The organism is Achromobacter sp. Marseille-Q4954 (genome assembly GCF_943737025.1).
GTDB lineage: Bacteria > Pseudomonadota > Gammaproteobacteria > Burkholderiales > Burkholderiaceae_B > Achromobacter > Achromobacter bronchisepticus_A.
Genome location: NZ_CALSFQ010000002.1, coordinates 1,295,513 through 1,351,526, shown reverse-complemented (window position 1 = coordinate 1,351,526; position 56,014 = coordinate 1,295,513). Strand labels below are relative to the sequence as shown.

Annotated in this window: 54 protein-coding genes (2 of these 54 cut by a window edge); 29 read left to right on the top strand and 25 right to left on the bottom strand. The window is 66.8% G+C overall.

Annotated features, from left to right (window positions below; all coding sequences use genetic code 11):
• On the top strand, positions 1–956 hold the 3' portion of the coding sequence (locus tag NGK62_RS24250; protein WP_251880689.1) for a type II toxin-antitoxin system HipA family toxin. The gene continues 391 nt to the left of window position 1, outside the view; 956 of the gene's 1,347 nt are visible here — the last part of the coding sequence; the start codon falls outside the window, past its left edge; its stop codon occupies positions 954–956.
• A gap of 81 nt (positions 957–1,037) precedes the next feature.
• Here the strand turns inward: NGK62_RS24250 and NGK62_RS24245 are convergent, their stop codons facing one another.
• Together NGK62_RS24245 and NGK62_RS24240 are read right to left on the bottom strand one after the other, a co-directional pair.
• Complete coding sequence (locus tag NGK62_RS24245; RefSeq protein WP_251880688.1) at positions 1,038–1,721, bottom strand: GntR family transcriptional regulator; 684 nt, start codon at positions 1,719–1,721, stop codon at positions 1,038–1,040.
• Positions 1,722–1,732: 11 nt separating this feature from the next.
• Complete coding sequence (locus NGK62_RS24240; RefSeq protein WP_251880686.1) at positions 1,733–3,508, bottom strand: IlvD/Edd family dehydratase; 1,776 nt, start codon at positions 3,506–3,508, stop codon at positions 1,733–1,735.
• Between the two features lie 220 nt (positions 3,509–3,728).
• On the opposite strand from NGK62_RS24240, the gene NGK62_RS24235 reads away from it, so the two are divergent.
• Together NGK62_RS24235 and pdeR are read left to right on the top strand one after the other, a co-directional pair.
• Positions 3,729–4,724: a Bug family tripartite tricarboxylate transporter substrate binding protein gene (locus NGK62_RS24235; protein ID WP_251880685.1), complete on the top strand. Its 996-nt coding sequence runs from the start codon at positions 3,729–3,731 to the stop codon at positions 4,722–4,724.
• A gap of 287 nt (positions 4,725–5,011) precedes the next feature.
• Positions 5,012–7,009: a cyclic di-GMP phosphodiesterase gene (gene pdeR / locus NGK62_RS24230; protein ID WP_251880683.1), complete on the top strand. Its 1,998-nt coding sequence runs from the start codon at positions 5,012–5,014 to the stop codon at positions 7,007–7,009.
• Positions 7,010–7,033: 24 nt separating this feature from the next.
• Here pdeR and NGK62_RS24225 read toward each other — a convergent pair whose 3' ends face one another.
• Positions 7,034–7,918, bottom strand: a complete 885-nt coding sequence (locus NGK62_RS24225; protein ID WP_054459094.1) for a crotonase/enoyl-CoA hydratase family protein — start codon at positions 7,916–7,918, stop codon at positions 7,034–7,036.
• A 346-nt stretch (positions 7,919–8,264) separates the two neighbouring features.
• Positions 8,265–9,008, bottom strand: coding sequence for an SDR family oxidoreductase (locus tag NGK62_RS24220; protein WP_251880682.1), 744 nt, complete (start codon positions 9,006–9,008; stop codon positions 8,265–8,267).
• 116 nt (positions 9,009–9,124) lie between these two features.
• Between NGK62_RS24220 and NGK62_RS24215 the strand changes: the two genes are divergently transcribed.
• A complete protein-coding gene (locus tag NGK62_RS24215) occupies positions 9,125–10,036 on the top strand; it encodes a LysR family transcriptional regulator (RefSeq protein WP_251880681.1) in 912 nt (303 codons plus the stop codon).
• Here the strand turns inward: NGK62_RS24215 and NGK62_RS24210 are convergent.
• From NGK62_RS24210 to NGK62_RS24195, 4 genes are all read right to left on the bottom strand, one after another.
• Positions 10,015–11,409, bottom strand: a complete 1,395-nt coding sequence (locus tag NGK62_RS24210; RefSeq protein WP_059378482.1) for a GntP family permease — start codon at positions 11,407–11,409, stop codon at positions 10,015–10,017. The genes NGK62_RS24215 and NGK62_RS24210 overlap by 22 nt on opposite strands.
• Before the next feature lie 86 nt (positions 11,410–11,495).
• A complete protein-coding gene (locus NGK62_RS24205) occupies positions 11,496–12,305 on the bottom strand; it encodes an aminoglycoside phosphotransferase family protein (protein ID WP_251880679.1) in 810 nt (269 codons plus the stop codon).
• Between the two features lie 29 nt (positions 12,306–12,334).
• The gene (locus NGK62_RS24200) at positions 12,335–13,600 is read right to left on the bottom strand and encodes an MFS transporter (protein WP_251880678.1); all 1,266 of its coding nucleotides are present in this window, start codon (positions 13,598–13,600) and stop codon (positions 12,335–12,337) included.
• Between the two features lie 8 nt (positions 13,601–13,608).
• The gene (locus tag NGK62_RS24195) at positions 13,609–15,033 is read right to left on the bottom strand and encodes an amidase (RefSeq protein WP_251880676.1); all 1,425 of its coding nucleotides are present in this window, start codon (positions 15,031–15,033) and stop codon (positions 13,609–13,611) included.
• 124 nt (positions 15,034–15,157) lie between these two features.
• Here NGK62_RS24195 and gcvA point away from each other — a divergent pair, with 124 nt between their 5' ends.
• Positions 15,158–16,054: a transcriptional regulator GcvA gene (gcvA, locus tag NGK62_RS24190; RefSeq protein ID WP_251880675.1), complete on the top strand. Its 897-nt coding sequence runs from the start codon at positions 15,158–15,160 to the stop codon at positions 16,052–16,054.
• A gap of 4 nt (positions 16,055–16,058) precedes the next feature.
• On the opposite strand, the gene NGK62_RS24185 is transcribed toward gcvA, so the two are convergent.
• Entirely contained in the window at positions 16,059–16,502 is a 444-nt protein-coding gene (locus NGK62_RS24185) for an NUDIX hydrolase (RefSeq protein ID WP_251880673.1), read from the bottom strand.
• Between the two features lie 148 nt (positions 16,503–16,650).
• On the opposite strand from NGK62_RS24185, the gene NGK62_RS24180 reads away from it, so the two are divergent.
• From NGK62_RS24180 to NGK62_RS24165, 4 genes are all read left to right on the top strand, one after another.
• Complete coding sequence (locus NGK62_RS24180) at positions 16,651–17,526, top strand: LysR family transcriptional regulator (RefSeq protein ID WP_059378492.1); 876 nt, start codon at positions 16,651–16,653, stop codon at positions 17,524–17,526.
• 131 nt (positions 17,527–17,657) lie between these two features.
• A complete protein-coding gene (locus tag NGK62_RS24175; RefSeq protein ID WP_059378493.1) occupies positions 17,658–18,443 on the top strand; it encodes an aldolase in 786 nt (261 codons plus the stop codon).
• 44 nt (positions 18,444–18,487) lie between these two features.
• The gene (locus NGK62_RS24170; RefSeq protein ID WP_118933899.1) at positions 18,488–19,825 is read left to right on the top strand and encodes an MFS transporter; all 1,338 of its coding nucleotides are present in this window, start codon (positions 18,488–18,490) and stop codon (positions 19,823–19,825) included.
• A gap of 11 nt (positions 19,826–19,836) precedes the next feature.
• On the top strand, positions 19,837–20,430 hold the full coding sequence (locus tag NGK62_RS24165) for a 2-hydroxychromene-2-carboxylate isomerase (RefSeq protein WP_118933898.1): 594 nt from the start codon (positions 19,837–19,839) through the stop codon (positions 20,428–20,430).
• A 60-nt stretch (positions 20,431–20,490) separates the two neighbouring features.
• On the opposite strand, the gene NGK62_RS24160 is transcribed toward NGK62_RS24165, so the two are convergent.
• Together NGK62_RS24160 and NGK62_RS24155 are read right to left on the bottom strand one after the other, a co-directional pair.
• Positions 20,491–21,807: an MFS transporter gene (locus tag NGK62_RS24160; RefSeq protein WP_410469187.1), complete on the bottom strand. Its 1,317-nt coding sequence runs from the start codon at positions 21,805–21,807 to the stop codon at positions 20,491–20,493.
• A gap of 252 nt (positions 21,808–22,059) precedes the next feature.
• Positions 22,060–22,950, bottom strand: a complete 891-nt coding sequence (locus tag NGK62_RS24155) for a LysR family transcriptional regulator (RefSeq protein ID WP_118933878.1) — start codon at positions 22,948–22,950, stop codon at positions 22,060–22,062.
• Positions 22,951–23,049: 99 nt separating this feature from the next.
• On the opposite strand from NGK62_RS24155, the gene ertD reads away from it, so the two are divergent.
• On the top strand, positions 23,050–24,405 hold the full coding sequence (ertD, locus tag NGK62_RS24150) for a hydantoin-5-propionate amidohydrolase (protein WP_251880672.1): 1,356 nt from the start codon (positions 23,050–23,052) through the stop codon (positions 24,403–24,405).
• Positions 24,406–24,416: 11 nt separating this feature from the next.
• Entirely contained in the window at positions 24,417–25,679 is a 1,263-nt protein-coding gene (gene ertE, locus NGK62_RS24145; RefSeq protein WP_251880670.1) for an N-carbamyl-l-glutamate amidohydrolase ErtE, read from the top strand.
• Between the two features lie 34 nt (positions 25,680–25,713).
• Here the strand turns inward: ertE and NGK62_RS24140 are convergent, their stop codons facing one another.
• The 4 genes from NGK62_RS24140 to NGK62_RS24125 form a co-directional block, all read right to left on the bottom strand.
• Positions 25,714–26,952 (bottom strand): ABC transporter substrate-binding protein, encoded by a 1,239-nt coding sequence (locus NGK62_RS24140; protein WP_251880669.1) that lies wholly within the window; start codon positions 26,950–26,952, stop codon positions 25,714–25,716.
• 122 nt (positions 26,953–27,074) lie between these two features.
• Positions 27,075–27,818 carry a GntR family transcriptional regulator gene (locus NGK62_RS24135; RefSeq protein WP_059380589.1) on the bottom strand — a complete coding sequence of 248 codons (744 nt, stop codon included), beginning with the start codon at positions 27,816–27,818 and terminating at the stop codon, positions 27,075–27,077.
• Between the two features lie 2 nt (positions 27,819–27,820).
• Positions 27,821–29,437, bottom strand: coding sequence for an AMP-binding protein (locus NGK62_RS24130; protein ID WP_502803096.1), 1,617 nt, complete (start codon positions 29,435–29,437; stop codon positions 27,821–27,823).
• A gap of 3 nt (positions 29,438–29,440) precedes the next feature.
• Positions 29,441–30,481 (bottom strand): cyclase family protein, encoded by a 1,041-nt coding sequence (locus tag NGK62_RS24125; protein ID WP_251880668.1) that lies wholly within the window; start codon positions 30,479–30,481, stop codon positions 29,441–29,443.
• Positions 30,482–30,584: 103 nt separating this feature from the next.
• Between NGK62_RS24125 and NGK62_RS24120 the strand changes: the two genes are divergently transcribed.
• On the top strand, positions 30,585–31,580 hold the full coding sequence (locus NGK62_RS24120; RefSeq protein ID WP_251880666.1) for a Bug family tripartite tricarboxylate transporter substrate binding protein: 996 nt from the start codon (positions 30,585–30,587) through the stop codon (positions 31,578–31,580).
• Positions 31,577–32,299 (top strand): SDR family oxidoreductase, encoded by a 723-nt coding sequence (locus NGK62_RS24115; protein ID WP_118935018.1) that lies wholly within the window; start codon positions 31,577–31,579, stop codon positions 32,297–32,299. Before NGK62_RS24120 ends, NGK62_RS24115 begins: the two co-directional genes overlap by 4 nt.
• Here NGK62_RS24115 and NGK62_RS24110 read toward each other — a convergent pair.
• Positions 32,296–33,171 (bottom strand): GlxA family transcriptional regulator, encoded by an 876-nt coding sequence (locus NGK62_RS24110; protein WP_251880949.1) that lies wholly within the window; start codon positions 33,169–33,171, stop codon positions 32,296–32,298. The two genes, NGK62_RS24115 and NGK62_RS24110, sit on opposite strands and share 4 nt — an antisense overlap.
• Positions 33,172–33,261: 90 nt before the next feature.
• Here NGK62_RS24110 and NGK62_RS24105 point away from each other — a divergent pair, with 90 nt between their 5' ends.
• A complete protein-coding gene (locus tag NGK62_RS24105; protein WP_251880665.1) occupies positions 33,262–33,936 on the top strand; it encodes a DJ-1/PfpI family protein in 675 nt (224 codons plus the stop codon).
• A 19-nt stretch (positions 33,937–33,955) separates the two neighbouring features.
• Here the strand turns inward: NGK62_RS24105 and NGK62_RS24100 are convergent, their stop codons facing one another.
• Positions 33,956–34,438 carry an Lrp/AsnC family transcriptional regulator gene (locus tag NGK62_RS24100; protein ID WP_054454795.1) on the bottom strand — a complete coding sequence of 161 codons (483 nt, stop codon included), beginning with the start codon at positions 34,436–34,438 and terminating at the stop codon, positions 33,956–33,958.
• A gap of 142 nt (positions 34,439–34,580) precedes the next feature.
• Between NGK62_RS24100 and NGK62_RS24095 the strand changes: the two genes are divergently transcribed.
• Positions 34,581–35,204 carry a LysE family translocator gene (locus NGK62_RS24095; protein WP_251880664.1) on the top strand — a complete coding sequence of 208 codons (624 nt, stop codon included), beginning with the start codon at positions 34,581–34,583 and terminating at the stop codon, positions 35,202–35,204.
• 43 nt (positions 35,205–35,247) lie between these two features.
• Here the strand turns inward: NGK62_RS24095 and NGK62_RS24090 are convergent, their stop codons facing one another.
• Together NGK62_RS24090 and NGK62_RS24085 are read right to left on the bottom strand one after the other, a co-directional pair.
• Positions 35,248–37,134, bottom strand: coding sequence for an ABC transporter ATP-binding protein (locus NGK62_RS24090; RefSeq protein WP_059380583.1), 1,887 nt, complete (start codon positions 37,132–37,134; stop codon positions 35,248–35,250).
• Between the two features lie 352 nt (positions 37,135–37,486).
• The gene (locus NGK62_RS24085; RefSeq protein ID WP_251880662.1) at positions 37,487–38,200 is read right to left on the bottom strand and encodes a GntR family transcriptional regulator; all 714 of its coding nucleotides are present in this window, start codon (positions 38,198–38,200) and stop codon (positions 37,487–37,489) included.
• A 139-nt stretch (positions 38,201–38,339) separates the two neighbouring features.
• Here NGK62_RS24085 and NGK62_RS24080 point away from each other — a divergent pair, with 139 nt between their 5' ends.
• The 14 genes from NGK62_RS24080 to NGK62_RS24015 all read left to right on the top strand — a co-directional run bounded on the left by NGK62_RS24080 (position 38,340) and on the right by NGK62_RS24015 (position 49,828).
• Positions 38,340–39,203 (top strand): VOC family protein, encoded by an 864-nt coding sequence (locus NGK62_RS24080; RefSeq protein ID WP_054456504.1) that lies wholly within the window; start codon positions 38,340–38,342, stop codon positions 39,201–39,203.
• Complete coding sequence (locus NGK62_RS24075; protein WP_251880661.1) at positions 39,200–39,925, top strand: class II aldolase/adducin family protein; 726 nt, start codon at positions 39,200–39,202, stop codon at positions 39,923–39,925. The genes NGK62_RS24080 and NGK62_RS24075 overlap by 4 nt, the downstream gene beginning before the upstream one ends.
• The gene (locus NGK62_RS24070; RefSeq protein WP_059374175.1) at positions 39,922–41,376 is read left to right on the top strand and encodes a 2-hydroxymuconic semialdehyde dehydrogenase; all 1,455 of its coding nucleotides are present in this window, start codon (positions 39,922–39,924) and stop codon (positions 41,374–41,376) included. Before NGK62_RS24075 ends, NGK62_RS24070 begins: the two co-directional genes overlap by 4 nt.
• A gap of 74 nt (positions 41,377–41,450) precedes the next feature.
• Positions 41,451–42,626: an ABC transporter substrate-binding protein gene (locus NGK62_RS24065; RefSeq protein WP_059374176.1), complete on the top strand. Its 1,176-nt coding sequence runs from the start codon at positions 41,451–41,453 to the stop codon at positions 42,624–42,626.
• A 19-nt stretch (positions 42,627–42,645) separates the two neighbouring features.
• Entirely contained in the window at positions 42,646–43,566 is a 921-nt protein-coding gene (locus NGK62_RS24060; protein WP_059374177.1) for a branched-chain amino acid ABC transporter permease, read from the top strand.
• A 28-nt stretch (positions 43,567–43,594) separates the two neighbouring features.
• Positions 43,595–44,626 (top strand): branched-chain amino acid ABC transporter permease, encoded by a 1,032-nt coding sequence (locus tag NGK62_RS24055; RefSeq protein ID WP_059374463.1) that lies wholly within the window; start codon positions 43,595–43,597, stop codon positions 44,624–44,626.
• On the top strand, positions 44,623–45,396 hold the full coding sequence (locus NGK62_RS24050) for an ABC transporter ATP-binding protein (RefSeq protein ID WP_059374178.1): 774 nt from the start codon (positions 44,623–44,625) through the stop codon (positions 45,394–45,396). The genes NGK62_RS24055 and NGK62_RS24050 overlap by 4 nt, the downstream gene beginning before the upstream one ends.
• Before the next feature lie 11 nt (positions 45,397–45,407).
• A complete protein-coding gene (locus NGK62_RS24045; protein WP_118932987.1) occupies positions 45,408–46,106 on the top strand; it encodes an ABC transporter ATP-binding protein in 699 nt (232 codons plus the stop codon).
• Between the two features lies 1 nt (position 46,107).
• Positions 46,108–46,878 carry an SDR family NAD(P)-dependent oxidoreductase gene (locus NGK62_RS24040; RefSeq protein WP_251880660.1) on the top strand — a complete coding sequence of 257 codons (771 nt, stop codon included), beginning with the start codon at positions 46,108–46,110 and terminating at the stop codon, positions 46,876–46,878.
• Positions 46,879–46,967: 89 nt separating this feature from the next.
• The gene (gene aac(6') / locus NGK62_RS24035) at positions 46,968–47,411 is read left to right on the top strand and encodes an aminoglycoside 6'-N-acetyltransferase (protein WP_251880659.1); all 444 of its coding nucleotides are present in this window, start codon (positions 46,968–46,970) and stop codon (positions 47,409–47,411) included.
• 98 nt (positions 47,412–47,509) lie between these two features.
• Positions 47,510–47,761 (top strand): hypothetical protein, encoded by a 252-nt coding sequence (locus tag NGK62_RS24030; protein WP_251880657.1) that lies wholly within the window; start codon positions 47,510–47,512, stop codon positions 47,759–47,761.
• A 3-nt stretch (positions 47,762–47,764) separates the two neighbouring features.
• Complete coding sequence (locus tag NGK62_RS24025; protein ID WP_251880656.1) at positions 47,765–48,433, top strand: hypothetical protein; 669 nt, start codon at positions 47,765–47,767, stop codon at positions 48,431–48,433.
• Positions 48,434–48,501: 68 nt separating this feature from the next.
• Positions 48,502–48,804: an ArsR/SmtB family transcription factor gene (locus NGK62_RS24020; RefSeq protein WP_054456511.1), complete on the top strand. Its 303-nt coding sequence runs from the start codon at positions 48,502–48,504 to the stop codon at positions 48,802–48,804.
• A gap of 61 nt (positions 48,805–48,865) precedes the next feature.
• Complete coding sequence (locus tag NGK62_RS24015; protein ID WP_251880654.1) at positions 48,866–49,828, top strand: zinc-dependent alcohol dehydrogenase family protein; 963 nt, start codon at positions 48,866–48,868, stop codon at positions 49,826–49,828.
• 16 nt (positions 49,829–49,844) lie between these two features.
• Here NGK62_RS24015 and NGK62_RS24010 read toward each other — a convergent pair whose 3' ends face one another.
• From NGK62_RS24010 to NGK62_RS23985, 6 genes are all read right to left on the bottom strand, one after another.
• On the bottom strand, positions 49,845–52,247 hold the full coding sequence (locus NGK62_RS24010; protein WP_251880653.1) for a TonB-dependent siderophore receptor: 2,403 nt from the start codon (positions 52,245–52,247) through the stop codon (positions 49,845–49,847).
• A gap of 114 nt (positions 52,248–52,361) precedes the next feature.
• Positions 52,362–53,387: a FecR domain-containing protein gene (locus tag NGK62_RS24005; protein WP_251880652.1), complete on the bottom strand. Its 1,026-nt coding sequence runs from the start codon at positions 53,385–53,387 to the stop codon at positions 52,362–52,364.
• Positions 53,388–53,421: 34 nt separating this feature from the next.
• Entirely contained in the window at positions 53,422–53,928 is a 507-nt protein-coding gene (locus NGK62_RS24000; RefSeq protein ID WP_059374186.1) for a sigma-70 family RNA polymerase sigma factor, read from the bottom strand.
• A gap of 194 nt (positions 53,929–54,122) precedes the next feature.
• Positions 54,123–54,632 (bottom strand): flavin reductase family protein, encoded by a 510-nt coding sequence (locus NGK62_RS23995; protein WP_059374187.1) that lies wholly within the window; start codon positions 54,630–54,632, stop codon positions 54,123–54,125.
• A gap of 75 nt (positions 54,633–54,707) precedes the next feature.
• Positions 54,708–55,736: a methionine synthase gene (locus NGK62_RS23990; RefSeq protein ID WP_118933039.1), complete on the bottom strand. Its 1,029-nt coding sequence runs from the start codon at positions 55,734–55,736 to the stop codon at positions 54,708–54,710.
• Between the two features lie 26 nt (positions 55,737–55,762).
• A protein-coding gene (locus NGK62_RS23985) for a DUF1852 domain-containing protein (RefSeq protein WP_251880651.1) crosses the window boundary here: on the bottom strand, positions 55,763–56,014 show its final stretch. The gene runs 732 nt beyond the window's last position; 252 of the gene's 984 nt are visible here — the last part of the coding sequence; the start codon falls outside the window, past its right edge — the gene reads right to left on this strand; it ends in the stop codon at positions 55,763–55,765.

Here is a 56,014-nt window from a genome sequence, read left to right as displayed (position 1 = left end):
TGGTGCGCCGTTACGCGCGTAGTGCGGTATCAGGCGTGGTGCCAAAATTTCTTGCACCAGAAGAACGGTTGGGCGCGGGGAAGGACGCAGGCAAGACGACGTTGCGCACTGCCCAGCACATCATCAAAGGTTCGGATAAGGCGACCGACTTCCTGGGTTTCAACGAGCACTACACATTGAAAGTGCTCGCACGCCTGAACGTTGTGCCGGTGGTTCAAACACAGATGTCCGCGGATGGACGGATCCTGGTGGTGGATCGCTTCGATGTGGACACTGAAGGACGGCCTGCCTATGGGGTGGAGGACGCCTGCAATCTGCTCGGCCTGCCGCCGCACGAAAAATACAGTCCGTCGACAGAACGGGCGCTGAGCGCGACCAGGGCATATATTCCGTCTGCCATCAGACGCCAGCAGAACTTGCTGTTTGCTTGGCAGACGCTTGCAAACTACGTCGTGCGAAACTCCGATTGCCACGCCAAGAACATTGCCGTGTACTACTCAACCCTTGGGGATGTGCGCTACACGCCGGTGTATGACGTGGTGACGACCCAGGCGTATCCACAATTCAGCAGCGCGCCGGGCTTGGCCGTGGCTGGCCGGAAGACCTGGTCGCCGGGCAAGGCGCTCTCGCGATTTTGCACCGCTCGGCTGGATATCTCGCCCAGGGACTACCAGGACATGGTCGAACAACTCTGTGAGTCTGCTGTGGAGGTCGGCAAGGAGATCATAGAAGCGGCCAAGAATGAACCGCGATGGAAATGGATCGCCAGACAGATGGTGCATGCTTGGAATGAGGGCATGTGCTCGCTTCGGAGCGTTCAACTGGAAAGGAAGTACCGCGGACTTGAAGCTGCCATAGAGAATGCCGGGCTCGGGGCGCCAGATGTTCCAGCGTCCGCCAACGCGGCTATAGGACGTTCTGAAATGATCGCTCCGCCCGCCCGAAAGCGGACATGACGAACGAGGGTAGCGGCGTCATGTCCATGAACGGAAGTCGAGGTCTCCCGCGCGATGGGCAAGAATGGCGGTTGCGTTCGCCTAAGCGCCCAGCCGCGCCTGTTCCGCCGCCAGATAAGCGTCCCGCGACGGCAGCAGATGCTCCCGGCACAGCGCCATCAACCCCTCCCGGTCGCCATCCCGCAGCGCGTGGATCATGGCCCAGTGTTCCTGGCGGGCGCGTTCGCGGTAGCCGGCGGCGGCCAGCGAGCCGAAGCGGATGGGGTGGGTGCGGCGGGCGTATTCCTCGATGGCCTGGCACAGCACCGCGTTGTCCAGCAGGCTGAAGAACTCGCGATGAAAGCGCTGGTTGCTGCGGAACACGCGACGCGCGTCGCCATCGGCGACCGCGGCATCGTGTTCACGCTGCACGGCCACCAGCGCCGCCAGCCGCGCCTGCGGCACGGGCAGCGGGATCTGGCTGGCGGCATGCACTTCCAGCACCTGGCGCAGCGCGTACAGCTCCATGACTTCGCGCACCGCGTACGCGCGCACGACCGCGCCGATGTTGCGCTTTTTCTCCACCACGCCGAGCGCCTCCAGGTCGGCCAGCACCTGGCGCACCACGTGGCGCTTGAGCGAGAAGCGCGCCATGAGTTCGTCTTCGGTCAGGCGCTGGCGCGGATGCAGCCGGCCGAAGACGATGTCTTCTTCCAGGATGGCGACCGCGGCCTGCGCGGCGTCCGGGGCCAGTACCGGCGCGGAGTCGGGGGCGAGGGCGTCCATGGGCTTGCCGCCTACTTCTTGGGCACGGTGTCGCGCGTGACGCCGGCGCGCAGGAAGTCGAAGTCCACGCCCTGGTCGGCCTGGGTCACGGTCTGCAGGAACAGCTTGCGGTAGCCGCGTTCGGCGACGGGGCGGACGATGGGCTGGGCCGCGGCGCGGCGCGCCAGTTCGGCGTCGTCCACCAGCAGCGCGATCTCGCGGTTGGCCACCGACAGGCGGATGCGGTCGCCGTTCTGCACGTAGGCCAGCGGGCCGCCGATGGCGGCTTCGGGCGTGACGTGCAGCACGATGGTGCCGGCGGCGGTGCCGCTCATGCGGCCGTCGGAGATGCGCACCATGTCCTTCACGCCGGCGCGCGCCAGCTTCCTGGGGATGGGCATGTAGCCGGCTTCGGGCATGCCCGGCGCGCCGGTCGGGCCGATGCGCTTGAGCACCAGGATGTCTTCGGCGGTGACGTCCAGCGCCTCGTCGTCGATGCGCCGCGCCATGTCCTCGGCGTCCTCGAACACCACGGCGCGGCCTTCGTGCTCCATCAGCTTGGGGTTGGCGGCGGATTGCTTGATGATGGCGCCGCCGGGGGCCAGGTTGCCGCGCAGCACGGCCAGGCCGCCCACGGGGTAGATGGGCGAGGCCGCCGTGCGGATCACGTCCTGCGGGAAAGCGGGCGGGGCGTCGTCGAGTTCCTCGCCCAGCGTGCGGCCCGACACGGTCAGCGCGTCCAGGTGCAGGTAGGGACGCAGCTCGCGCAGCAGCGCCGGCATGCCGCCGGCGTGGTGGAAGTCTTCCATGTAGTGCTGGCCGGAGGGCTTGAGGTCGACCAGCACGGGCGTTTCGCGGCTGATGCGGTCCAGTCCGGCCAGGTCGATGTCGATGCCCAGGCGGCCGGCGATGGCCGTCAGGTGCACGATGCCGTTGGTGGAGCCGCCGATGGCCAGCAGCACGCGCAGGGCGTTCTCGATGGACTTGCCGGTGAGGATGCGCTCAGGCGTCAGGCGCGAGGCGGCCATGGCCACGGCGGTGGCGCCGGTCTTCTCGGCGACGCGCACGCGGTCGGCGGTGACGGCCGGGGCCGACGCGCCGCCGGCCACCATCATGCCCAGGGCTTCGGTGATGCAGGCCATGGTGCTGGCCGTACCCATCACGGAACAGGTGCCCACGCTGGCGACCAGCTGGTTGTTCACGTCCGAGATCTCGGCCGCGTCGATCTCTTCGGCGCGGTAGCGGCCCCAGTAGCGGCGGCAGTCGGTGCAGGCGCCCACGCGCTCGCCGCGGTGCGAGCCGGTCAGCATGGATCCCGTGACCAGCTGGATGGCGGGCACGCCGGCGGACGCCGCGCCCATCAGTTGGGCCGGTACGGTCTTGTCGCAGCCGCCGATCAATACCACGGCGTCCATGGGCTGGGCCCGGATCATTTCCTCGGTGTCCATGGACATGAGGTTGCGCAGGTACATGCTGGTGGGCTGGGAGAAGCTCTCGTGCACCGAAATGGTGGGGAAGTCCATGGGCAGGCCGCCGGCCAGCATGACGCCGCGCTTGACCGCCTCGATCAGTTGCGGGGCGTTGCCGTGGCAGGGGTTGTAGCTGCTGCCCGTGTTGACGATGCCGATGATGGGGCGCGACAAGGCGTCGTCGGTCAAGCCCGCTCCCTTGATGAAGGCCTTGCGCAGGAACAGCGAAAAGCCGGTGTCGCCGTAGTTGGTGAGCCCGCGGGCCACGCCGCGCGCCGTGGCGCCGTCACTGCTGAAAGGGTCCGGCGCAGCTGCGTCGTTCTTGGTCTCGTCCTTCATTTTTGATCTCGATAATATTATTGATAATCTGATGGCGGCATCATAGCCAGCCTTTGAAAACACCCGCAAGCGATTTATCAGTGCCGTTCAATTGATCTTATTAATAGATCAGTCGATAGAAAAATTCTGATTCTTCAATCAAGTTGCCGAACCTACACTGGCCCGGTTGACGAGCCGGGCGTCCGTTTCATTCCTATACCCATCCCGGCAGGAGACCTACATGTCAGACCTGCGTCTGCGGCCGCGCCGCGCCGTGTTGTTTTCCCTGCTGGCCTTGTGCGCCGGCATGTCCGTTCCCGCCCTGGCCGCCGACGCCTACCCCGACAAGCCCATCCGCATGATCGTGCCGTACCCGCCCGGAGGCGCGACCGACGTCATCGGCCGCGTGCTGGCGCAGGAGCTGACCGGCGCGCTGGGCCAGTCGGTGATCGTGGAGAACCGGGCGGGCGCCGCCGGCAACATCGGCGCCGACCAGGTCGCCAAGGCGCAGCCCGACGGCTACACGCTGCTGATGGGCGCGCTGACCAGCCATTCCATCAACGCCGCCCTGTACCGCGGCCGCGTCACCTATGACGTGGAGAAGAGCTTCGCGCCGGTGTCCATCGTGGGCACGGTGCCGCTGGTGTTCGTGGTGAATCCGTCGGTGCAGGCGAAAACGCTGGCCGAGTTCATCGCGCTGGCCAAGTCCAAGCCCGGCTACATCACCATGGGTTCTGCCGGCAACGGTTCGCCGCAGCATCTGGCCGCCGAAATGTTCAAGCGCACCGCTGGCGTGGAAGTGCTGCACGTGCCCTACAAGGGTAGCGGCCCGGCCATGACCGACCTGATGGGCGGGCAGGTGCTCAGCATGATCGAAACCGTGCCCGCGGCGCAGGGCAGCATCAAGGCCGGCAAGCTGCGCGCGCTGGCGGTGACGTCGGCGCAACGGGTGGACGCGCTGCCGGACGTGCCGACCGCGGCCGAAGCCGGCCTGAAGGATTTCGAGGTCAGTTCGATGTTCGGGATCGTGGCGCCGGCCAATACCCCGGCGCCGGTGATCGAGCGTTTGAATGGCGAGCTGAAGAAGATCCTGGCCAAGCCGGAGGTCCAGGCCTCGCTGCTGAACCAGGGCGCCATCGCCACCTGGACCACGCCGGCCGACGCCGGCGCCCGCGTGTCGGCCGAACTGGCGCGTTGGACCAAGGTCATCGACGAAGCGGGCGTGAAGGGGGATTAATACCCCTAAAGTTGTGGCTATACGTCACACGCCGGAAGTTCCGCCGGGAACCTCCGGCGATTTTGTTTGTGCGCGCGCTCGCGAAAGACGCAACAAGGCTTGCGCGCAAACTGAGGAATACGCACTGAAAAAAGGGTGCATGCAAAGTTTTGCGCTATGAACCGCCAAAAGGGACGCAATAAACCGCAATAAAGCTCTCGCGAGATTGTATACAGTGGTTGACCCCGAATAGACTAGGCCGTAATGTAGTTTGCGGGCCTTCCCAGGACGGCAGAAGGGGGATAACAATGACAGACGACCAGGACGAAAAGTCGATTCTGTACACGCATTTCGGAACGCATAGTCCGTATTGGCGTCTGTCCGCCGATAGCGACGCGTTCGAACTTGCAGCAGTCAAGGGCGCAGCCAATATCGCGATGGCATTGCGCCCGGAACAAGCCGAGACGATACGCAGCCTGACGGGCATCACGTCCAGCGTGCGCATCGACATCTCGCTGTACGGCGACATGCTCAGGCTCCACCTGGTGGGCCGCAAGATCAATCCCAACGAATGGGCCGGCACCGCGTCCGCCCATTCCGACACTGAATCCGTAGCCAAGGATCTGGTCGAAGGCCTGTCGTTTGCCGAGACCGTGGTGTCCGAGGCCAACTCGGTCATCGTCATCGTCGACCAGAACGGCCGGGTGCAGCGCTTCAACAAGCTCAGCGAGGAATACACCGGCAAGCGCGAGCAGGACATCATCGGCCGCAGCGTGTTCGAGATGTTCATGACGCGCGAAGAGGCGATCGCCTCGCGCCGCAATATCGCCGAGTTCTACAAGCGCGGGCAATCCTACGAGGCCGAGCGCCTCATCAATACGGTCAAGGGGCCGCGCCTCTTCCTGTTCCGCAACAAGTTCGTCACCAGCGGCAGCGGCGAAAAGCGCGTCTACCTGATCTGCTCGGGCACCGACATCACCGAGGAACGCCAGGCGCAGGAGCGCCTGCGGGTGCTGGCCAATACCGACATGCTGACCAACCTGCCCAACCGCCACGCGATCACGACGCGGCTGAAGGCGGCGCTGGCGGCGGGCGAGGACGGGCGGGGCGGCGTGCTGTTCCTGGACCTGGACAATTTCAAGCGCATCAACGATCACTACGGCCACGGCTTCGGCGACCGTCTGTTGAAGTCGGTGGCGGTCGCGATCTCGTCCTGCCTCGCCGAAGGCCAGACCCTGGCGCGGCTGGGCGGGGACGAATTCATCGTGCTGCACGAGGCCGCGCAGACCTGGGAGCTGGAGGCGACCGCCCAGCGCATCATCGAACGGCTGCGCGAGCCTTTCCGCCAGGGGCTGATCGAGGTCTACACCAGTTGCTCCATCGGCATCGCCATGTATCCGGAGCACGGCGCCGACCTGGACAGCGTGGTGCGCAGCGCCGACATCGCCATGTATGTGGCCAAGGAAGCGGGGCGCCATACCTACCGCGTGTTCCAGCCCGAGATGGACCGCCGCAACGCGGACTACGTCTGGCTGGACACCAATCTGCGCAAGGCGCTGGCCGAAGACCATCTGATGCTGTACTACCAGCCCAAGCTGGCCGGCCGCAATGGCGAGGTCGACGGGGTCGAAGCCCTGGTGCGCTGGCGTTCGCCGGAACGCGGCATGGTCGGCCCCGCCGTCTTCATTCCGTACGCCGAGGAGTCGGGCCTGATCTCGCCGCTGGGCGTATGGGTCATGCGTGAAGCGGCCAGGCAGGCCGCGGCCTGGAAGCGCGACGGCCTGAACATCCGCATCGCCATCAATATGTCGGCGCGGCAGTTGAATGACAAGGGCGTGGTCAGCGACTTCATGCGCGCCATCAACGACGCCAGCCTGGATCCCTGCCTGCTGGACATCGAACTGACCGAAAGCTGCCTGATCGACGACGAAGGCGCCGCCATCGAACTGATCAAGCAGTTCCGCCAACTTGGCGCGCGGGTCCATCTGGACGACTTCGGCACCGGCTATTCCTCGCTGTCGCAGCTGGCCCGCATTCCGCTGGACGCGATCAAGCTGGACGCCAGCTTCGTGCGCGGCGTCAACGAGAACCCGGTGTCGCAGGCGCTGGCGCGCGCCATCGTCGCGGTGGCGCGCACGCTGGAGCTCAAGGTGATCGCCGAGGGCGTGGAAACGACCGAAGAAGCCGTGTTCGTCGACACCCTGGGCGTGGACGCCAAACAGGGCTACCTGTACGCCAAGCCCATGCCGGCGGCGGAGTTCACCGCCTGGCTGGCTCAGCGCCGCCGGCTGCATCTCATTGCCTGACGCAGCCGGCAGCGCCTTACCGCATCAATGCATGGTGGCTTCCAGGGCGGACTCCGCGCTGGAAGAACTGCGGCGGTTCTGCGCCATCACCAGGCGCTCCATGTAGGCGCGGTCCTTCGGGTCGATCGAGAACGCGGCTTCGACCCAATCTTCGGTAATGTCCATCAGCTCCGAGCGCGACAGGCTCAGCACGCGCTGGCGCGCGCGCAGCATGGCGCGCATGCCGTTGAGCTTGGGCCGCATCACGTCGATGAAGGTGCGCGTGGCCTTGTAGGCGTCGCCCGGCTCGAACAGCACGTCGACCAGGCCGCGGCCATGGAACCATTCGGCGGTGTGGGATTCGCCCGTGCCTATCAGTTCTTCGGCCAGCTTCATGCCCGAGCGCCGCGCCACCAGCGAGTAGCCGCCCATGCCAGGGAAGAGGTTGAACGCCATTTCAGGAAAGCCCATGCGGGCGGTGTTCTGCGCCAGCACGAAGTGGTGCGCCAACGCGGCCTCGAAGCCGCCGCCCAGGGCGGTGCCTTCGATCATCGCCAGCGAGATCGCGCCAGTGTCGAAGCCGCGGGTGGCGGCATGCACGCAATCCACGCAAGCCCGGGCGTACGCCCGCAGCGCTTCGCGCTTGCCGGTGCGTATGGCTTCCGCGAAGAAATTCAGATCGCCGCCCACGTTGTAGATCTGAGGAACGAGCGAGCCGGTGACCCAGAAGTCGATCGGCAGGCCAGAGTCCTTGGCGGCGCGCGCCAGGGTCATGATCTCGTCGATCAGTTCATGGTTGAAGCACGGACGCGGTTGAGCGCGCAGCATCATCCACATGACCCGACGTCCCTCCTCGTAGAACGCCGAGAGCTGCTTCAGGTTGCCGGCGGCGGTGAAGGGGTGGCAATCCGGATGAATGAGTTGATTCATTTACTTTCGTCCAATTGATCAAGGTGAGTCGGAGTACTACGGGATCAGCCTAATACAGACCTTCCGGCTCTCGTCTCATGCAAAACTCGTCCAGCTGGCCAGACTTGTCCGTAAGTCAAAGGCCCGAGTGATCAACGGAGAAACGCGATGAGCGGACGCAGCCGCTCAACCCATCAGGCGATGGGGGCATGGGTAAAACGGATGAGGGGTACACGCAATTTCGCGGCTATCGGGGCGATGCGCCGCGCGTGCGCCGAAGTCGGCGCGCTCATGCGTAGGGATGAGGGATGGCGCGGCCGGGCGGCCGCGCGCGGGCTTGCGTTTTGCGGTTCTGGAATGCGCCAGGTCAGGCGACGCCGCCGTTGGCGCGAAGGATCTGGCCGTTGACCCAGCCCGCCTCGGGGCCCGCCAGGAACGACACCACGTTGGCGATGTCATCGGGCTGGCCCAGGCGCTCCAGCGGCGGCATCTTGGCATAGTGCTCGATCAGCTCGGGGCTCTTGCCGTTGAGGAAGAGGTCGGTGGCGACGGGGCCGGGCGCCACCGCGTTGACGGTGATGCGGCGGCCGCGCAATTCCTTGGCGAACACCTGGGTGAGGCTTTCCACCGCCGCCTTGCTGGCGATGTAGACGGAGTAGTTCGGCAGGTTGAGCGCGATGGTGGTGCTGGACACGTTGACGATGCTGCCGCCGTCGGCCAGCCGCGTGGCGGCTTCGCGCAGCGTGTTGAAGGTGCCGCGGGTGTTGATGCCGAAGGTCTGGTCGTAGAGCTCGTCGCTGGTTTCGGCCAGCGGCACCATCTTCAGGATGCCGGCGCTGTTGACCAGCACGTCGATGCGCCCCAGCTCCGCTTCCACCTGGTCGAACATGGCGCGTACCTGGTCCGACCGCGACACGTCGGCGCGCACGGCCAGGGCGCGGCCGCCCGCCGCGCGGATGTCATCGGCCAGGGTTGCGGCCTCGGCGGCGCTGGAGGCGTAGTTGATGGCGACGGCGTGGCCGTCGCGCGCCAGGCGGCGGACGATGGCGGCGCCTATGCCGCGCGATCCGCCGGTGACGAGCGCGATGCGTTGCGTGGCCTGGGTGTTCATGTCGTATCTCCGGTTGGATTGGGGGGTGAGGCGTATCTTGAACTATTCCAGAAGAAAGATAATTACTCTATATTCGCTAACATAATTTCATCTGCATTAATAATAGGTAAGTGACGATGGACCGGTTCCAGGAAATGCTGGTGTTCGTGCGCATCGCCGAAAGGCGCAGCTTTTCCAAGGCCGCCGAGGACCTGCAGATTCCGCGCCCCACGGTCACCAACCTGGTCAAGCGGATGGAAGCGCGCCTGGGGGCGCGGCTGCTTGAACGCACCACGCGCCAGGTGCGGCTGACCCATGACGGCGAGGCCCACTACCAGCGCTGCGTGCGGCTCCTGGCGGATCTGGAAGAGGCCGACGGCGCGTTCCTGGACACCTCGCCCAAGGGCCTGCTGCGCGTCAACGCGCAGGGCACGCTGGCCAGGTTCTTCGTCATGCCCGGACTGCCGGCCTTCCTGGAACGCTATCCCGACATCGTGCTGCAGCTGGGCGAGGACGACCGGCTGGTGGACCTGGTGCGCGAAGGCGTGGATTGCGTGCTGCGTACCGGCACGCTGCAGGATTCTTCGCTGGTGGGACGCCAGATCGCGCTGATGCCGCAAGTCACGGTGGCCAGCCCCGCCTATCTGGCGCGCTACGGCGAGCCGCGGCGGCTGGAAGACCTGGAAGGCCACCGGGCGGTGGACTACCTGTCCAGCGCCACGGGGCGCAGCCTGCCGCTGGATTTCACGGTCGATGGCAAGAACGTGCAGGTGCGCCCCAGGGCCGTGGTCAGCGTGACCGGCGCGGAGCTCTACACCAGCGCCGCGCTGGCCGGACTGGGATTGGTGCAGGTGCCGCGCTACCGCGTCGAGCGCGAGCTGGCGGCGGGCGAGCTGAAGATCGTGCTGCCCGGCGCGCCGCCCGCGCCCATGCCCGTGTCGGTGCTGTATCCGCAGAACCGCCAGGTGTCGGCGCGGGTGCGCGTCTTCACGCAATGGCTGGCGGAGGTCATCGCCGCCGGCCTGGCTCAGACGATGCCGGTCAGGTAGTACACCGCGATCGCCAGGAAGACCGAAGCGGTCGATATCAGCGTGATGGCGAAGATGTCGCCGTAGGACTGGCGGTGCGTCAGGCCCGTGACCGCCAGCAGCGTGATGACCGCGCCGTTGTGCGGCAGCGTGTCCATGCCGCCGCTGGCCATGGCGGCGATGCGGTGCAGCACCTCCATGGGGATGCCCGCCGCGTGGGCGCTGTCGATGAAGGTCTGCGCCATGGCCGCCAGCGCGATGCTCATGCCGCCCGAGGCCGAACCGGTGATGCCGGCCAGCGAGGTCACGGCCACTGCCTCGCCCACCAGCGGGTCGGGGATGGCCTTGAGCGCGTCGGCCACCAGCAGGAAGCCGGGCAGGGCGGCAATCACGCCGCCAAAGCCGTATTCCGCCGCCGTGTTCATCGACGCCAGCAACGCGCCCGACACCGCGTTCTTGCTGCCTTCGGCGAAGTGCGCCTTGATGCCGCGGAACGAGAACAGCAGGATGGTGACGATGCCTGCGATCAGCGCGCCCATCACCGCCCACAGCGCCACCTGGTCTTCGGCATTGACGGGCATGGGCTTGGGCAGGCCGGGCAGCGCGACTTCGGAGCCGGCCGGATACCAGCCCGGTATCCAGCGCGTCAGCAGGTAGTTGACGACGCCCACCACCACCAGCGGCAGCAGGGCGACCAGCGGATGGTGCTCGCGTTCATTGGGCGGCGTGACCGGTTCGTTGCGCAGGTCGGTGCCGTAGGTCTCGCCGGCGGCCGCCGCGCGCTTGCGCCGCCACTCCAGATAGGCGATGCCGGCGGTCAGCGTGAAGCAGGCGCCGATCAGGCCGAGCCAGGGCGCGGCCCAGGTGGTCGTTTCGAAGAAGGTGGTGGGGATGATGTTCTGGATCTGCGGCGTGCCGGGCAGGGCGGTCATGGTGAAGGTGAACGCGCCTAGGGCGATCGCGCCCGGCATCAGCCGCTTCGGGATGCCGCCCTGGCGGAACATCTCGGCCGCGAACGGATAGACCGCGAACACCACCACGAACAGCGACACGCCGCCGTAGGTCAGCACCGCGCAGACCAGCACGATGGCCATGATGGCGCGTTCGGCGCCGATCAGGCGCAGCACCGCCTGCACGATGGCGCGCGAGAAGCCCGACAGCTCGATCAGCTTGCCGAACACGGCGCCCAGCAAGAACACGGGGAAGTAGAGCTTGGCGAAGCCCGCCATGCGCTCCATGAAGATGCCCGAGAACACGGGCGCCAGCGCCGACGGGTCGGTCAGCAGCACCGCGCCCATGGCCGCGATGGGCGCGCACAGGATCACGCTATAGCCTCGATACGCCGCCAGCATCAGGAACGCCAGCGCCGCCACCACGATGAACAATCCGGTCATTCGGTACTCCGGGAATGAAGAGATAAGGGGTGTGGGGCTACACCTTACCGCATCAAACCGGATACCTTGTTTGCAACGGCCGGGATTCAGCGATCCAGCAGCGCCTGCGCCTGGCGGGCGATATCCAGGTCGATCGCGGCGTCCTCGCCTCCACCCATGAACCAGGCGGCGGACAGGCCGCACCAGGCCAGGATCCATTGCAGCAGCCGGCGGCGCTCCAGGCCGGACTGCGCCACGACCAGTTCCAGCCGCCGCTCGAAGCGTCCTGGCACGATGGCGACGGGCGGGATCGGATCCGCCAGGTCCGGGTTGCAGAAGATGTTGGCGTAGTCGAAGGCGCGCTCGCCGTGCAGGCGCTTGGGGTCGATGACCAGCCAGCCACGCTCGCCGAAGTCCAGGATGTTGTCGTGGTGCACGTCGCCGTGCAGCACTGTCGGGTCGCGCGGGCTGTCGAGCAGGGCGCGGGCGTGGCGCGCGCTGTGCGCCAGGATGCCGCCTTGCGCCTGCGCCATGGGCCACAGTTCCTCGAACCATTCTTCCAGCGGACGCAGCGCGGGCAGCGGCCGGGCGCGCGGCGCGTGCAGATCCTGCAGCACGCCGCAGATGATGCGGGTGGCCTCGTCGTCGCGCCCATTGCGGGCGTAGTCGGCCAGCGAGCGCGTGCCGGTGGCCCGCTCCAGCAGGATGGCTGCGTCGTCGTGCGCCAGCACGCGCGCGGCGCCCTGGCCGTCCCACCAGCGCATCAGCACGCCGCCTTGCTTCTCGTCTTCCTCGTGCGAGACCTTGAGCATGGCGGGTTGGCCGCGATGGCGCACGGGCAGCAATTGGGCGGCGCGCGTGATGATGGGAGCGCCGTCGGGGGTCAGTTGCCAGCGGGAAAGGTAGGTGTCGAACATGGGCTTGCGGGGAGTGCTGGGACGGACCTCTATAGTAGAACCCGGTGCGGCATGGCCTGCGTCGCGCGTTGCCGCGGCAGCAATGCCGTAATCGCCGCCGCCAGCGCATTGCCTGCCGCGCTGGCGACGATGGGCAGCAGATAGGAGCCGCTGAGGTCGTACGCATGGCCCGCCGCCACCGGGCCGATCAGCGTGCCGAACGCCACGCTGGTGTAGAGCGCGCCGATGATGCCGCTGACGTGGCGGCCGCCGAAGTAATCCATGACCACCGCCGGCATCAAGGCCACCCAGCCGCCGTAGAACGCGCCGAACACCAGCGCGAACAGCGCCAGCGTCCAGAACTGGCCGCAAGCGCCCCATAGCGCCAGCGACGCCGCCATGCCGCCATACATCGTGGCGAGCGAGGCGCGCCGGCCCAGCCGGTCGGCCAGCGAACCCAGCAGGAACCGGCCCGCCGTGCTGCCCACGCCGACCATGCCCAGCAGCAGCACGGCCCGTCCCGGCGCGATGCCGTGATCCAGGGCATAGGGGATGAGATGCACGAAGGGCACGAAGACGCCGAAGGCGCCGGCCATGGCTGCCAGGTACAGCAGCAGGAAGACCCTGCTGCGGATGGCGGCGAGCACTGGCACGCCGGCAGGCGCGGATGCAGGCGCCGCGCGGACGGGGGGCGCGGCGTCGCCATCGGGCTGCAGTCCCCGGTCTTGCGGCGAATTTTCAACCCAGCGCGCCGCGGCGCAGCCCAGCACCGCCACGGCGGCGGCCAGCGCCAGATAGGCGGCGCGCCAGCCCCACAGGTCGATCAAGGCAGAGGCGAGCGGCGGCACCAGCAGCGTGCCCACGCCGATGCCGCTGACCGCCAGCCCCGAGGCCAGCCCGCGCCGGCGCAGGAACCAGCGCTGCACCGCGCCTACCACCGGCACGTAGGCGCAGCCCACGCCCAGCCCGACGCCCAAGCCGTAGGCCAGGTAGATCTGCATCATGCTCTGCGCGGCGCTGGCAAGCGCCAGGCCCAGCGCCACCAGCAGCATGCCTATCCAGGCCATGCGGCGCGAGCCGTAGCGGTCCGCCAGCGGACCGCTGACGACGCCAAAACCGAAGTAGAGGAATCCCGCCAGCGAGAACACCAGCGACACTGCGCCGCGCGTGGCCGAGAAGTCGCGTTGCAAGGCGTCGACGAAGGCGCTGAAGGAATAGGCGCTGCCAAAGCCCAGCAAGGTGATGGCGAAGGCCGCGGTCACCACCCGCCAGCCATGGAAGATCGCGCTGGCGCCGTGTTGCGCATGCAGGTTCATCGCCGGCCTCACAGCGCCGGCCGGCGCAGATGCCAGCTTGTCGCCGCCTGGAACGCGGCGCCCAGCCGGAACAGCACGGATTCGTCCAGATGGGCCGCCACCAGTTGCATGCCCATGGGCATGCCGGCTTCGCACTGCCCGGCGGGCAGCGTCAGGCAGGGATGACCCGTCATGTCGAACACGCAGGTGTAGCGTTGCAGCGCTTCGACCAGTCCGGGCTGCAGTCCCAGGACGCTGATGGCTTCGAGCGTGAGCGGCGCCATGGGCTGCACCGGCGTCAGCAGCGCATCGACCCGGCCGAGCAAGGCATCGACCTTGCCTCGCGTGGCCATGCGGCGCAACAGGATGCGCTGGTATTCGAGGCCGGAGAGCGCGCTTCCCGCTTCGATCACGCCGGCCAGCACCGGTCCGTACTCCGCCTTGCGGGATGGATAGGTGCCGGCGTGCGCAACCGCCGCCTCGACCGCGCAGAGCGGCGCCCAGTCGCGCACGGCCTGCGCGGCGTCCTCGATGGGGAACTGCAGCGGCACCAAGGCCGCGCCCAGCTGTTCGAAGACCCGCATTGCCGTTTCCATCATGCGGTGAGTCCGCGCATCGACGTTGCCGTGGTTCCAGTTCACATCCACGCCGATCCGCAGGCCGGCGACCGGAACGGCGGCCTCCAGGGTGTAGCGCGGCACGGGCGCTTGCAGCGCGGTCGGATCCTTCGCATCGGGGCCGGCTATCGCTTCCAGCAGCGCCGCGGCGTCGGCCGCGCTGCGCGCGATGACGCCGGCGTGATCCAGCGAGGCCGCCAGTTCGAACACGCCGTGGCGGCTGACGCGGCCCCAGGTCGGCTTGATGCCGGTCAGCCCTGCGGCCGCGCAAGGCCAGCGGATGGAACCGCCGGTGTCCGAGGCGGTCGCGCCGAAGCACAGGCCGGCGGCCGTCGCCACCGCCGATCCGCTGGATGAGATGCCGATCCAGTAATCCGCGTGCCAGGGATTGCGCGGCGGCGCGACGTCGGGGTGATGGTCGGAGTACGCGCCTTCGGTCATTTGAAGTTGCCCCAGCAGCACGGCGCCCGCGTCGCGCAGGCGGCGGGCTACCGTGGCGTCATGGTCGGCGGGCACGCCGCGGTGAATCGCGGTGCCGGCAGCCGTCGGCACGCCCTTGCGCCGGAACAGGTCCTTCAGCGCGAGGGGGACGCCATGCAGAGGGCCGCGGTAGCGTCCCTGGCGTATTTCGATTTCGGCGGCCTGCGCTTCCTGCAGCGCGGAGGCCGCGGTTACATGGGCATAACTGCGCAGGTCGCCGTCCAGCGCTTCGATGCGCCGTAGTTGCGCGCGCGTGATCTCCACCGGCGAGACCTCGCCCGACCGGATCAGGGCGGCGAGCGCCAGCAGGTCGAGGTGGTGCAGGTCGGCGGCCTTGATGTCTTCCGTATAGTTCATCTATTCTTTATCCATCTTGTACATGTCACAGACCCGATCAAGTTAATGTCTGTATGGCGTGGGTACAAACCATGATTTCTATTCGATTTGAATTAGAAAAACTAAATCATTGAATTTTTCGGACATGACCACTCCGCGACTGCCTCCGCTCAACGCGCTGCGCGCCTTCGAAGCTGCCGCCCGCCATCTGTCGGTGAAGGACGCGGCGCAGGAACTGTGCGTGACGCCCGGGGCGGTCAGCCAGATGATCAAGTCGCTGGAGCAGCATCTGGGCGTGGCCCTGTTCCTGCGCGTGAACCGCGGCATCCAACTGACGGACGCCGGTCACGGTTTCCTGCCGCCGGTGCGCAACGCCTTCCGCCAGATCCTGGCCGCGTCCGCCCGCGTTGCCCAACCGCCCGAAAGCCGCGTGCTCACCGTCAGCACCACCGCGTTCTTCGCATCGGCCTGGCTGATCCCCCGGCTGCACGAGTTCCAAGCCCGCCATCCGGAGATCGATCTGCAGCTCGTCACCAGCAACGCGTTGGCGGCTTTCGGCCGGGACGGCGCGGACATCGCCATCCGCCACGGACTGGGCCGCTATGCGGGACTGCAAAGCGAACACCTGCTGACCGTGGAAGTGGTGCCGGTGGCATCGGCTGCTTTGGTAACCAAGCTGGGCATGCCGGCCGGTGTGCGGGATTTGCTGCGCTGGCCGCGCGTGCACGATGAAGCGCGCAACGGCTGGCAACTGTGGTTCGCGACCCAGGGCGTGGAGGACGCGGGCATGCCTAGAGGCCCCGCTTTCGATGATGGCAGCCTGTTGCTGCAGGCCGTGGCCGCGGGCCAGGGGGCGGGCCTGCTGCCCGTGGCGATGGTGCAGGACGACGTGGCGGCCGGACGTCTGGTCCGGCTGGCCGGCGACGCCTGGCTGGATGAGTTCGGCTACTACCTGGTGTGGCCGGGCAGGGGCGCCATGCCGGAGAAGGCGCGGGTGTTTCGCGATTGGCTGCTGGAAAGCGGCCTGGGGGCGCCTGCCTGAAGCGCTACGGCGCGGCGGACGACAGCGCCGCGGCCTTGCGCGCCAGTTCGGCCACGCCGAAGCTGGTCGCGAGCGAATGATCTTCCAATGCTTCCAGCGGCACCCAGCGGGCGTCGGCAGCGTCGTCGCCCGCCACCGGTTCGCCGGATTGCCAGCGGCACAGCACCGCGATCAGGATGAAGTGGCGGCGCAGCGCGCCCGCGTCGTCGCGGTCGTAGACGTCCACCGCGTCGAATACCTGCAGCGGTTGCGCGCGCACGCCGGTTTCCTCCAGCAGTTCGCGCGCGGCGGCGGCAAGCACGCCTTCGCCCGCGTCGATCTTGCCGCCGGGAAAGGCCCAGCGGCCCTGGTCGGGCGGGTTGGCGCGTTGCACCAGCAGCACGCGGCCGTCGCGCACGACTGCGGCGATGGGGGCGGCGATGGGACGTTGGGGCGGGGGCGCGGTCATGCGGGGTTCCTTTGCGCAGCTGGGGGCCGGGTATGCCAGGGTACGCCAAGCCGGGCTTAGCGCAAATCCCCGTGGTGCCGGACCGGCCCCTGGTGCACACTGTCAGCCGCGCCGCACGAGCGCATCGAAAAGGGGGCGGGAGGGCAGCATGGATACACCGGACCGGCAGTTGCGCTATTTCTTGCGCATCGCGGAACTCAAATCGCTATCGCGCGCGGCGGAAGACCTGGACCAGACCCAGTCCGGGCTGAGCCGGCAACTGGCGGCGTTGGAAGCCCACGTGGGCAAGCCGCTGTTCGTGCGCACCGGCCGCGGAGTCGAGCTGACCGAGGCGGGCGCGCGGCTGTTCGACGGCATCCAGCCCGCGTACAAGAACATCGACCGGGTGCTGGAGGCCGTGCGCCAGCGCGAAGGCGTGACGCAGGGCACAGTCCGGCTGGCTACCGTGCATACGCTCAGCTACTACTTCATGGCCGAGGTGGTGGCCAGTTTCGTCAGCAGCCATGAACACGTGAACCTGTCCGTGATGGGCCGCAGTTCGCCCGAGGTGGTGGCGCTGGTGGAAAGCGGCAAGGCGGACGTGGGCTTTGTCTACGACGCGGCGGTCGCCTCGGACAACCTGGCGTCGGCCACGCTGTTCGACGACGACATGTGCCTGATCGTGCGCGGCGACGTGGAACTGCCGGACGACGTCGACCTGGCCGGCATGGACCTGCGGCTGGTGGGCTTTCCACCGCACTACGCGCTGCGCAAGATGATCCATAGCGCGGGGCTGGAGCCGGAGTTCGTGGCCGAGGCCGAAACCATAGACGCCATGCTCAAGCTGGTGTCCTCGGGCGTGGGCGCCTGTATCCTGCCGTCCCGCATCCCCGACAAGCTGCTGACCGAATACGGCCTGCGCAAGGTGCGGGTCCAGAGCCCCATCTTGCGGCGCCGCGTGGTCGCCATCACCTTGGCCAACCGCCAGCCTTTGCCGCTGGTGAGCGAACTGCTGGCCGTCGCCCACCGCATCGCGCTGCAGTAGCGGAGCCGGCAGGCTCGAATAGCAGCTATGACCCTGGCTGCATGGCTGTATCGCGGCTGGCTTTCCATACTGTGCATACCTCGCGCGGCGTCCGGTGGCGCCGATGACGCGGGCATTACACAGGGGAAGACATGAGCACCGCATTAAGAGAGAAATCCTATTTCGACTCCCGCGCCACGCAGGAAATGGCGCAGCATCTGCGCGCCGTGCCGCGCAGCATCCAGGAAACCATGGCCTATGCCTGTCGCATCCTGGCCATGACCGAGCAGGAAGCCGGGCTGGCCGGCCAGATCAGCGTGCGCTCGCAGCGTCCGGGCGCCTACTGGACCCTGCGCTTCGGGCTGGGCTTTGACGAAGCCACGCCGGCCGATTTCATCGAAGTCGACCGCGACCTGCACACGCTGACGGGGGAGGGCATGGCCAACCCGGCCACGCGTTTTCATCTGTGGGTGTACGAGGCGCGGCCCGACGTGCAGTCCATCATCCACACGCATTCGCCCTGGGCCTCGGCGCTGGCCGCGGCGCGCCAGCCGCTGGTGATCTCGCAGATGGACATGACGCCGCTGCACGACGACTGCGCCTTCCTGGGCGAATGGCCGGGCGTGCCGATCGCGGACCAGGAAGGAGTGATCATCTCCGGCGCGCTGGGTAAAAAGCGCGCCATCATCCTGGCGCATCACGGCTACCTGACGGCCGGCGTTTCGTGCGAAGAGGCGACCTACCTGTCGGTCTACCTGGAGCGCGCGGCGCGCATGCAGATCCGCGCGCAGGCGTTCGGTCCGCTGACGCCGGTCGATGACGCGCTGGCGCGCGAAGCCCACGACTATCTGCTCAAGCCCTCGATCGTCAACGCGACGTTCAATTACTGGGCTCGGCAGACGCATGGCATTGCGCCCTTGCCGCTGCCCGCCGCCTGATACGCGCAGCTCCATTCTTCCAGCACTTTTTCCGGGGAGTCATGATGATGACGACCAAGCCTGCGGCTGCGCGCTCGCGCCGCGATTACGTGACGGCCGGACTGGCCAGCATGATGGGCACCACCATCGAGTGGTACGACTTTTTTCTCTACGGCACCGCTGCCGCGCTGATCTTCAACAAAATCTTCTTTCCGTCCTTCGACCCGTTGACGGGCACGCTGGCGGCGTTCGCCACCTATTCCGTGGGCTTTTTCGCGCGGCCGCTGGGCGGCGTGATCTTCGGCCATTACGGCGACAAGATCGGCCGCAAATCCATGCTGCTCATCACCCTGTTGCTGATGGGCGTGCCCACCATCCTGATCGGGTTGATCCCTTCGTATGAGCAGATCGGCTACTGGGCCGCAGTGCTGCTGGTGCTGATGCGCTTCCTGCAAGGCATCGCCGTCGGCGGCGAGTGGGGCGGGGCGGTGCTGATGGCGGTGGAGCACGCGCCGGACGGCAAGAAGGGCTTTTTCGGCAGCCTGCCGCAGGCCGGCGTGGCGCCGGGCCTGATCCTGTCGTCGCTGGCGATGGGGGCGGTCGCCAGCCTGCCCGAGGCCGACATGCTGGCCTGGGGCTGGCGCCTGCCGTTCCTGGCCAGCGTGGTGTTGCTGCTGGTGGGCTGGTTCATCCGGGTCAAGGTGGCCGAGTCGCCCGACTTCGAGCAGATGAAGGAGAAGGGCGCCAAGGTCGAGGTGCCGGTGGCGGAAGTCCTGAAGCACCATCGCCGCGCGCTGCTGGTGGTGGTGGGCGCCAGGCTGGCGGAGGTGACCTGGTTCTACACCGTGGTGACCTTCTCGCTGGCCTACGCCACGGGCACCCTGGGCATCGCGCGCTCGGTGATGCTGGATGCCACGATCTGGGGCGCGGCCGTGGCGCTGTTCACCATGCCGCTGTTCGGCATGCTGGGCGACAAGATCGGCCACAAGTGGGTATTCATGGTCGGCACCCTGGGCATCCTGGCCTGCGCGCCGGTGTTCTTCCATCTGCTGGGCACACGGGACACGGGGTGGATCATCCTGGCGGTTTGCCTGGCGGTCGGCCTGGTCTACGCTTGCCTCTACGGGCCCGAAGGCACCTTGTTCTCCAGCCAGTTTCCGGCCGAGGTGCGCTACACCGGCATTTCGCTGGCGGTGCAGGTGTCCGGCGCCATCGGCGGCGGCCTGGCGCCCATCGTGGCGACCTGGCTGCTGGCCAAGGGCGGGGGCGATCCGCAGTACGTGGTGTGGTACTTGAGCATTCTCGGTGTGATCGCCTTGTTCAGCGCCTGGCTGATGCGCAGCGAGGCGCCTGCGGTTGCGGCCCTGCGGGTGCCTGCCCGCGCCAACCTGAGAACGCCATGATTGAGGACGCCATGAAGACCATCGACTACTACTTCTGGATGAACTCCGACTGGGCCTACCTCGGCGCCGACAGGCTGGAGGCGCTGGCGGCCCGGCAGCAGGCGCGGATCCGCTATCTGCCGGTGGACCTGCCCGAGGTCTATGCCCGCACCGGCGGCATCCTGCTGGGCCTGCGCGCGCCCGAGCGCCAGGCTTACCGCGTGACGGAGCTGGCGCGCTGGTGCCGCAAGCTGGACATCCACGTCAATCCGCAGCCGGCCTACATGTGCCCGGATGCCAGCCTGGCTTCGCGCATCGTGATCGCGGCCGACCACGCCGGCCTGCCGGTGGCGGCGCTGTATAAGGCCATCCTGAAAGCGGAGTGGTGCGACGAGCAGGACATCTCCGACGAGGCCACCCTGCGCGCCATCCTGCGGCAGCAGGGGCTGGACGCCCCGGCATTGCTGACCGCGGCGGACGAGCCCGGCATCGAGGCCGTCTACCGCCGCAACACCAACGACGCGGTCGCGGCCGGGGTGTTCGGATCGCCTTCGTATGTGTACCGGGGCGAGGTGTTCTGGGGCCAGGACCGGTTGGAGATGCTGGAGGAGGCCGTGGCGGCCTGAATAAAGCAGGAGTTGGCGGGCCGTTGTGAACTTCTTGCTCGACGGCCCGCCAGGGCGATGTCAGATATGCTTGCCCTGCGGCAGCACGGTCAGGGCTAGCAGCGCGACGAGACTGGCGGCCATGACATACAGCGCCGGGGCAAAGGCCACGCCCGTGGTGTAAGTGATCCAGGTCAGGATGGCCGGAGCGAAGCCTCCCAGCACGGTTACCGCCGTGTTGTACGTCAGGGACATGCCCGAGGAACGTACCGCGGTGGGAAAGACCTCGGACAGCGCGGCGGGCGCCACGCCGACATACATAGCCACCATCAGACAGAACAATGACTGCACCACGATCAGCGTCATCTGTGTGTGCGATGCCTGCAGCCACATCATCAGGGGATAGACGGCGACCATCAGCACTGCGGCGGCGGCGCGCAGCATGTTGCGGCGTCCGTAGCGGTCCGACAGGGTGCCGGAGAACACACAGCCGCCAGTCAAGAACAGATTGCCCACCAGCGCCGCCAGGAAGGCTTCCGAACTCGTGAACCCCATCGATTTCTGTACGTAGATCGGCATGAAAATGATGAGGGCATAGGGGCCGACTGCCCAGAGCACTGACATGCAGAGGCCGGTCAGCAGTTCCTTGGGATAGTCACGGATGACGGCCAACAGGGGCGCCTTGACGCGGGCATTCTGGCGGGCCTGGCGTTCCTGTTCCTCGCGGAAGTGCGGCGTTTCGTCCAGCGCCGCGCGCATCCACAAGCCCACCGGCGCGATGGCCAGGCCCAGGATGAAGGGTATGCGCCAGCCCCATTCACCAACCTGTTCTTCGGTAAGCAGGGTGGTGACCAGGGTTGCCACGAGCGCGCCCAGCAAATTGGAGATGCCCATGCTTGCCTGCAGCCAGGAAGCGTACTGGCCGCGTTTGCCTGCGGGGGCGTGCTCCACCAGGAAGGCCGTGGCGCCGCCGACTTCGCCGCCGGCCGAGAAGCCTTGCAACACTCGGCCGCAGACGATCAGGAGCGGGGCGCCCACGCCGATGGCGGCATAGGGAGGCGCGGCAGCGATCAGCAGCGTGCCCAGGGCCATCAGCATGATGGTTAGCGTCAGGGTCGCCTTGCGGCCGGCCCGGTCGCCATAGGAGCCAAGCACCAGCGCGCCCAGCGGACGGACCACAAAGCCCAGACCGAAGGCCAGGAACGACGTCATCAATTGCACGGTCGGGTTGGCGTTCTGAAAAAAGTTCTGTCCGATGTAGACCGCGAACAGGGCATAGACGGTGAAGTCATACCATTCGAGCGCATTGCCTGCCGAAGCGGCAATGACTGCCTTGCGTCCGCTGTGATGCTGCGCGGATTGGGTCGCGTTGCGGGTCGGCACGGCCTCGGCTCCCAGGTTCATCGATATGTCCTTCATTGTTTCCCAGTTCAGATCGTGAGCGTTCGGGGGGCGTCCTGGCGCATAGATGACCAGTTCCCCGGAACAGACGAGCGCATCATAGAAATCAATGCCGATAATGTCGTATTACCTTTTGTTCCTGGTCCATAACATCACATTAATCATTCGCCCACGCCATAGCGGGGCGTGGGGGACGGTTCAGGTCAGGATAAGGGATAACCCCAGGAGGCTTGAGCGGACCAGGAGAACCTAGTTGTGCCGCTCCAACTCGTGCAGCACGTTGATGAAAGCCAGCGCGGGGCGCGACAGGGGCTGCAACTGCAAGTAGAAGACGTTCACTGGCGCGTTGACGGTGCCCCGGATGGGCACCGCCACCACGTTCGACCAGGTAGGGCCAGCCACCGTGATTTCGTCCACCAGCGCCACGCCTGCGCCCGCCTGCACCAGGGCGCAAGCGACATGGGCCTGCTGCACCTCGATGAGCGGCTCGGGCCGCGAGTCCTCGTTGCCGAATAGCCGGTTGATCAGCATGCCAAAAGGGATGTCGGCGCTGTAGCCGATCAGGGGCTCGTTGACCAGATCGGGCACCTCTACCTGGCCTTGCGCCGCCAGCGGATGTCCCTTGGGCAGGACCGCGACGATCTTGTTTTCGTAGAGAGGTTGAGAGGCCAGGCTCGGGTGTTCCACCGGCATATAAGCCACGCCCAATTCGATCTGCTGCGTCAGCAAGGCCTGTTGCAGTGTTGCCGGTATCTGAGTTTGCAGCACGATGCGCATCTGGGGATAACGCTTGCGGAACAGCGCGATCGCGCGGGGCAGCAAGGACTGGCCCAGGCTGGGGCTGCAGGACAGCCGCAGTTGCCCCTCGCGGTTTTCGGCGAGATTGTCGGCGACCTCGTTCACGCGCTGCACGTTCTGGTATAGCGCCGTGACTTCCACGAACAGGCGGTGGGCCTCAGGCGTGGGGTAGAGCCGGCCCTTGATGCGCTGGAACAGCATCAGGCCCAGGCGCTGCTCCGTATAGGCGATCAGCCGGCTGACCGCGGGCTGGGACACGAAAAGCAGCTTGGAGGCGCCACTGATGGAACCGCTGAGCATGATCGCCCGGAAGACCTCGATCTGCCGTAGATTCAATTTCATAGGATTAACCTGATGTTAATTCTCACGCACATATAAGCATAAGACGTTTTGGATGGCCGCTCCTACACTGCCTGCACTCAACACAGGATGGAAGCGGTCATGAGCGATTTCGATTTGGTGGTGCGCGGCAATATCGTCGACCCGGATGGCGTGGTGATGGATGGCTGGCTGGCGGTGAGAGACGGCAGGATCGCGGCGCGCGGCGCTGGCCAGGCCCCCGCGGGCCGCGACAGCGTGGATGCGCGGGGCCAGTGGATCGTGCCCGGCGTGGTCGACGGGCAGGTGCACTCGGGCAGCCAGCTGAACCAGGAAGGACTGGGCTGGGCGTCGCGTGCGGCCGCCGCCGGCGGGGTGACGGTCATGGTGGACATGCCCTACGACGATCCGGAACCCGTGGCTTCGCGTCCGCAGCTGGACGCCAAGATCGCCGAGGTGGAGCGCGATTGCCATGTGGACGTGGCGCTGTTCGGCACCCTGAACACCCAGCACGGCCTGGCGGCTGCGGCGGGTCTCATCGAAGGCGGCGTATGCGCCTTCAAGTTTTCGACCTTCGAAGCCACCCCGGGCCGCTTTCCCCGCATCGAAGAAGACGACCTGTATGAAGCCTTCCGCCTGATTGCTCCGTCCGGACTGGTTTGCGGCGTGCACAACCAGATGCAGGAACTGACCCGCAAGAACATCGCGCGGCTGGTCGAGGCCGACGATACCGGCTGGGACGCGTTCATGCGGGCGCATACGCCGCTGATCGAGAACCTGGCGACGGCGCTGATCTATGAGATCGGCGCCGAAACCGGCGCGCGCGCCCATGCGGTGCATGTGTCGACTTCCCGCGGTTTCGAGATCTGCAACATGTATCGCCGCAACGGCCATCGCGCCAGTATTGAAACCTGCGTGCAGTACCTGATGCTGAACCATGAAGAGCACACCCGCCGCTTCGGCGCGAAGACCAAGCACTATCCGCCGATCCGGCCCAAGGCCGAGGTCGATCTGCTCTGGACCCATATCGCCAACGACGAATGTACCTTCGTGTCGTCGGACCATGTCAGCTGGGGCCTGGAGCGCAAGCAGAACCCGAACGTATTCAAGAACTCGTCCGGCGGCCCGGGCCTGGAAACGCTGTTGCCCGCTTTCTGGACCGGTTGCGAAGAGCATGGCATCGCGCCGTCCATGGTGGTGCGCCAACTGAGCCGCAACCCCGCGCAGCACTTCCTGCTGGATGACCGCAAGGGCTCGTTGGAGGTGGGCAAGGACGCCGACATCGTCATCCTCAAGCCGGAACGTTATGCCTTTGATCCGTCCACCAGTCTGTCGGCGGTGCAGTGGAGTTCGTTCGAAGGCCGCGAGTTCACCGTGCGTGTCGCGGGCACCTGGTGCCGCGGCCAGCAAGTCTATGACGGCAAGGGCATCGTCAACCAGAAGGGCGACGGCCGCTTCCTGCGTCCGCGCCAGGCCTGAGGGAAACGGCTATGTCTGTGCAGTTTCCCCCCCTGAACGCCGAGCGCCTCTGGGCCCGCGTCGAAACCCTTTCCCGCTACACCCTGCCCGAGGTCCCCTGGACCCGCCGCGCGTTCTCGCCGCTGTTCGACGAAGCCCGCGCCTGGCTGCGCAGCGAATTCGAGGCCGCGGGCCTCACCACCGGCCTGGACGCCGGCGGCAACCTGATAGGCACGCTGGCCGGGCGCGACCCGGCGCGCAAGCCCATCGCCACCGGCTCGCATTGCGACACGGTCATGGCCGGGGGCCGTTTCGACGGCATCATCGGCGTGCTGGCCGGCATCGAAGTCGCGCACACCCTGCGTGAACAGGGCGTGCAACTGGAACACCCCTTCGAGGTCATCGACTTCCTGTCGGAGGAGCCCAGCGACTACGGCATTTCCTGTGTCGGCAGCCGCGCATTGTGCGGCCAGCTCACGCCGGACATGCTGGCGGCCCGCAACCCCGAGGGCGAAACGCTGGCGGCCGGCATCGCGCGCATCGGCGGCGACCCGTCGGCGCTGGGCGCGCCATTGCGCGGCCCGGACGGCACCGCGGCGTTCGTGGAACTGCATATCGAACAAGGCCCGGTGCTGGAAAGCCGCGGCCTGCCCATCGGCGTGGTCACCAACATCGTCGGCATCCGCCGCGTGCTGATCACGGTGGAAGGGCAGCCCGACCATGCCGGCACCACGCCCATGGACATCCGCCGCGACGCCCTGGTGGGCGCGGCCCGCATCATCGATGCCGCCCACCGCCAGGCCAGCGCCGCCAGCGGCAATCCGCATTACGTGGTCGCCACCGTGGGCCGGCTGTCCATGACGCCCAACGCCGCCAACGCGGTGCCGGGCCGCGTCGAACTGACGCTGGAAATGCGCAGCGACAGCGACGCCGTGCTGGACGCCTTCCCCGAGACCCTGATGGCCGGCGTGACCACGGACCTGACCGCGCTGCGCCTGTCCGCAAGCTTCACCCAGCTGAGCCGCGCGCGGCCCACCGACTGCACGCCGCTGGTGATGGACGCGGTGCAGGCCGCCGCCGACCAGCTGGGCTACGCCTCCATGCGCCTGCCCAGCGGCGCGGGCCACGACGCGGTCTACATGGCGCCCACCGGCCCCATCGGCATGATCTTCATCCCTTGCCTGAACGGCCGCAGCCACTGTCCGGAAGAATGGATCGAACCCGCGCAGCTGCTGGACGGCACCCGCGTGCTGTACCAGTCGGTGCTGGAACTGGACCGCAAGCTGCGGGCATAGCGAGGCGGGCGCCTGCCGGGCGCCCGCAAAACCGCTACTTCTTCACCAACGGGCAGGACGAGCGCGACAGCGGCATGAAGGCCTGGTTGCCGGGCAGGGTGGCCACGAGCTTGTAGTAGTCCCAGGGGCGCTTGGACTCGGACGGCTTCTTCACTTCGAACAGGTACATGTCGTGCACCATGCGGCCGTCCTCGCGGATGCGGCCGTTGGTGGCGAAGAAGTCGTTGATGGGCATGGACTTCATCTGCTTCATCACCGCCGTGGGTTCGTCGGTGCCGGCCGCCTGCACCGCCTTCAGGTAGTGCATCACCGATGAATATGTGCCCGCCTGGCTCATGTTGGGCATCTTCTTGAGCTTGTCGTAGTAGCGCTGGGACCAGGCCCGGGTCTGGTCGTTCATGTCCCAGTAGAAGGCTTCGGTCAGCGTCAGCCCGGCGGCGGCGTCCAGGCCGATGGCGTGGATGTCGTTGATGTACAGCAGCAGTCCGGCCATCTTCTGGCCACCCTTGGTCAGCCCGAATTCGCTGGCGGCCTTGATGGCGTTGACCGTGTCGCCGCCGGCGTTGGCCAGGCCCACGATCTGCGCGCGGCTGGCCTGGGCCTGCAGCAGGTACGAGGCGAAGTCGCTGGAGCCCAGGGGGTGGCGCGACGCGCCCAGCACGGTGCCGCCGTTGGCCTTGACGACTTCGGTGGCGGACGCCTGCAAGGTGTGGCCGAAAGCGTAGTCGGCCGTCAGGAAGTACCAGCTCTTGCCGCCTTGCTCGACCGTGGCGCGCGCCGTGGTGTTGGCCAGCGACCAGGTGTCGTAGGTGTAGTGCACGGAATAGGGCGAGCACAGGTCGTTGGTGATGCGTTCGGTGCCAGGCCCGCTGAACACCACGATCTTCTTTTTCTCGCGGGCCACTTCCAGCACGGCCAGCGCGGGGGCGGAGCCGGCCACGTCCATGATGGCGTCGACCTTCTGGGTGTCGTACCACTCGCGCGCCTTGGCGGCGGCGATGTCGGCCTTGTTCTGGTGGTCCACCACCATCAGGTCGATCTTCTTGCCGAGCACCGTGCCGCCGAAGTCGGCGATGGCCATTTCGGCGGCGGTCGCGCTGCCCTTGCCCGTGACGTCGGCATACACGCCGCTCATGTCCAGGATCAGGCCCAGGCGGACCACGTCGTCGGAGATTGCCTGCGCCATGGCGCTGGGCGCGGCGGCAAAGGCGGATAACAGGGCTAGCGTGCTGCGCAACTTCAGGGAAATCCGGGGGGTTCTACGGCATTGCATGGTTGTCTCCTTTATGCCGGATCTTGTTCGGATACTGCTGGCGCTTGGGGATCTGCTGCGGCGCTCTGTTCTGGCTTTACGCTGGCGGGTCGAGGTGGGGGACTCCTTGTCTTGAATGTGGTCTAGCGATGGGACAGCAGGTCGAATTCCATCCGCACCTTGCTGAACGGGAACTCCAGCCGCGCGTAATACACCACGCGGCCGTCGATGCAGGCGTAGCGGCGTATTTCCGCCACGGGCGAGGACACGGGAATCTGCAGGGACTCGGCGGATTCCTGGCCGGCTTCGATCACGTTCAGCACCTGGCGCGCTTCGCTGATGCGCGCGCCGTAGAACTGGTCCAGCACCGGCGCCACGGTGCTCTTGCGGATTTGGGCGCGGTGCTTGCGGAACAGCGCGCTGTCCAGGAAGACCTCGCTGTAGCAGAAGGGGGCGCCATCAGTGGTGTGCACCCGCCGCAGGTACTGGAAGCTGCCGCCGCGGTCGGCGTCGCAAGGCATGCCCAGGGTGTCGGGCAGGGGCGAATCGGCGCTGGACTCCACCAGTGAAACCGTGCCCAGCTGGTTGCTCAGCTCCACGGTTTCGGCCCAGGTCTTGGGGATCAGCAGGGTGGGCGTTTCAGGCAGTTCGGCATTGACGAAAGTGCCCGACCCGCGGGAGCGGCGGATCAGGCCATCGTCTTCCAGCAGGCCGAATGCCTGGCGGATGGTTGCCCGCGAAATGCCATAGGTTTCCATCAGCGCTTCCAGCGGCGGAATCTGCTGGCCGGGCCGCCACGTGCGGTTCTGGATATTGCTGCGAAACAGCGCCGCCGCCTGCAGATACAGCGGCTGGGGGCTGCGCGAGAAGAGCTTGGGGTCGGGCATGTTCAGGCGGAAGGCGTCGTGGTCGGAGCCGCGAGTATGGCATCGGCCATTTCGCGCAGCCGGTGCTTCTGGATCTTGACCGAGTTGGCGCTTTCCACCGAGGGGAATTCATCCAGCACGGTAAAGCCCGCCGGCGTTTTGAAGCCCGCCATCGCGGCTTTGCACGCGGCGGTCCAGCCCGCCGGGTCGGCCGCGGCGCCCGGTTGCAGCAGCACGAAGGCGTAGGGCACGGTCTTGCCCTTTTGCGTCGCGCCGACCACCTGGCAGGCGCGCACGCCCTGCAGGGTTTCGACCACCTGTTCGATTTCCACCGGATTGACCAGGAAGCCGGACAGGCGCAATGAATCGCCCATGCGGGTCTGGAACACGAACTGGCGCGGATTCAGCGTGTAGCCGAGATCGCCGGTCTTGAAGTAGCCGTCATCCGTGCAGGCGCCGCGGGTGGCCTCGGGATTGTCCAGATAGCCCTGCATCAGGCTGGGTGAGAGGATTTCGAGTTCGCCGGACTGGCCATGCGGCAGGATTTCGCCCGTGGCGGGATCGCGGGCGCGCACGCGCGCCTCGGGGTAGATCAGCGTGCCGCCCGGCTGGTGGCGCGCGGACACGTCGCCCTCGGCGGGATCGCGCGGCTGGCCGGCGACCAGGGCCACCAGCTCGCTGGAACCGTACAGGCCGGTCAGCGGCACGCCGGCCTCGCGGGCCAGGTCCAGCATGTTGTCCAGCGCCGGCGTGAAGCTGGCGAAGCCGAACAGCCGCACCGAGGCGAAGTCGCCTTGGGCTCCCGCCCGCATCATGCCGACCAGGGCCTCGTTGTTGGCGTAGGTGTGCGTCACCGCGTGGCGGCGTACCGCGGCAGAGGACTGGGCGGCGTCGAACACCGGCGCGCAGACCACGGGCGCGCCTTGCGCCAGGCCGCCGGCCAGCGTCGCGAAGCCGAAGGCGCCGCAGAAGGGCGCGCTGGCGAGCACGCAGCTTCGGCCGTCATAGCCATAGGCCCGCGCCACGGTCGCGCCGTGGTTCAACAGCGTGCGCTGGTCGTGCAGCACGAACTTGGGCTTGGACGTGGTGCCGGACGTGGTGAAGCACAGCACGCCCGCATTGGGCTGGGCCGGCGGCGCCGCGTCTGTGCAGGACCGCAGGTCCTGGTAGCGGTGGGCAGGCTTGCCATGAAAGCTGGCGGGCAGCGTCTCGTCGGCATTCGTCAGCGCGATCACGCCTTGCAGGCGCTCCAGATGTTCCGGCGCGACCTCGCCCAGGATGCCCTGGAAGTCTATGCCCTTGAACCCCGGCCAGAACACCAGCCAGTCCGCCTTGCCGCGTCCCAGGATGTCGGCCAGCTCCAGCGCCCGGAAGCGCGTGTTGACCGCCAGCACCAGCGCGCCCAGGTGCGCGCAGGCCAGGAACGATTCCACCCAGGCGGCGCAATTGGGCAGCCAGACCGCCACGCGTTGCCCCGGGCGCACGCCGATGCCGGCAAGGCCGGCGGCCAGCGCGCGGCTGTGCGTCCGCAGTTGCGCCGCGCCGATGGGCTGGTCCTGGTCGATCAGCAGCGGCGCATCGGGCTGGCGCGCGGCCAAGGCGTCCAGGTGTTCGGAGAAAGTCGAGTACGGCATGTTCATGGCTTACACCGTGGCGATGGGCGTCACGGGAGAACCCACCGCGCCAGGCATGCGCAAGGGCGGGGCGGTCAGCAGGAAGCGGTTGCGGCCTTGCGCGTGCAGCCAGTCGGCCAGGTCTTTCAGGTACCAGAGTTCGGCCAGCGGCAGGCCCAGCTTGAAGAGGCAATGGTGGTGCAGCGGCAGGATCGAATGCCCAGGGCCGGACGTGCGCGCCGGATAGGCTTCCACGGCATAGTTGTCCGCGCAGATCGCGGCGATGCCGGATTGCGTGATCCAGTCCAGCAGCGCCCGGTCGGAGCCGTCCAGCACGGCGCCGGTCTGTTCCAGCTTGTGCGGGTCGGGCTGGCCGTCCATGGCCACGATTTCCTCGGCAAAGCCGGTGCGCAGCACCAGCATGTCGCCGCGTTCAACCGTGACGTTCTGCGCCCGCATGGCGGCCTGCAGGCCCGCCAGGTCGACGACCGTGCGGCCGGAACCGTACGCGCGCGCCAGGTCCACCAGCACGCCGCGGCCCTGCATGCCTTTTTCGGCATAGCGGTTGATGCCGAGCTTGCGCGCATACGATCCGCCGGGCGGGCAGCAGGCGTCGTCCGAGTTGTCGGGATCCGCGCCGCCGAACACGTCCACGCCGGCCGCGTAGCCGTTGTAGTAGACGCGGCGCGCCTCGCCGTCCCCTTGGATGTCGAACAGCGCGCCCACGTGGCACAGGCCGTCCCACTGGGTGGAGTACTGCATGGACAGCGTGACCTGGTCGTCGGACAGCACGTCCACGGCTTCGGGCTGCACCTGCGACATCTGGAAGTTCAGGTAGGGCGTGCCTTCGCGGAAGGTGGGCTTGAGTGTGGGGGCGTGGCGGCGCGGATTCAGCACGTTGCCGCCCGGCAGGTCCAGCGGCAGCGACAGGCAGAACACCTTGCCCGCGCGCACTTCCCGCACCGCCTGCAGCACTTTTTCCTCGGTCAGCAGGTTCAGGCGGCCGATCTCGTCATCCGGGCCGAAGTCGCCCCAGGTGGAGCCTTCGGGGCGTTGGGTCCAGCGTTTCATCTGCTTGTCTCCTGGAGGTTTTCTATGTTCTTATGAATATAGTACGTATTTACGTACTTTAAAAAGAAATCCGCAATCAGCGGGTTCGATAGGAGACAAGCCCATGACGCAATTCCTGCAGCGCAGGTTGGCGATCACTGCGCCGGCCCTGGCCGCGCTGGCCTTCCTGACCTTGCCCGCGGCGCACGCCGCCGGCTATCCCGATCATCCCGTCACCGTCGTCGTGCCTTATCCGCCGGGCGGGGGCGCCGACATCTTCGGCCGCGCCATCGCCCACGCGCTGGAACCGGGCCTGAAGCAGACCGTGCTGGTCGAGAACAAGCCCGGCGCCGGCGGCAACATCGGCATGGCCTACGTGGCGCGCGCCAAGCCCGACGGCTACACGCTGGGCCTGGGCACCATCGGCACCCAGACCATCAACCAGTTCCTCTACAACAACATGGCGTTCGACCCCGAACGCGACCTGGTGCCCATCGCGCTGGTTTCCACCACGCCCAACGTCATCGCCGTCAGCGCCAAGTCGCCCTACAAGACGGTGGCGGACGTGATCAAGGCGGCCCAGCAGTCCAAGGACAAGAAGCTGACCTATGCGTCGCCCGGCATCGGGTCCTCGGTGCACCTGACCGGCGCCTATTTCGAAGCCATGGCGGGCGTGACCATGCTGCACGTGCCGTTCAAGGGCACGTCCGCATCGCTGCCGGCGGTGGCCGGCGGGCAGGTCGACCTGCTGTTCGACAACCTGCCGGGCGCGCTGGCGCAGATCAAGGACGGCAATCTGATCCGGGGCGTGGCGGTCACGTCCGCGGCTCGCGATGCTTCGGTGCCCAACCTGCCGACCGTCGCGGAATCCGGCCTGCCGGGCTTTGACGTCACCGCCTGGTTTGCGCTGTACGCCCCGCGCAACACGCCGGAGCCCGTGGTCCGGCAGCTGATCGAAGCCGCGCGCAGCGGGCTGAAGAATCCGGCCGTCGCGGCCAACTTCGCCGGCATGGGCGCCAAGCCTGGCACGCTCTTCGGCGCGGACCTGGCGGCCTTCGAGGCCGCGGAACGCAAGAAGTGGGGCGGACTCATCAAGGACAAGGGAATCACCGCGCAATGAACACGCCCACCGCACTGGTCACCGGCGGCAGCCGGGGCATAGGCCGCGCCATCATCGCGCGCCTGATCGACGATGGCTTCCAGGTCGTCAACTTCAGCCGCGGCGCGCCCGAAGCCCTCTTGCCTGGCGAGACGTTCCGCTCGGTCGACCTGGGCGACCCCGCAGCCACCGTGGCCGCCGCGCAGGAGTTGGCGGCCGAACGCCGGGTCCTGCATCTGGTCAACAACGCCGGCATGATCCAGGTCGCGCGCATCGGCGACGTGACCCAGGAACAGATGGCGCGGATCATGGCGCTGAACGTCACGGCGCCGGTCCTGCTGATGCAGGCCCTGCTGCCCGGCATGCGGGCGGCGGGCTACGGGCGGGTGGTGAATATCGGCAGCCGCGCCGCCCTGGGTAAGGACGGGCGCACCGTCTATGGCGCTTCCAAGGCGGCGCTGGCCGGGATGACGCGCACCTGGGCGCTGGAGCTGGCGGGCAGCGGCATCACGGTGAACACCGTGGCGCCCGGACCCATCGCGACCGAACTGTTCAACCAGTCCAACCCGCCGGGCGCGCCGCAGACGCTGGCGTTGGAGGCGGCGATTCCAGCGGGGCGGGTGGGCCGGCCCGAAGAGGTCGCGCATGCGGTGTCCATGTTCATGGACCGGCGGGCGGGTTTCATGACGGGACAGATGCTGTACGTGTGCGGCGGCGTGTCGGTGGGGCTGGCCGGCTAGCCGCTCAGCGCCTGACCGAGCCGCGCCATTTCCTTCCTGGACATCTTGCCGGATGCCGCCAGCGCCTGCGCCCGCTCCAGGCGCAGGCGCTTGAGCACTTCGGTGGGCGCGACGCCGAAATGCGCGGCGAATTTCCGCTGGAAGGTGCGGCGCGACATCTGGCAGGCATCGGCCATGTCGTCGACCGACCAGCGCGCCGACAACTGCGCCTCGATTTTTTCCACCAGGTCGCGGAACGGCGCGGCCACGCGGTCCTGCATACGCAGCGCCTGGCTGTACTGGCGCTGGTCGCCGTTGCGGCGCATGAATACGACCAACCGGCGCGCGACCCGCTGCGACAGGTCGGCGCCGAAGTCGCGTTCGATCAGCGCCAGCGCCAGGTCGATGCCGGCGGTGACGCCGGCCGAGGTCCAGTACTTGCCGCTTTCGATGTAGATGCGGTCGTCTTCGACGCGCAGGGCCGGGTGTAGCTGGCGCAGCCGATCGGCCGAGCGCCAGTGGGTGGTGACGGCGCGACCGTCCAGCAGGCCGGCGGCGGCCAGCACGAAGGCGCCGGTGCAGACGCTGCAAGTGCGTCCGGCGTCCGCGTCGCGGCGGCGCAGCCAGGCGCGCGTCTCGCCATGGGCGCCCGCGAAATCGGCGCCGGGGCCGCCGGGTACGAACATCATGTCCAGACGCTCATCGTCGTCGTCGGCAAAAGTGCCGTCCACCTGCATGCGCAGGCCCTGTTCCCAGGTGGAAACCTGCGGCGTGGCGCCGATGGTGCCCAGGCGGTAGAGCTTGCGGCCGGCTTCCTCGTTGGCCGAACTGAAGGCTTGCCATGGTCCGGCCAGATCCAGCGGCTGGAAGCCGTCGTACAGGACGAATTGCACGCGCAATGGCGCATCGGGCGGCGTATTTGGCGCACGCGTCCGGGCGCGTCCGCCTATGCTGGAAGTCGTCGTTTCTAACGGAGCATCGTCATGCATGTGAATTTTCTCTTGTTCGAAGGGCTGACCCAGCTGGACATGACCGGACCGTACGAAGTGCTGGCAGGCGCGCCGGGCTTCACCGTGGATTTTGTCGCAAAAACGCGCGATCCGGTGCGCAGCGATCGCGGGCTGTGTTTCGTGCCCACGCAGACCATCGCATCGGCGCCGCCCTGCGACTTGCTGGTGGTGCCAGGCGGGCCGGGCACGGATGATGCCATTGTCGACGCCGACTGGGTAGCGTTTACACGTGCGCAAGGCCTGGCGGCGCGCTATGTATTCGGCATCTGCACCGGTTCGCTGCTGCTGGGCGCGGCTGGCCTGCTGCGCGGCAGGCGTGCTTCCAGCCACTGGCGCGCACGTGAACTGCTGTCGCGCTTCGGCGCCATTCCCAGCGATGAGCGCATGTGCGTGGACGGCAAGTTCTACACCGCGGGCGGCGTGACCTCCGGCATCGACATGGGGCTGAAGGTGGTGGCGGACCTGTGCGGCGAGGACGTGGCCAAGCTGATCCAGCTGCAGATCGAATACGACCCCAAGCCGCCGTTTCCTGGCGGCACGCCCAAGACTTCGGAGCCGGCCGTGGTGCAGCGTTATCTGGAGATGTCGCAGGCGCGCTTCGAGCGCCGCTCGCAGGCGGTGGACCGGGCCGCGGCCGCGATGGCGTGAGTTCGTGCGCGCGGCGCGCTCACTTCGCCAGATGATCCAGCGGCAGCGGGCTTTGCGGCTTGACGGTCTGGATGGCGAAGTTGCTGCGGATGTCCTTCACGCCGGGCAGCTTCAATAGCGTGCCCAGCAGAAAGCGTTCGTAGGCGCGCAGGTCGGGCACCACCACCTGCAGCAGAAAGTCGGACTCGCCCGACACCAGGTGCGCGGCGATGACTTCCGGCAAGGTGCTGACTTCCTCGCGGAACAGGGCCGAGTCGCGCTCGTGGTGCCGCTCCACCTTGATGCCGACGAAGACGGTCAGGCCCAGGCCGACTTCGTCCGGCGCCAGGCGGGCTTCGTATCCCTGGATGACGCCGGCTTCTTCCAGCAGCCGCACCCGCCGCAGGCAGGGCGAAGGGGACAGGCCGATCTGTTCGGCGAGTTCGACATTGGTCAGCCGGCCGTTCTGCTGCAGGGCTTCCAGGATCCGGCGGTCGTAGGCGTCCAGTTCGCGTTTTGGCATGAAATTGGGATTAGGTTTGTTTGATTGGCTGAATATGCCAATCATCATAAATCCAATGGCATGAATAGGATGCACATGCCAGCGCCATTTTCCTAGAATGATCGCCTGAGACAGGACGGAAAGGAGCGGGGAAATGGCGGATATGGCGATGTTTCTAGGGGCTTTGCTGATCGTCTACGTGGTGCCGGGACCCGACATGATCCTGCTGCTGGAAACCGGTGTGCTGCGCGGCAGAGGGCAGGCGCTGGCGGTGGCCGCGGGGCTGGCCATCGCGCGGGCCGCCCACGTGACCCTGGCCGCGCTGGGATTGGCGGCGCTGTTCAAGACCCATCCCTGGGCGTTCGATGCGGCGCGCACGGTGGGCGGCTGCTATCTGGTCTGGTTGGGCTTGCGGCTATTGCGCGCAGGACCCGTGTCCTACGATGCTTCCGGGCAGGCGCCCGCGAGCCGCGCGGGACTGGGGCCGGCGCTATTGAGCGGCGTGTTGACCAATGTGCTCAATCCCAAGGCCTTGTTGTTCTGCTCGGTGCTGCTGCCGCAATTCGTGTCGCCCGCCCAGGGGCCGATAGGCCAGCAGTTCGCCGTGCTGGGCGTGATCCTGGTCAGCCTGGGCTTGGCACTGGACGTGCTGTGCGCGTTGGCGGGCGGGGCGGTGGGGCGCTGGATGTCGGCCAGCCCCCGTGCGCAGAAGATCCAGAGCCGGGTGTTCGGGCTGGCGTTGATCGGCTTCGGCTTGCGCCTGACCGTGGCCCAGCGTCCGGCCTGAACCGCCGGCCCCGCAGCTTGCGCCGCGGGACCGGCCGCCAGGTTTACTTGGCGTAGGCGTACGAGGACTCGTCGGCTTCCTCGTCCTTCGGCCGCGGCGGGACCGCGCCGTCCTCCAGCAATTCCGACTGCGTCAGGCCCTTGGTCAGCTCCAGCGCCTGGCGTTCGAACAGGCGCCGGTACAGGCCGCCCTTCAGGCGGATCAGCGCGTCGTGGCTGCCTTCCTCGATGACGCGGCCGCGGTCCATCACCAGCAGGCGGTCCAGCGCGCGCACCGTGGACAGGCGGTGCGCCACCACCAGCGTGGTGCGGCCCACCATCAGGCGGTCCATGGCCTGTTGGATCAGCACTTCGCTTTCGCTGTCCAGGCTGGACGTGGCTTCGTCCAGGATCAGGATGGGCGCATCGGCCAGGAAGGCGCGGGCCAGGGCCACGCGCTGGCGTTCGCCGCCCGACAGCTTGACGCCGCGTTCGCCGACCAGCGTGTCGTAGCCCTTGGGCAGCGCCATGATGAAGTCATGGGCGCTGGCCAGCCTTGCCGCCTGCTCGATCTCGGCCTGCGTGGCGCCGGGGCGGGCATAGGCGATGTTCTCCGCCAGCGTGCGGTGGAACAGCACGGGTTCCTGCTGCACGATGGCGATCTGGCTGCGCAAGGACGCCTGCCGCGCCTGGGCGATGTCCTGCCCGTCGATCGTGATGCGGCCATCGTTCACGTCGTACAGGCGCTGGATCAGCTTGATGAACGTGGTCTTGCCCGAACCCGAATGGCCGACCAGGCCGACCCGTTCGCCCGGGGCGATGCGCACCGAGAAATGGTCATACAGCGCCTTGTCGTGCGCGCCATAGCGGAACGTCACATCCTCGAAGCGGATCTCGCCAGCCGTCACGCGTAGCTCGCCCGCGCCGGGCCGGTCGTCCACGCCCAGCGGCTGCTTTTCCAGCGCGACCAGTTCTTCCATGTCGTTGACCGAGCGCTGCAGGTTGCGGATGTGCATGCCCACGTCGCGCAGATAGCCTTGCAGCATGAAGAACATCGTCAGGGCGAAGGTGATGTCGCCCACGCTGGCCTGGCCGCGCGACCACAGCAGCAGCGACGCGCCCAGGATGCCCGCCTGCATGGCGACCAGCATGGCGCCCTGGATGCCGCCGTTGATCGTGCCGCGGATCCAGGTGCGGCGCGTGCGGCGGCGCCATTTGTCGACGACGCGGTCCAGCCTGACTTCTTCGCGCGCTTCGGCGCCGAAGGCCTTGACGACCGCATTGCAGCTGACGGCGTCGGCCAGCGCGCCGCCCATGCGCGTGTCCCAGGCGTTGCCCAGGCGCGCGGCCGGCGCCACATAGCCCAGCGACAACGCCGCGGTCACGGCGATGTACAGCACCGAGCCCAGGCCCACCACCAGCCCCATGATGGGCCAGTGCGCGCCCAGCAGGGCGGTGGCGCCCACCAGCATCACGACCGACGGCAACAGCGCGATCAGCAGCGTGTCGTTGAGGATGTCCACCGCCCACATGCCGCGCGTGATCTTGCGCACCGTGGAGCCGGCGAAGCTGTTGGCGTGCCAGTCCGTGGAAAAGCGCTGCACGCGGTAGAACGCGCTGGACACGATCCCATTCATCATCTTCAGCGTGAAGGTGATGATGTTCTGGAATATGGCCTGGCGCAGCAGCGTGCCGCCGATGCCCAGCGCGATCAGCAGCCAGAACGCGGTGACGGCCGCGCTCCAGACGATTTCGTCGCCGGCCGCGCCCGAGGCCACTGCGTCAACCAGTTTGCCGGCGTACAGCGGCGTCAGCACATCGGTCACCGCCGACAGCAGGGCGAGCACGATGATGCCGGAGGTACGCCAGGGCTGCGCGCGCCAATGGCGGAAGGTAAAGCCAAGGACATCCTTGAAGGTCTGTCCTCGTAGATCGATTTTTTTTCTGGCCATTGCAATGGCCCGGCGTCACCAGGACGCCGGGAGTCCTTGTGTGGAAAGAGGAAGGAGCGGCCTGCGCGGCGAGGCGCGGGCGATTGCGTTCAGGTTTTTGGGGCAGGCACGGAGGACCAGTCGCTAGATAGGCATCCAGCGATGGGTCCGCGCGGGCGACGACTTAATGGCGTCGCGGGGACACGCGCGGGATGGCGGTATGCGGATTTATCATCTTGCGCCTCCCAGTGGTGTGAGATGTGGGGGAAAAGGAATGGGCAGAGGCCCGAATTGAAGATTCTATAGAAGTGGTGTAGGCGAAGCAACGGGTAGGCGCGCGCCGGTGTGGGTTTTTTTCAACTGCGCGCGGCGTTCAGCCTGGGGTGAACAGCGTGGGCGGCAGGCGCGCCACGGCGTCGTAGGTCAGGCGGATGTGGGCGGCCAGCAGTTCACAGGCGCGGTCGGCATCGCGCGCCAGCGTGGCGTCCAGGATGCCCTTGTGCTCATCGTCCAGGTCGCGCGCGATGGGTTTGCGCGTGACCGTCAGGCGGCGGTAGCGCTCGGCCTGCTGGTACAGGATGCCCAGGAAATGATGCAGCCAGCGCGAGGGACAGGCGCGGATCAGTTCGCGGTGGAATTCGCGGTTGCGCTGTTCCCATTCTTCAAAGCGGGTGTCGGGGTCGGCGGCCAGGCGCTGTTCGGCCTTGCTCAGCCGGTGGAAGGCGGCCAGCACCGCGCTTTCCCAGTCGTCGTCGCCCAGGGCGATGGACTGGCGCAGGGCCTGGGTTTCAAGCAGCACGCGGTTCTCGGTGATGTCGCGGAAGTCTTCCAGCGAGATCGGCGTGACGTGGAAGCCGCGCTGTCCTTGCGCGATGACCAGCGCGTCCGACACCAGCAGCGCCAGCGCCTCGCGCAGCGTGCCCGCGCCCACGCCGTAATCGTCCTTCAGGTGTTCGACCCGCAGGCGGGAACCCGGCGGATGCACGCCCTGGATGATGTCGCGGCGCAGATTGACATAGGCCGCGCCGACCAGGGTGTTGGCCGAGGCGGAATGGGCGAGCGGGGGGAGGGTGGCGCCGTCTGACATGGGAGCTACTTTATCACTGCGTTCAAAAAATCTCGATAAAAATTATTGACGCCGAGATTTATGCTGCTTATCGTAGAAAAAAAGCGTCGAGACCACGACCGGCACGGAGCCGGCGGCAGGCGCAACCTGGAGACAAGCAGTGATACGGCTACACGACATCCGGTACGTCCGGCTGGGTACCCGCGACCTGGAATCCGCGGTCCGCTACGCGACCGCGGTGCTGGGGCTGGAAGTGGCGCGCAAGGAGCACGGCGCGGTCTACTTCAAGTCCGACTCGCGCGACCACACCCTTTGCTACTTCGAAGGCGATCCGCGCGACCACACCACCGCGTTCGAAGTGGACACGTCCGAAGAACTCGAGCATGCCGGCGCGGTGCTGGAGCGCAGCGGCTATCAGGTCGCCGCAGGCAAGCGCGAGGACGCCGAGCAGCGCTACGTGCGCGATTTCCTCAGTTTCATCGACCCCTCCGGCAACCGCATCGAGCTGGTGCACGCGCCGCATCACAGCGGCCGCCGCTACTTCCCCAGCCGCGATGCGGGCGTGACCGGCTTTTCGCATATCGGCCTGCGCACGCTGGACGCGCGGCGCGACGAAGCCTTCTGGACCGGTCTGCTGTCGGCCCGGGTCAGCGACCGCATCGGCGAAGCGCCGCTGCTGCGCATCGACGAAGTGCACCACAAGATTGCGCTGTTCCCGTCCAGCTATCCGGGCGTGCAGCACATCAACCACCAGGTCGAGAGCATCGACGACATCATGCGCGCCTGGTATCAGCTGAAGGAATGGCAGGTGCCGATCCGCTTCGGCCCGGGGCGGCATCCGACCTCGGGGGCGATGTTCCTGTATTTCGACGGCCCCGACGGCATGATCTACGAATACTCCACCGGCGTGCGCCTGATCACCGCCGAAGACGAGAAGACCTACCGGCCGCGCAGCTTTCCCGCGGTGCCGTCCTCGTTCTGCATGTGGGGCGCCAAGCCCGACATCCCGGAGTTCAAGACGTGAGCGCCGCGCCGATGAAAGCCGACGCCGGCCAGGAAGCCCTGGTGCGGACGGCGGCGCGCGGCCTGGCCCGCGCCGGCCTGGTCCATGCCTACGGCCATTGCAGCAGCCGCCTCGACGCCGGTCACTTCCTGGTATGCGCCGCGCGGCCCATGGGCCTGATCGAACCGGGCGAGGCGGGCACGGTGGTGCCGGTGCATGGCGAGCTGCCCGAGGGCGTGCTGGGCGAGGTCCGCATCCATCAGCACATCTACCGCATGCGCCCCGAAGTGGGCGGGGTGGTGCGTTCCATGCCGCCCACGGTCATGACGCTGTCCTCGGCCCGGCTGACGCCGCAGCCGCGCCATGGCATGGGCTCGTATTTTTCTCCGTCCGTGCCGCTCTGGGACGATCCGCAGCTGGTGCGCAGCGACGCCCAGGCGCGCGGCGTGGCCCAGACCCTGGGCGCGGCGCGCGCCGTGGCCATGCGCGGCAACGGCGCGGTGGTGGCGGCCGAATCGCTGATGCATGCCGTGGTGCTGACCTGGTATCTGGAGGATGCCGCGCGCATCGAATGGCAACTGCGCTCGGCCGGCCTGGCCGAAGGCGCGCCCACGCTCTCGCCGGAAGAGGCGGCTACCCGCGCCGTGGGCACGGGCCGCATCTACGAGCGCATGTGGGAATACCTGACCGCCGGCGACCCTGAAGCGGCGCTGGCAGACCTGTCACAACCGAGGACGCAATGACCGATTTCCGCAACTTCATCAACGGCGAATGGGTCGCCACGGACAAGACGTTCGACAACCGCGATCCGGTCGACAACCGCCTGATCGGACGCATCCACGAGGCCGGAGACGCCGAGGTCGACGCCGCCGTGCGGGCCGCCAAGGCGGCGCTGCGCGGCCCCTGGGGCAAACTCAAGACGCAGCAGCGCGTGGAGCTGCTGCACGCGGTGGCCGACGGCATCATCCGCCGCTTCGACGAGTTCGTCGATGCCGAGATCGCCGACACCGGCAAGCCCTACGACCTGGCCAGCCATCTGGACATTCCGCGCGGCGCGGCGAACTTCAAGATCTTCGCCGACCTGGTGCGCAACATTCCCAACGAGACCTTCGACCTGGAAACGCCGGATGGCGGCCATGCCCTGAACTACGGCGTGCGCGTGCCGCGCGGCGTGATCGGCGTGATCTGCCCCTGGAACCTGCCGCTGCTGCTGATGACCTGGAAGGTGGGGCCGGCGCTGGCCTGCGGCAACACCGTGGTGGTCAAGCCTTCCGAAGACACCCCGGCCACGGCCACGCTGCTGGGCGAAGTCATGAACGAGGTCGGCGTGCCGCCCGGCGTCTATAACGTGGTGCATGGCCGCGGCCCCGGTTCGGCGGGCGAAAAGCTCACGCGCCATCCGCTGGTCGACGGCATCACCTTCACCGGCGAAACCCGCACCGGCGAAGCCATCATGCAGGCCGCGGCGGTGGGCGTGCGCCCGGTGTCCTTCGAACTGGGCGGCAAGAACGCGGGCATCGTGTTCGCCGACGCGGACTTCGACAAGGCGGTGGCCGGCATCGCGCGCGCCGCCTTCGACAACACCGGGCAGGTCTGCCTGGGCACCGAGCGCGTCTACGTGCAGCGGCCGATCTTCGACCGCTTCGTGGCGGCGCTGGGCGAGCGCGCCCGCGGCTTCAAGCTGGGCCGTCCGAAGGATCCTGGCGTCAACCTGGGGCCGCTAATCTCGCAGCGTCACCGCGACAAGGTGCTGGGCTACTACGCCCGCGCCCGCGAAGAGGGCGCCACGGTGGTCGCGGGCGGCGGCGTGCCGGACATGCCGGATGAGCTGGCCGGCGGCGCGTGGATCCAGCCCACCGTGTGGACCGGACTGCCGGAAACCTCGGCCGTGATCCAGCAGGAAATCTTCGGCCCCTGCTGCCACATCGCGCCCTTCGACACGGAAGAAGAAGCCGTCGCGCTGGCCAACGCCACGCCCTACGGCCTGGCGGCCTCGGTCTGGACCAGCAACGTGGGCACCGCCCATCGCATGGGGCAGGCCCTGGAAGTGGGCATCTGCTGGATCAATTCCTGGTTCCTGCGCGACCTGCGCACGGCCTTCGGCGGGGCCAAGCAGTCCGGCATCGGCCGCGAGGGCGGCGTGCATTCGCTCGAGTTCTACACGGAGCTGCGCAATGTCTGCGTGAAGCTCTGACCTGTAAGCAAGCCTTAGTACCGGCAGGCGCCGCGCAGAACGGCGCCGCCGTCCATCCCCCAAGGAGACTTAGCATGCAAGCATACGCACGCGGCCTGTCCGCGCTGGCCGCGGTCGCGGCCTTGACCGTGGCCAACGCCGCAATGGCGGACATCCGCATCGGCTTTACCGGGGTGCTGTCCGGCCCCCAGGCGGCATTGGGCCAGGATCAGTACGACGGCCTGATGTTGGGCATCGAGCAGCTGGGCGGCAGCCTGGGCGGCCAGAAGGCCGTGGTGATCCGCGACGACGACCAGCTCAAGCCCGACGTGGGCGCGCAGATCGTGCAGAAGTTCATCGAGAAGGACAAGGTGGACGTGATCGTCGGCCTGGGCTTCTCCAATGTGCTCATGGCCGAACTGCGGCGCATCAAGGAGTCGGGCGTGGTGGCCCTGTCCACCAATGCCGGGCCCGCGCCCATCGCCGGCCGCATGTGCCTGCCCAACCTGTTCGTACTCGGCTGGCAGAACGACAGCATGTCCGAAGCCATGGGCAAGTACGTCAAGGACCAGGGCTACAAGCGCGCCTACCTGATGTCGTCCAACTACCAGGCCGGCAAGGACAAGCTGGCGGGCTTCAAGCGCTTCTATGGCGCCGCGCCCGCCGACGAGATCTACACCCAGCTGGGGCAGCTGGATTATTCGGCCGAGATCTCGCGCATGCAGTCGGCCTCGCCCGACGCGCTGTTCGTGTTTTACACCGGCGGGGTGGGCGTGAACTTCGTGCGCCAGCTGCGCCAGGCCGGCCTGATGGAAAAACTGCCGTTCTTCTCGGAAAGTCTGATCGACTCCAACACGCTGACCGCGCTGAAGGAACAGGCGGTGGGCGCGATCTACGGCACGCCTTGGGCCACCACGCTGGACAACCCGCAGAACCGCAAGTTCGTCGAGGCCTTCAAGGCCAAGTACGGACGCTTGCCGTCGGAATATGCGGTAGGCGGCTATGACGCGGCGTTCCTGCTGGATGCCGCCATCAAGCAGCAGGGCGGCAAGGTCGGCGACAGCAAGGCGCTGGCCGCGGCGGTAAAGGCCGCCGGCGCCAACTTCCCCACGGTGCGCGGCAAGTTCCGCTTCAACAGCAACAACATGCCGGTGCAGGACCTGTATGCCTATCAGGTCGTGAAGGAAGGCGACAGCGTGGGCCTGAAGCAGCTGGCCAAGGTGTTCACCGACCACCAGGACGCCTACGTGGCGGACTGCCCGCTGAAGTAACCGTCCCGGGAGACGCCCCATGAACGGATCCTTGCTGTTGTCGCAGATGCTCAATGGCCTGCAGCTCGGCGCCTTGCTGTTCCTGCTGTCCTCGGGGCTGACCCTGATCTTCGGCATCATGAACTTCATCAACCTGGCGCACGGGTCGCTGTACATGATCGGCGCTTTCCTGGGCGCCACCGCCTACAACGCCAGCGGCTCGTTCGCCTTCGCCATCCTGGCGGCGGTGACGGGCAGCGGCCTGGTGGGCGTGGCGCTGGAACGCCTGATCGCGCGGCCGCTGTACAAGCACGACCACCTGTACCAAGTGCTGGCCACCTTCGGGCTGATGATGTTCTTCAATGAACTGGCTTCCGTCATCTGGGGCAGCCGGCCGTATTACGCCGCCGTGCCGCAGGGGCTGGAAGGTGCCGTCAGCCTGTTCGGCAACGACTATCCGGTGTATCGCCTGATGATCATCGGCGTGGGCGCGCTGGTGGCGGTGGGCGCCTGGTTCCTGATCCAGCGCACGCGCTTCGGCATGCTGATCCGCGCGGGCGCCAGCAACGCGCCCATGGCCAGCGTGCTGGGCGCCAACGTGGACCTGCAGAAGACGCTGCTGTTCCTGCTGGGCGCGGTGCTGGCCGGCGTGGCGGGGGCGTTGGCGGGGCCGATCCTTTCGGTGCAGTCCGGCATGGGCGAGCCGGTGCTGATCCTGGCGCTGGTGGTGATCGTGGTCGGCGGCATCGGCTCGGTGCGCGGCACGCTGGTCGCGGCGCTGCTGATCGCGATGATAGACACGCTGGGCCGGGCCTTCCTGCCCGACCTGCTGCGCGCCGTGTTCGACGCCTCCGTCGCCAACGCGGTCGGGCCGGCCCTGGCTTCCATGCTGATCTACGTGCTGATGGCCGTGGTGCTGGCATTCCGGCCGCAAGGCCTGGTCTTCTCGGCGCGTCGTTGACGCGCGCTTGTACTGGGGTTGGATCATCATGCAAGAACACACATACCGGCGCTGGGCGCTGCCCTTGCTGTTCCTGGTCCTGGCCGGCGTGCCTTTCGTGGCGCAATGGCTGGGCGAACCGTTCTACGTGACGCTGGGCGCGCGCATCCTGATCTATGCGTTGGCCGCGCTGGCGCTGAACCTGGTGCTGGGCTTTGCCGGATTGGTGAGCTTCGGCCACGCCATGTTCCTGGGCCTGGGCTGCTATGCCGTGGGCATCCTCAGCTATTACGGCTTCGGCAACGGCTGGCTGCAACTGGCCGTCTGCATCGCGGTGTGCGCGCTGGTGGCGCTGATCGTCGGCACGGTCTGCCTGCGCACCTCGGGCATAGGCTTCATCATGATTACGCTGGCGTTTGCGCAGATGTTCTATTTCCTGGCGGTCAGCCTGCGCGAGTATGGCGGCGACGACGGCCTGAACATCTACGAAGCCAGTTCCTTCGGCCTGTTCGACCTGGGCGGCAGCCAGCCGGTGTACTGGGCGGCCTGGGCGGTGCTGCTGGTGTCCAGCCTGGCGATGTTGCGCCTGCGCCGCTCGCCCTTCGGCATGATCCTGCGCGCCACCCATGCCAACCCGCGCCGCGTGGACGCGCTGGGCTATTCGGTATTCGGCGTGCGTCTGACGGCCTACGTGGCCTCTGGCGTGCTGACCGGCGTGGCCGGGCTGCTGCTGGCCAACCTGACCGCCTTCGCCTCGCCCAGCTACATGTCCTGGCCGGTGTCGGGCGAGCTCATCGTCATGGTGGTGATAGGCGGGCTGGGCAATGTGCTGGGGCCGATCTTCGGCGCCGTTGCCTATCTGCTGATGGAAGAGGCCTTCAAGAGCATGACGCAGCATTGGATGCTGCTGATGGGGCCGGCGGTGGTGATCATCGCCATGGTGGCCAAGGGCGGCTATGCCAATTCGCTGGCCTGGCTGCGGCGTCCGCCGCCCGCCGCGCCCGCAGCTCAGCCGCCGGCCGCAGGTGAGCAACAGGACCGCCGCCCGCCGGACGCGATCGCCAAGGAGGCTTCGGCATGAGCACGCAAACCGCTGCCGCGCCCGTTGGACTGTCCACGCAGGACCTGGTGCGCCGCTTCGGCGGCCTGAAGGCGACCGACGGCGTGTCGCTGGACGTGGCCCCTGGCGAACTGCACGCGCTGATCGGCCCCAACGGCGCGGGCAAGACGACTTTGATCAACCTGCTGTCGGGCGAGCTGCGGCCCGATGGCGGCGCCGTGCGCCTGGGCGCCTCGGACGTTTCCCGCGCCTCGGTGCAGGAACGCGTGGCGCTGGGCATGCTGCGTTCCTATCAGGTGACCTCGGTGTTCGACAGCTACACGGTGCTGGACAACGCCTGCCTGGCGGCCTTGCGCAAGCGCCGCCGGCGCCTGTCGGGCTGGACCGCCTTGCGCGATTGCGCCGACGTGGTCGACGCCGCGACCGAGGCGCTGCGGGCCTGCAAGCTGGAAGACGTGGCCGAGGCGCAGGTGGACAGCCTGGCCTACGGCCAGCGCCGCCAGCTGGAGATTGCCATGGCCTTGGCGGGCGAGCCGTCGGTGCTGCTGCTGGACGAGCCCATGGCGGGCATGAGCGCGGCCGAAAGCGCCGGCGTGATCGCCTTGCTGCAAAGCCTGAAGGGCCGCTACACCATCGTGCTGGTCGAACACGACATGAACGCCGTGTTTGCGCTGGCCGACCGCATCAGCGTGCTGGTCTACGGCAAAGTCATCGCCACCGGCAGCGCGGACCAGATACGCAACCATCCCGACGTGCGCCGCGCCTATCTGGGCGACGACGCCGACGCATAAGGAGCCCCGCCATGTTGAGCATCAGCGGATTGACGGCGGCCTACGGGCATTGCCAGGCCTTGTTCGGCGTAGACCTGGACGTGGGCCAGGGCGAGGTCGTCGGCCTGATCGGCCGCAACGGCATGGGCCGCAGCACCGTCATCAAATGCCTGTTCGGCCTGCTGCCGGCCAGCCAGGGCAGCATCCGCTACGGCGAACGGTCCCTGCGCGGACTGGCGCCGTACCGCATCGGCCGGCTGGGCCTGTCGCTGGTGCCTGAAGGGCGCCAGATCTTCCCGACCCTGACGGTGGAAGAGAACCTGATCGCCACGGCGATACACCGCGGCGGCGGCCGCGGCTGGACGCTGGAACGCGTGTATGAACTGTTTCCGCGCCTGCACGAACGCCGCGCCAACCTGGGCACGCAACTATCCGGCGGCGAGCAGCAGATGCTGGCGCTGGGCCGGGCGCTGATGACCAACCCCAGCCTCTTGGTGCTGGACGAAGCCACCGAAGGGCTGGCGCCGGTGGTGCGCGCCGAAATCTGGCGCGTGCTGGCCCAATTGAAAGCCGAAGGTTTGTCGATGATCGTGGTGGACAAGAACACCACGGCCTTGCTGCGCCTGTCGGACCGCAACGTCATCCTCGACAAGGGCGTGACGGTGTGGCGCGGCAGCTCGGCGGAATTGTCCCAGCGGCCCGACCTGGTGGCCGCCTACGTAGGAGTCTGAAATGAGATTGCAGGACAAGGTGGCGCTGGTCACCGGCGCGGCCGGGGGCATTGGACTGGCGATCGCGCGGCGCTTCGCGGCCGAGGGCGCATACGTGCTGCTGGCCGACCGCAAGGAGGCCGAACTGATGGCCGCGGCCCGCGCCCTGGGCGATCGCGCCGCCGCGCTGGTGGCCGACGTGACCGACCCTGCCGACGCCCAGAAGCTGGCCGACGAGTGCGTGCGGCGCTGGGGCGGCCTGGACATCTGCGTCTGCAACGCCGGCGTGATCCGCGCGGCGGACTTCCTGGACCTGAAGCTGGAAGACCTGGATGCGGTCATGAACGTCAACGTGCGCGGCACCTTCCTGGTGGCGCAGGCCGCCGCGCGCGCCATGGTGGCGGGCGGACGCGGCAACGGCGCCATCGTGACCCTGTCCTCGATGACGGCGGAACTGGCGATGCCAGACCAGTTGGCATACGGCGCCAGCAAGGGCGCGGTGCGCCAGATGACCAAGTCGATGGCGCTGTCCCTGGCGCCGCACGGCATCCGCGTCAACGCCATCGGCCCCGGCAGCATCGACACCGAGATCCTGGCCACGATCACCAGCAACCCCGAAGCCCGCCGGACCGTGCTGTCGCGCATTCCGATGCAGCGCCTGGGATCGACCGACGAAGTCGCCAAGGTGGCGGTGTTCCTGGCCAGCGATGACGCCAGCTACGTGACCGGGCAGACGGTGTACGCGGATGGCGGCAGGCTGGCGCTGAACTATACGGTGCCGGTGCAGGAGTAGGGGGCGCGTGCCGACGCCGGATGGGTTTCGACAGCGGGCGGGGCAGGGTGATAAATTTTCGGGCGTCACCTGGAAAACGAACCCTGTCCATGAAAACCGCCGCAATTACCTCCTCCCGGGATAACGCCTGGCTCCAACTGCGCATGGCGCTTTGGCCTGACGCGTCAGCTGCCGAGCATCAGGACGATATGGACGATCAGGTCTGCGCGCCGGACCGGTACGTTCAGTTCCTGGTGCGCGCCGACGACGGGCTCGCGATTGGGTTGGCCGAAGCTTCCATCAGGACGGACTACGTCAATGGAACGGACTCCAGTCCGGTGGCGTTCCTGGAAGGCCTGTACGTCATGCCCGAGGCCAGGCGGCAGGGCGCGGCCAGGGTCTTGATTGCTGCCGTCCGGGCATGGGCCAGCGACAGGGGGTGCAAGGAGCTGGCCTCGGATACCGCGCTGGACAATGTCGTAAGCCAGGCCGCGCATGCGCGTCTGGGATTCAGGGAGACGGAGCGGGTCGTCTATTTCAACATGCCGATCTGAGACGCCAACGCGAGCCTCGCATTGCGAGTAAGGTATGGGCTGGAGGCCCTGATTTTCCGGCACCCAGGCCTGTGCCCTTCAGCGGGAACCCGAACACCATGAAGATACTTCGTCCGGCGCTGCGGACCGTTCTTGCCGCAGCCGCATGCACCTTGATCGCCGCTTGCGCGGCCAAACCTCCCCAGCAAACCGAGCTGGACTATCGCAGCCGCTCTCCGTCCACGGGGCAGGGCACGAACAACGCGCCTGGATCCTCGGACCAACGCCTGACCATACAATCCGGCGAAGGCGAGCGCCTGAATCTGCCCTGGTTCGTCCGGGATACGCAGGAATGGATCAACAGCAACTGACACATGACCAAGCCCATGACCATGCGATGGATACTCCTGGCGCTTGCCGCGCTGGCGGTGTCGCCCGCCATCAATGCCCAAACCACTTCCAAGCCTGCCGCCTGGACCCCGCCCGGCCCGACCGCATGCAGCTTCTCCGGCTGGACGACGAACGACAAGCCGGCCATCCAGGTGCGCGCGGCGGCATCCGCTCAGGCGGCGGTGCTGGGCAGCCTGCCGACGACGCGCGGCGACGGCCCCGATCCCGAGATCGACTACTACAGCGTGACCTTCGACGTGACCGAGGCGCGCGACGGCTGGCTCAAGATCAGGAACGCTAGCGACGACAAGACCGGCGACGAACAGAGCAAGCCGCGGCCCGTGTATCGGGGCGAGGGTTGGATCGAAGCCGCGGATGCGCAGGTCGGCATCCAGTCGGCGCGAGGCTACGCCCGGCCGGATGCAGGCAGTGAACGTTTGCTGGACCTGGGCGGCGACTGGCTGACCGAGCGCGCCACGCTGCGCGGCATCGTCGCCTGCCAGGGCGAATGGCTGTTGCTGGACTACGAGCTGCGCAACAGCGACACGTTCGAGCCGCTGGCGCCCAAGGACCGCACGCGCGGGCAGGCGTGGTTTCGCGGCATCTGCTCGTCGTCGGAGACGACTTGCGATATGCGGTCGGTGGACAAGTGAGCAGGCGAGTAGGCGTTCGCGCGAGTCCCATTTATTGACATATCGGGAAATCCCGATATCATGACGGCATGGATCTGCTCGAAATATTCAAAGCCCTCTCCAACCGTACGCGCCTTGAGATCCTCAAAGGATTGAAGGACCCCGCGAAGAACTTCCCGCCGCAGGACGAAGGCGATGTTCACACGGTGGGCGTCTGCGTCAGCAGCATCCAGGAAGGCGTGGGGCTGTCGCAGTCCACGGTGTCTGACTACCTGGCGACGCTGCAACGCGCCGGCCTGGTGGAAGCCAGGCGCATTGGTCAGTGGACCTACTACAAGCGGAACGAAGCAACCATACGCGCTCTTGCCGGGCTCATCGGGAAAGAGCTGTAATTTTTTTGCAGGTAAATATCGGAATTTCCCGATATCCCTATTTTTCGAATCAAGGAAAACCATGAAAGCGATGACACTCCAATCATTCGGCGGCCCGGAGTCGTTCGAACTCCGCGACCTGCCCAAGCCCGTGCCGCAGGCGGGACAAGTCCTGGTCCGGGTACACGCCACCTCGATCAATCCCCTGGATTACCAGGTCCGGCGCGGCGACTATGCCGATCTGGTGCCGCTGCCGGCCATCACCGGGCACGACGTCTCGGGCGTGGTTGAAGCCGTGGGGCCGGGCGTGACGGCTTTCGTTCCTGGCGACGAAGTCTGGTACACCCCGCAAATCTTCGACGGGCCGGGCAGCTATGCCGAGTACCACGTCGCAGCAGAAGGCATCGTCGGCAGGAAGCCGCCCGCGCTCAGCCATCTGGAGGCGGCAAGCCTGAGCCTGGTCGGCGGGACCGCTTGGGAAGCGCTGGTCGTGCGCGCGGGGCTGAGAGTCGGGGAGAGCGTTCTGGTGCACGGCGGCGCGGGCGGCGTCGGCCATGTGGCGATCCAGCTGGCGAAGGCCATCGGAGCTCAGGTGTACACGACCGTGCGCGCAGCCAACGCGGAATTCGCACGCAGCATGGGCGCCGACGGGGTCATCGACTACGAAAAGGAAGACTACGTCGACGCCGTCATGCGCGAGACGGGCGGGCGCGGCGTCGACGTCGTGTTCGACACCATTGGTGGCAATAGCCTGGCGCGCAGCCCCGATGCGCTGGCGCAACTGGGACGGGTCGTCTCGATCGTGGACATCGCCCAGCCGCAAAACCTGATCCAGGCCTGGGGCAAGAATGCGAGCTACCACTTCGTGTTCACGCGGCAGAACCGCGGCAAGCTCGATGAACTGAGCGCGTTGGTTGCGCGCGGCCAACTACGGCCGCACGTGGGCGCGGTCTATGCGCTTGCCGAGATCCCGCTCGCCCATGCGCGGCTGGAGAGTCCCAATCACGGGGTGCGCGGCAAGATTGCGATTGCCGTTGCGCCCTAGGCTTGGGGGCGGCTGCTTACCAGTTGATGCGTGCCGTCAGCGTGATGTTGCGTTCATCGCCATAGAAGCAGGTGCCGGGGCAGGCGGCCACATAGGTCTTGTTGGCCAGGTTCTTCACGTTCAGGGCGAACTGCCACTTGTCCCATTGATAGCGCAGCGCGGCATCGTACGTGGTGTACGACGGCACCGCCAGGTCGTAGATCTCCTGGCGTCCCACGTAGCGCACGCCGACGCCCGCGCTCAGGCCCGGCACGGAAGCAAAGCGGTAGTCCATCCAGAGCGAGGCCATGTTGCGCGGGACCGAAGCGGGCCGCGAGCCTTCATTGCCCAGATTGCTCTTGGTGACGCGGGCATCCGTCGTTGCCAGCGCCGCCACCAGGTCCAGTTGGCGATTCAGGCTGGCGCGGGCCTCGATCTCGGCGCCCTTCGAACGCACTTCGCCGGTCTGCACCAGGAAGCCCGCGTGGGCGGGATCGCTGGTCAGCACATTGCGTTGCGTGATTTCGTAGAGCGCCACGGTGATGGACGCGTCCACGCCCTTGGGTTCGTACTTCAGGCCGATCTCGTGCTGCACGCCCGTGGTCGGTTTGAAGGGATTGGCGTTGAAGTCCAGGCCCGGGGTGGGCTGGAAGGACTTGCTGTAGCTGTAGTAGGGGGCCAGGCCGTTGTCGAACAGGTACATCAGGCCGGCGCGCGGCGTGAAGGCATGGGAGCTCTCTTCACCCGTACCCGGCCTTGTGTCGGTGCGGACCGAATCGTAGCGGCCGCCCAGCAGCACGATCCAGCGGTCCTTGAACTTGATCTGGTCCTGCGCGTAGAAGCCCAGTTGGCGCATGCTGTTTTCGGAATAGTTGGCGGGGCCAAGATTCGGCCGGGCGCCATAGACGGGCTTGTACAGATCGATCGGCGCGATGCTGCCGAACTCCTGGGAACGCGTGAATTCGCTCTTGCTCCAGTCGATTCCGAACAGCAGCGTGTGTTCGACGCTGCCGTGGCGCAGCTTGCCCAGCAGCTGGTTGTCCACGGCGAGTCCCTTGTCTGTGTCGTAACGGGTTATGGCATAGCGATTGCCCAGGGCGGGGGTCGACGGATTCACGCGCGCGCTCACGGCGGCATACTGGTTGTCGGCCTTGTGTTCGTAGGCCAGCAGGTTCTGTTTCACCTGCCAGTCGTCGTTCAACCGGTGTTCGAGCAGGTAGCCCAGGGTCGTGCCCTTGACGACATAGCGGTCGAAGCCGGGTTCGCCGACGAAGCGGGAGCGCGATATGGGGCCGTTGGGATTGGATAGCAGCGTGCCTTCCAGCGGTTTGCCTGAATCGTAGGGGCTGTCGGTCCGGCTGTAGCTGGCCAGGAGCGTGATCAAGGTGGCGTCGCTGATCTGCCACTCCAGCGCGCCGGCAAGCGACCTGCGGTCATTGTTGATGTAATCGATCATGGTGTCGCTGTCGCGCGCCAGTCCAGTGAGGCGGTAGCGCACGTTTCCGTCCTCCGTCACCGGGCCGCCCAGGTCCATGGCGATCTGCTTCTTGTTCCAGCTGCCTGTCTGCAATTCGAATTCGCGCAAGGGTTCCGCCGTGGGGCGCTTGCTGACCAGGTTGATGATGCCGCCCGGCGCGGCCTGGCCGTACAGGATCGAGGCCGGCCCCTTGAGCAGTTCGATGCGCTCGAAGTTGTAAGGCTCGATCGCGCCGCTGAGCGAATTGATGGGGAACTTGGTGCCGTTCAGATACAGCGGGGCCGCGCCCGTGATGTTGAAGCCGCGGACCGTGAAGCGTGTGCCTATGTGCCTGAGCGCTCCGCCTTCCAGCGACATGACGCTGGCGGTGTAGCCCAGCGCCTGGTCGAGCGAGTCCGCAGCCTGCGCGACGACCTGGTCGCGCGGAACCACCGATACGGACTGGGGCGTTTCGTGCAGCGGCGTGTCGGTCTTGGTGGCGGTCGCGCTGCGGTGGGCGACGAATCCCTGCACCGGGCCGGAGGCGGACTCATGGATGCCCGTGACCGTGACCGCGGGCAAGGTCTGCGCGGACTCCTGGCCCGTCTGCCCGCCGGGCAGCGGGCGCAGCACGTAGCCGCCATTCGGCTGCAGGCGGGCCGCCAGTCCGGTGCCCGCCAGCAGCCTGGCCAAGCCCTCGGACGCCTGGAAGCTGCCTTGCAGGCCGGAACTGCGCTTGTCCGCGATATCGCTGGCCGAATAGGACAGCATCAATCCGCTTTCGAGCGCATAGCGGGTCAGCGCGCTTTCCAGCGGGCCGGCGGGGATCGCGTAGGTCCTGGCGCTGGCTTGGGCCAGGACAGGGTGCGTGCCGGCGCTCAAGGCGACGCCCGTTGCCGTGAACCAGAAGGCGCGGCTTGCGGCCAGCGCCAGAGTGCTGCGGGTAAGGAGGCGCGCGGCGCGCCGAGACAGGCGGTAGTCCATGAGAGATACGGTTTCCGGTAGAAAAATGTGGCTTCTATTAGGTTTGCCACTTGAGAATCGGAAACCCCTCACGTTTGCCCAAAAAATCAGGCGGATGTCTTGCGCATCGCGGCGCTAGATCGTGCGCAGGCGCACGGTGACCCAATACCGCGTCATCCGGTCGACTACGATCGGATGAGTCCGGCGCAGCATGTCCAGCACCCGGTCGGTGTCGTCCAGCGGATAGACGCCGGAAACCTTCAGGCGGCCGGCATCGGTATCGCAGGACAGCCGGCCGGGCATGTACCGCGCAAGTTCAGCAATGAAATCGGACAGAGGCATGTCCTGCGCGACCAGCATGCCCACGGACCATGAGGCGTCACGCGGGCTGGAGGGGCGGCTGGGCCCCATCGAGTCTTGGGTGAACGAGGCCTGTTCGCCAGCATGGATAAGGCGCGGCGCGTCCACATCTAGCGCGGGACGGATTTCCACTGTGCCCTCGAACACCGCGACGTGGCTGCGGCCTGGGAACTGGCGCACGCTGTAGCGGGTGCCCAGGGCGCGCACGCGGCCCTGGGCCGTCTCCACGATGAAGGGGCGTCCAGCAGGCGAGACCGGATCGGGAGCGGTGGCGACGAGTATCTGGCCGCGCAGCAGCCGGACCAGGCGCTGCGCGCCATCGAAGCGCACGTCGATGGCGCTTCCGGTGTCCAGGTCGATGCGGCTGGCGTCGGCCAGCGTGATGCCCTGGCGTTCGCCGGTACGCGTGTGATAGTCGGACTGCCAGTCTTGCCAGCCGCGCCACAGGCTGTCGCGCGCCAGCCAGGCGCCGCCGCCGGCGAACAGGGCCAGGGCCAGCGTCTTGACGGCGCGGCGGCGCGCCCGGCCGCCTCGTTCATCATGCGCCAGCGTGCCGCGCACCAGCGGCGTGTTCAATTCCCGCAGTTGCTGGCCGAACATCTCGATGTGCCGCCAGGCGCGCTCATGGTCGGGATGCGCCTGGCGCCAGCGTTGGCAGGCTTCGCGCGTGGCGTTGCTGGCATCGGCGGCTTGCAATGCGACCAGCCATTCCACGGCGCGCAGGCTGACACTCGCGGGCAGCGGCGGGCCGTCCAGCAGGGGAAATGCGGTCGGGCTCGGGTCCGTGGAGGCGATGGGCATGGCGGTGTGGGTCGCGGCCGCGGGAGGGCGGCGATCAGGCGCCGAAAAAACAAAGGTGCGCCGCTTTTGCGATATGGCGCTGCACGGTAGCGAGCGAGACGTTCAGCGTTGCGGCGATGTCCGCCTGCTTCATGCCTTCAAGCTGCGAGAGCAGGAATGCCTGGCGCACCGGCGCGGCCAGCGTATCCAGGCGGCGGTCCAGTTCGATCAGCGTCTCGAGCAGGATGGCGCGCGTCTCGGGGCCAGGCGCTTCCCGCTCCGGCAGGTTGGCCAGGCTGGCCAGATAGGCCTCTTCGATCCTGCGGCGCCGCATGAAATTGGACACCACGCCCTGCGCCACCGTGGTCAGCAGCGCGCGCGGTTCGCGCACCGCGACGGTCTCGCCCCGGACCAGCAGGCGCATGAACGTATCGTGTGCGAGATCGGCCGCGTCAGAGGAATTGCCCAGCCGCCGCCGCAGCCAGCCCTTCAGCCAGCCATGGTGATTCGCGTACAGCACATCGATGCCCTGGGGCGGCACTGCAAACTCGGTCGCGGACATGCGGCCCTCCGGCTCGTCGCGGGCCAGGAGGAAACTGGTGCCCGGAAATAATGAGAATCATCCGCATTCTAAGATGAGTCGCGACGCGCCGACAAGAGGCCGGAGAGCAAGGAGCCGGTGGCGGTTCTTCTCGATCCGGCCTGGCAAGGCTCCCGATTGATTGAAGCGTAGAAGAGGGCAGCGGAGGCAAACCTTCAAGCCGCGCCGTGCGCGGCGATGTTCCGATACTGTCCTTTGAAATACAGCAACGGCTGCGTGGAAGCAGCTTCTTGCAGATCCAACGCTTTCACTTCGCCAATCACGATCAGGTGATCGCCTGCGGCGTGTTCGGCATAGATCTCGCAATCAAGCCAGTGCAGGCTGCCGGCGATGATGGGATTGCCGAGCGGCGATTCCTGCCACGCGACTTCGTGCCACTTGTCCGTGCCGCGCTGGGCGAATTGGTTGGAAATCCTGACTTGCTCGTCTGACAGGATATTGACTACGAACCGGCCTGCCCGGCGAATCTTGGGGTAGCTGGCCGAACTGGTCATCACATTGAACGACACCAGCGGCGGATTCATCGAAACGCTATGGAACGACTGGCAGGTGAAGCCTATCGGCTCGCCTTCGATGTGCGACGTTATTACCGTGATGCCGGACGCGTAGTGCCCGAGAGCTTCGCGAAAGCGCCTGGGCTCGATCGCAGTACTGGAAAGTGACATAGTGGGGGTTGAATACTGGGTGCAGCTCGATTTGGTCGCCGCGAGCCGCTCGCGACGACCATTTCCGCCTGGGAATCAGTTCGAGAGTTCTCTGCGGACGATTTCAGCGCCGGCGCTCAAGGCGCTCAGCTTGCCTCGTGCGACTGCGCGGGACAGAGGAGCCATGCCGCAGTTGGTGCAAGGATAGAGCTTGTCGGCATCGACAAATTGCAGCGCCTTGCGCAGGGTGTCGGCGACTTCCTCGGGAGTTTCAATGGTATTGGTCGCCACATCGATGGCGCCGACCATCACCTTCTTGCCCCGAATCAGCTCGATCAGATCCATGGGAACGCGAGAGTTCTGGCATTCCAGCGAGACGATGTCGATACTGGATTTTTGCAGCTTGGGAAAAGCCTCTTCGTATTGCCGCCACTCCGATCCCAGCGTTTTCTTCCAATCCGTATTGGCCTTGATGCCATAGCCATAGCAGATGTGGACGGCGGTTTCGCACTTGAGCCCTTCAATGGCTTTTTCCAGCGTGGCCACGCCCCAATCATTCACTTCGTCAAAGAACACGTTGAAGGCGGGCTCGTCAAACTGGATGATGTCGACGCCAGCAGCCTCCAGTTCCCGGGCTTCCTGATTGAGAATCTTGGCGAATTCCCACGCCAGCTTTTCGCGGCTTTGATAGTGGCCGTCGTAAAGCGTATCGATCATCGTCATGGGACCCGGCAAGGCCCATTTGATCGGTTGCTTGGTCTGCTGGCGCAAGAACTTGGCGTCTTCGACGAACACCGGCTTGCGGCGCGCCACGGCGCCCACGACCGTCGGCACGCTGGCATCGTAGCGGTCGCGGATCCTGACCGTCTTGCGGTTCTCGAAATCAACGCCTTCCAGGTGCTCGATAAACGTCGTCACGAAATGCTGACGCGTTTGTTCGCCATCGCTGACGATATCGATGCCGGCGTGCTGCTGTTCCTGCAGAGACAAACGCAGCGCATCCTGCTTGCCCTCGGCCAAGCCCTCGTCCTGCAATTTCCAGGGAGACCAGAGTTTTTCAGGTTCTGCGAGCCAGGAGGGTTTAGGCAGGCTGCCGGCAGTGGAAGTAGGTAGCAATTTTTTCACAATAGATGCCTTGGTGCTTTTGATGATCAAAGAGGGGTGTTTGCGGACCACTGCTCAAGAATCGCCTGGTATGGTTTGATGAAATGCTCTTCGACAAACCGTCCCTGCTCTATAGCCAGCTGGCTACGCTCCTCTCGGTCATAGACAATCCGGGTCAACGAATAATCCTGGTGCTTCAAACTGGGCTGATAGGATTTTCCGGCCGCGGAATTCGCGTTGTAGATCTCTGGCCGGTAAATCTTCTGGAAAGTGTCCATCGTGCTGATGGTGCTGATGAG

Coding starts and splice junctions, on each gene's coding strand:
- NGK62_RS24245 (WP_251880688.1), bottom strand. CDS start 1,721: ATGGACGCCCTCGCCCCCGACTCCGCGCCGGTACTGGCCCCGGACGCC.
- NGK62_RS24240 (WP_251880686.1), bottom strand. CDS start 3,508: ATGAAGGACGAGACCAAGAACGACGCAGCTGCGCCGGACCCTTTCAGC.
- NGK62_RS24235 (WP_251880685.1), top strand. CDS start 3,729: ATGTCAGACCTGCGTCTGCGGCCGCGCCGCGCCGTGTTGTTTTCCCTG.
- pdeR (WP_251880683.1), top strand. CDS start 5,012: ATGACAGACGACCAGGACGAAAAGTCGATTCTGTACACGCATTTCGGA.
- NGK62_RS24225 (WP_054459094.1), bottom strand. CDS start 7,918: ATGAATCAACTCATTCATCCGGATTGCCACCCCTTCACCGCCGCCGGC.
- NGK62_RS24220 (WP_251880682.1), bottom strand. CDS start 9,008: ATGAACACCCAGGCCACGCAACGCATCGCGCTCGTCACCGGCGGATCG.
- NGK62_RS24215 (WP_251880681.1), top strand. CDS start 9,125: ATGGACCGGTTCCAGGAAATGCTGGTGTTCGTGCGCATCGCCGAAAGG.
- NGK62_RS24210 (WP_059378482.1), bottom strand. CDS start 11,409: ATGACCGGATTGTTCATCGTGGTGGCGGCGCTGGCGTTCCTGATGCTG.
- NGK62_RS24205 (WP_251880679.1), bottom strand. CDS start 12,305: ATGTTCGACACCTACCTTTCCCGCTGGCAACTGACCCCCGACGGCGCT.
- NGK62_RS24200 (WP_251880678.1), bottom strand. CDS start 13,600: ATGAACCTGCATGCGCAACACGGCGCCAGCGCGATCTTCCATGGCTGG.
- NGK62_RS24195 (WP_251880676.1), bottom strand. CDS start 15,033: ATGAACTATACGGAAGACATCAAGGCCGCCGACCTGCACCACCTCGAC.
- gcvA (WP_251880675.1), top strand. CDS start 15,158: ATGACCACTCCGCGACTGCCTCCGCTCAACGCGCTGCGCGCCTTCGAA.
- NGK62_RS24185 (WP_251880673.1), bottom strand. CDS start 16,502: ATGACCGCGCCCCCGCCCCAACGTCCCATCGCCGCCCCCATCGCCGCA.
- NGK62_RS24180 (WP_059378492.1), top strand. CDS start 16,651: ATGGATACACCGGACCGGCAGTTGCGCTATTTCTTGCGCATCGCGGAA.
- NGK62_RS24175 (WP_059378493.1), top strand. CDS start 17,658: ATGAGCACCGCATTAAGAGAGAAATCCTATTTCGACTCCCGCGCCACG.
- NGK62_RS24170 (WP_118933899.1), top strand. CDS start 18,488: ATGATGACGACCAAGCCTGCGGCTGCGCGCTCGCGCCGCGATTACGTG.
- NGK62_RS24165 (WP_118933898.1), top strand. CDS start 19,837: ATGAAGACCATCGACTACTACTTCTGGATGAACTCCGACTGGGCCTAC.
- NGK62_RS24155 (WP_118933878.1), bottom strand. CDS start 22,950: ATGAAATTGAATCTACGGCAGATCGAGGTCTTCCGGGCGATCATGCTC.
- ertD (WP_251880672.1), top strand. CDS start 23,050: ATGAGCGATTTCGATTTGGTGGTGCGCGGCAATATCGTCGACCCGGAT.
- ertE (WP_251880670.1), top strand. CDS start 24,417: ATGTCTGTGCAGTTTCCCCCCCTGAACGCCGAGCGCCTCTGGGCCCGC.
- NGK62_RS24140 (WP_251880669.1), bottom strand. CDS start 26,952: ATGCAATGCCGTAGAACCCCCCGGATTTCCCTGAAGTTGCGCAGCACG.
- NGK62_RS24135 (WP_059380589.1), bottom strand. CDS start 27,818: ATGCCCGACCCCAAGCTCTTCTCGCGCAGCCCCCAGCCGCTGTATCTG.
- NGK62_RS24130 (WP_502803096.1), bottom strand. CDS start 29,437: ATGAACATGCCGTACTCGACTTTCTCCGAACACCTGGACGCCTTGGCC.
- NGK62_RS24125 (WP_251880668.1), bottom strand. CDS start 30,481: ATGAAACGCTGGACCCAACGCCCCGAAGGCTCCACCTGGGGCGACTTC.
- NGK62_RS24120 (WP_251880666.1), top strand. CDS start 30,585: ATGACGCAATTCCTGCAGCGCAGGTTGGCGATCACTGCGCCGGCCCTG.
- NGK62_RS24115 (WP_118935018.1), top strand. CDS start 31,577: ATGAACACGCCCACCGCACTGGTCACCGGCGGCAGCCGGGGCATAGGC.
- NGK62_RS24105 (WP_251880665.1), top strand. CDS start 33,262: ATGCATGTGAATTTTCTCTTGTTCGAAGGGCTGACCCAGCTGGACATG.
- NGK62_RS24100 (WP_054454795.1), bottom strand. CDS start 34,438: ATGCCAAAACGCGAACTGGACGCCTACGACCGCCGGATCCTGGAAGCC.
- NGK62_RS24095 (WP_251880664.1), top strand. CDS start 34,581: ATGGCGATGTTTCTAGGGGCTTTGCTGATCGTCTACGTGGTGCCGGGA.
- NGK62_RS24090 (WP_059380583.1), bottom strand. CDS start 37,134: ATGGCCAGAAAAAAAATCGATCTACGAGGACAGACCTTCAAGGATGTC.
- NGK62_RS24085 (WP_251880662.1), bottom strand. CDS start 38,200: ATGTCAGACGGCGCCACCCTCCCCCCGCTCGCCCATTCCGCCTCGGCC.
- NGK62_RS24070 (WP_059374175.1), top strand. CDS start 39,922: ATGACCGATTTCCGCAACTTCATCAACGGCGAATGGGTCGCCACGGAC.
- NGK62_RS24065 (WP_059374176.1), top strand. CDS start 41,451: ATGCAAGCATACGCACGCGGCCTGTCCGCGCTGGCCGCGGTCGCGGCC.
- NGK62_RS24060 (WP_059374177.1), top strand. CDS start 42,646: ATGAACGGATCCTTGCTGTTGTCGCAGATGCTCAATGGCCTGCAGCTC.
- NGK62_RS24055 (WP_059374463.1), top strand. CDS start 43,595: ATGCAAGAACACACATACCGGCGCTGGGCGCTGCCCTTGCTGTTCCTG.
- NGK62_RS24050 (WP_059374178.1), top strand. CDS start 44,623: ATGAGCACGCAAACCGCTGCCGCGCCCGTTGGACTGTCCACGCAGGAC.
- NGK62_RS24045 (WP_118932987.1), top strand. CDS start 45,408: ATGTTGAGCATCAGCGGATTGACGGCGGCCTACGGGCATTGCCAGGCC.
- NGK62_RS24040 (WP_251880660.1), top strand. CDS start 46,108: ATGAGATTGCAGGACAAGGTGGCGCTGGTCACCGGCGCGGCCGGGGGC.
- NGK62_RS24030 (WP_251880657.1), top strand. CDS start 47,510: ATGAAGATACTTCGTCCGGCGCTGCGGACCGTTCTTGCCGCAGCCGCA.
- NGK62_RS24025 (WP_251880656.1), top strand. CDS start 47,765: ATGACCAAGCCCATGACCATGCGATGGATACTCCTGGCGCTTGCCGCG.
- NGK62_RS24020 (WP_054456511.1), top strand. CDS start 48,502: ATGGATCTGCTCGAAATATTCAAAGCCCTCTCCAACCGTACGCGCCTT.
- NGK62_RS24015 (WP_251880654.1), top strand. CDS start 48,866: ATGAAAGCGATGACACTCCAATCATTCGGCGGCCCGGAGTCGTTCGAA.
- NGK62_RS24010 (WP_251880653.1), bottom strand. CDS start 52,247: ATGGACTACCGCCTGTCTCGGCGCGCCGCGCGCCTCCTTACCCGCAGC.
- NGK62_RS24005 (WP_251880652.1), bottom strand. CDS start 53,387: ATGCCCATCGCCTCCACGGACCCGAGCCCGACCGCATTTCCCCTGCTG.
- NGK62_RS24000 (WP_059374186.1), bottom strand. CDS start 53,928: ATGTCCGCGACCGAGTTTGCAGTGCCGCCCCAGGGCATCGATGTGCTG.
- NGK62_RS23995 (WP_059374187.1), bottom strand. CDS start 54,632: ATGTCACTTTCCAGTACTGCGATCGAGCCCAGGCGCTTTCGCGAAGCT.